The organism is Bacillus sp. ISL-77 (genome assembly GCF_018613105.1).
Map to the genome: position 1 here is coordinate 1 of NZ_JAGGQY010000053.1, position 57,671 is coordinate 57,671.

General features: G+C 38.0%; 57 protein-coding genes and 1 riboswitch. Of the genes, 13 read left to right on the forward strand and 44 right to left on the reverse strand.

The annotated features are described in order from the left end of the window. Window positions 1-224 precede the first annotated feature (224 nt). The gene (locus J7E77_RS21960; RefSeq protein WP_214716996.1) at window positions 225-1,100 is read right to left on the reverse strand and encodes a nucleotidyltransferase-like protein; all 876 of its coding nucleotides are present in this window, start codon (window positions 1,098-1,100) and stop codon (window positions 225-227) included. Between the two features lie 152 nt (window positions 1,101-1,252). On the opposite strand from J7E77_RS21960, the gene J7E77_RS21965 reads away from it, so the two are divergent. After that, a complete protein-coding gene (locus J7E77_RS21965; protein ID WP_088085881.1) occupies window positions 1,253-1,597 on the forward strand; it encodes a YgzB family protein in 345 nt (114 codons plus the stop codon). A 112-nt stretch (window positions 1,598-1,709) separates the two neighbouring features. On the opposite strand, the gene perR is transcribed toward J7E77_RS21965, so the two are convergent. The 6 genes from perR to J7E77_RS21995 all read right to left on the reverse strand — a co-directional run bounded on the left by perR (window position 1,710) and on the right by J7E77_RS21995 (window position 6,164). Next, on the reverse strand, window positions 1,710-2,147 hold the full coding sequence (gene perR, locus J7E77_RS21970; protein WP_026564336.1) for a peroxide-responsive transcriptional repressor PerR: 438 nt from the start codon (window positions 2,145-2,147) through the stop codon (window positions 1,710-1,712). Window positions 2,148-2,555: 408 nt separating this feature from the next. After that, entirely contained in the window at window positions 2,556-3,026 is a 471-nt protein-coding gene (gene bcp, locus J7E77_RS21975) for a thioredoxin-dependent thiol peroxidase (RefSeq protein WP_214716997.1), read from the reverse strand. A 79-nt stretch (window positions 3,027-3,105) separates the two neighbouring features. Then, window positions 3,106-3,504, reverse strand: a complete 399-nt coding sequence (locus J7E77_RS21980; RefSeq protein WP_214716998.1) for an ion channel — start codon at window positions 3,502-3,504, stop codon at window positions 3,106-3,108. A 71-nt stretch (window positions 3,505-3,575) separates the two neighbouring features. Further along, the gene (locus J7E77_RS21985) at window positions 3,576-4,361 is read right to left on the reverse strand and encodes an ABC transporter permease (protein WP_214716999.1); all 786 of its coding nucleotides are present in this window, start codon (window positions 4,359-4,361) and stop codon (window positions 3,576-3,578) included. 3 nt (window positions 4,362-4,364) lie between these two features. Then, the gene (locus J7E77_RS21990) at window positions 4,365-5,156 is read right to left on the reverse strand and encodes an ABC transporter permease (protein ID WP_214717000.1); all 792 of its coding nucleotides are present in this window, start codon (window positions 5,154-5,156) and stop codon (window positions 4,365-4,367) included. Continuing rightward, a complete protein-coding gene (locus J7E77_RS21995) occupies window positions 5,157-6,164 on the reverse strand; it encodes an ABC transporter ATP-binding protein (protein WP_214717001.1) in 1,008 nt (335 codons plus the stop codon). It lies immediately after the preceding gene. 160 nt (window positions 6,165-6,324) lie between these two features. Here J7E77_RS21995 and J7E77_RS22000 point away from each other — a divergent pair, with 160 nt between their 5' ends. The 3 genes from J7E77_RS22000 to J7E77_RS22010 all read left to right on the forward strand — a co-directional run bounded on the left by J7E77_RS22000 (window position 6,325) and on the right by J7E77_RS22010 (window position 13,714). Further along, a complete protein-coding gene (locus J7E77_RS22000; protein WP_214717002.1) occupies window positions 6,325-7,620 on the forward strand; it encodes a glutamate-1-semialdehyde 2,1-aminomutase in 1,296 nt (431 codons plus the stop codon). 321 nt (window positions 7,621-7,941) lie between these two features. Then, window positions 7,942-12,411 carry a glutamate synthase-related protein gene (locus J7E77_RS22005; RefSeq protein WP_214717050.1) on the forward strand — a complete coding sequence of 1,490 codons (4,470 nt, stop codon included), beginning with the start codon at window positions 7,942-7,944 and terminating at the stop codon, window positions 12,409-12,411. Window positions 12,412-12,640: 229 nt separating this feature from the next. Beyond that, entirely contained in the window at window positions 12,641-13,714 is a 1,074-nt protein-coding gene (locus tag J7E77_RS22010; protein WP_214717003.1) for an FUSC family protein, read from the forward strand. A 14-nt stretch (window positions 13,715-13,728) separates the two neighbouring features. Here the strand turns inward: J7E77_RS22010 and J7E77_RS22015 are convergent, their stop codons facing one another. The 5 genes from J7E77_RS22015 to fabL all read right to left on the reverse strand — a co-directional run bounded on the left by J7E77_RS22015 (window position 13,729) and on the right by fabL (window position 17,879). Then, window positions 13,729-15,495, reverse strand: a complete 1,767-nt coding sequence (locus tag J7E77_RS22015; RefSeq protein WP_251026735.1) for an ABC transporter ATP-binding protein — start codon at window positions 15,493-15,495, stop codon at window positions 13,729-13,731. Between the two features lie 86 nt (window positions 15,496-15,581). Beyond that, window positions 15,582-16,112, reverse strand: a complete 531-nt coding sequence (gene ntdP / locus J7E77_RS22020) for a nucleoside tri-diphosphate phosphatase (protein ID WP_088085870.1) — start codon at window positions 16,110-16,112, stop codon at window positions 15,582-15,584. 203 nt (window positions 16,113-16,315) lie between these two features. Next, window positions 16,316-16,573 (reverse strand): YgaB family protein, encoded by a 258-nt coding sequence (locus tag J7E77_RS22025; protein WP_214717005.1) that lies wholly within the window; start codon window positions 16,571-16,573, stop codon window positions 16,316-16,318. Between the two features lie 149 nt (window positions 16,574-16,722). Then, window positions 16,723-17,055, reverse strand: a complete 333-nt coding sequence (locus tag J7E77_RS22030) for a gamma-type small acid-soluble spore protein (RefSeq protein ID WP_214717006.1) — start codon at window positions 17,053-17,055, stop codon at window positions 16,723-16,725. A gap of 74 nt (window positions 17,056-17,129) precedes the next feature. Continuing rightward, complete coding sequence (fabL, locus tag J7E77_RS22035) at window positions 17,130-17,879, reverse strand: enoyl-[acyl-carrier-protein] reductase FabL (RefSeq protein ID WP_214717007.1); 750 nt, start codon at window positions 17,877-17,879, stop codon at window positions 17,130-17,132. Between the two features lie 114 nt (window positions 17,880-17,993). Here fabL and J7E77_RS22040 point away from each other — a divergent pair, with 114 nt between their 5' ends. Then, complete coding sequence (locus J7E77_RS22040) at window positions 17,994-18,218, forward strand: hypothetical protein (RefSeq protein ID WP_168242299.1); 225 nt, start codon at window positions 17,994-17,996, stop codon at window positions 18,216-18,218. Between the two features lie 26 nt (window positions 18,219-18,244). Here J7E77_RS22040 and mutY read toward each other — a convergent pair whose 3' ends face one another. Next, entirely contained in the window at window positions 18,245-19,345 is a 1,101-nt protein-coding gene (gene mutY, locus J7E77_RS22045; protein WP_214717008.1) for an A/G-specific adenine glycosylase, read from the reverse strand. Window positions 19,346-19,470: 125 nt separating this feature from the next. On the opposite strand from mutY, the gene J7E77_RS22050 reads away from it, so the two are divergent. After that, window positions 19,471-20,451 (forward strand): metal-dependent hydrolase, encoded by a 981-nt coding sequence (locus J7E77_RS22050; RefSeq protein ID WP_214717009.1) that lies wholly within the window; start codon window positions 19,471-19,473, stop codon window positions 20,449-20,451. 28 nt (window positions 20,452-20,479) lie between these two features. Here the strand turns inward: J7E77_RS22050 and J7E77_RS22055 are convergent, their stop codons facing one another. After that, window positions 20,480-20,749, reverse strand: a complete 270-nt coding sequence (locus tag J7E77_RS22055) for a YfhJ family protein (protein ID WP_214717010.1) — start codon at window positions 20,747-20,749, stop codon at window positions 20,480-20,482. A 127-nt stretch (window positions 20,750-20,876) separates the two neighbouring features. Between J7E77_RS22055 and J7E77_RS22060 the strand changes: the two genes are divergently transcribed. Then, a complete protein-coding gene (locus J7E77_RS22060; protein ID WP_066070009.1) occupies window positions 20,877-21,053 on the forward strand; it encodes a small, acid-soluble spore protein K in 177 nt (58 codons plus the stop codon). Between the two features lie 57 nt (window positions 21,054-21,110). On the opposite strand, the gene J7E77_RS22065 is transcribed toward J7E77_RS22060, so the two are convergent. After that, window positions 21,111-21,437: a YfhH family protein gene (locus tag J7E77_RS22065; protein ID WP_214717011.1), complete on the reverse strand. Its 327-nt coding sequence runs from the start codon at window positions 21,435-21,437 to the stop codon at window positions 21,111-21,113. An 86-nt stretch (window positions 21,438-21,523) separates the two neighbouring features. On the opposite strand from J7E77_RS22065, the gene J7E77_RS22070 reads away from it, so the two are divergent. Continuing rightward, a complete protein-coding gene (locus J7E77_RS22070) occupies window positions 21,524-22,201 on the forward strand; it encodes an SDR family NAD(P)-dependent oxidoreductase (protein WP_214717012.1) in 678 nt (225 codons plus the stop codon). Window positions 22,202-22,209: 8 nt separating this feature from the next. On the opposite strand, the gene recX is transcribed toward J7E77_RS22070, so the two are convergent. After that, entirely contained in the window at window positions 22,210-23,019 is an 810-nt protein-coding gene (recX, locus tag J7E77_RS22075) for a recombination regulator RecX (RefSeq protein WP_214717013.1), read from the reverse strand. Between the two features lie 76 nt (window positions 23,020-23,095). Between recX and J7E77_RS22080 the strand changes: the two genes are divergently transcribed. The 3 genes from J7E77_RS22080 to J7E77_RS22090 all read left to right on the forward strand — a co-directional run bounded on the left by J7E77_RS22080 (window position 23,096) and on the right by J7E77_RS22090 (window position 24,579). Continuing rightward, entirely contained in the window at window positions 23,096-24,004 is a 909-nt protein-coding gene (locus J7E77_RS22080) for a TIGR01777 family oxidoreductase (protein ID WP_214717014.1), read from the forward strand. A gap of 119 nt (window positions 24,005-24,123) precedes the next feature. Further along, on the forward strand, window positions 24,124-24,258 hold the full coding sequence (locus J7E77_RS22085) for a YfhE family protein (protein WP_082797355.1): 135 nt from the start codon (window positions 24,124-24,126) through the stop codon (window positions 24,256-24,258). Window positions 24,259-24,387: 129 nt separating this feature from the next. Then, window positions 24,388-24,579: a YfhD family protein gene (locus tag J7E77_RS22090; RefSeq protein WP_168242292.1), complete on the forward strand. Its 192-nt coding sequence runs from the start codon at window positions 24,388-24,390 to the stop codon at window positions 24,577-24,579. 89 nt (window positions 24,580-24,668) lie between these two features. On the opposite strand, the gene J7E77_RS22095 is transcribed toward J7E77_RS22090, so the two are convergent. From J7E77_RS22095 to J7E77_RS22215, 25 genes are all read right to left on the reverse strand, one after another. After that, window positions 24,669-25,358, reverse strand: coding sequence for a glycosyltransferase family 2 protein (locus J7E77_RS22095; RefSeq protein WP_214717015.1), 690 nt, complete (start codon window positions 25,356-25,358; stop codon window positions 24,669-24,671). Window positions 25,359-25,394: 36 nt separating this feature from the next. Next, on the reverse strand, window positions 25,395-26,060 hold the full coding sequence (locus tag J7E77_RS22100; protein ID WP_308160749.1) for a glycosyltransferase family 2 protein: 666 nt from the start codon (window positions 26,058-26,060) through the stop codon (window positions 25,395-25,397). Then, window positions 26,033-27,241, reverse strand: coding sequence for a glycosyltransferase (locus tag J7E77_RS22105; protein WP_214717017.1), 1,209 nt, complete (start codon window positions 27,239-27,241; stop codon window positions 26,033-26,035). Before J7E77_RS22105 ends, J7E77_RS22100 begins: the two co-directional genes overlap by 28 nt. Before the next feature lie 268 nt (window positions 27,242-27,509). Further along, the gene (locus J7E77_RS22110; protein WP_214717018.1) at window positions 27,510-28,748 is read right to left on the reverse strand and encodes a homoserine dehydrogenase; all 1,239 of its coding nucleotides are present in this window, start codon (window positions 28,746-28,748) and stop codon (window positions 27,510-27,512) included. Between the two features lie 104 nt (window positions 28,749-28,852). Continuing rightward, a riboswitch (SAM riboswitch) is annotated at window positions 28,853-28,964 on the reverse strand. 91 nt (window positions 28,965-29,055) lie between these two features. After that, window positions 29,056-29,727 (reverse strand): GNAT family N-acetyltransferase, encoded by a 672-nt coding sequence (locus J7E77_RS22115; protein WP_214717019.1) that lies wholly within the window; start codon window positions 29,725-29,727, stop codon window positions 29,056-29,058. A 19-nt stretch (window positions 29,728-29,746) separates the two neighbouring features. Next, complete coding sequence (locus J7E77_RS22120; RefSeq protein WP_214717020.1) at window positions 29,747-30,409, reverse strand: GNAT family N-acetyltransferase; 663 nt, start codon at window positions 30,407-30,409, stop codon at window positions 29,747-29,749. A 20-nt stretch (window positions 30,410-30,429) separates the two neighbouring features. After that, window positions 30,430-31,290 (reverse strand): carbon-nitrogen hydrolase family protein, encoded by an 861-nt coding sequence (locus J7E77_RS22125; RefSeq protein ID WP_214717021.1) that lies wholly within the window; start codon window positions 31,288-31,290, stop codon window positions 30,430-30,432. A 118-nt stretch (window positions 31,291-31,408) separates the two neighbouring features. Continuing rightward, complete coding sequence (gene argH, locus J7E77_RS22130) at window positions 31,409-32,785, reverse strand: argininosuccinate lyase (RefSeq protein WP_214717022.1); 1,377 nt, start codon at window positions 32,783-32,785, stop codon at window positions 31,409-31,411. Between the two features lie 61 nt (window positions 32,786-32,846). Further along, on the reverse strand, window positions 32,847-34,058 hold the full coding sequence (locus tag J7E77_RS22135) for an argininosuccinate synthase (RefSeq protein WP_214717023.1): 1,212 nt from the start codon (window positions 34,056-34,058) through the stop codon (window positions 32,847-32,849). A gap of 94 nt (window positions 34,059-34,152) precedes the next feature. Further along, window positions 34,153-35,130: an ornithine carbamoyltransferase gene (gene argF / locus J7E77_RS22140; RefSeq protein ID WP_214717024.1), complete on the reverse strand. Its 978-nt coding sequence runs from the start codon at window positions 35,128-35,130 to the stop codon at window positions 34,153-34,155. Then, window positions 35,123-38,350, reverse strand: a complete 3,228-nt coding sequence (carB, locus tag J7E77_RS22145; RefSeq protein ID WP_214717025.1) for a carbamoyl-phosphate synthase (glutamine-hydrolyzing) large subunit — start codon at window positions 38,348-38,350, stop codon at window positions 35,123-35,125. Before carB ends, argF begins: the two co-directional genes overlap by 8 nt. Then, complete coding sequence (locus J7E77_RS22150) at window positions 38,337-39,413, reverse strand: carbamoyl phosphate synthase small subunit (protein WP_214717051.1); 1,077 nt, start codon at window positions 39,411-39,413, stop codon at window positions 38,337-38,339. The genes carB and J7E77_RS22150 overlap by 14 nt, the downstream gene beginning before the upstream one ends. 5 nt (window positions 39,414-39,418) lie before the next feature. Next, complete coding sequence (locus J7E77_RS22155) at window positions 39,419-40,618, reverse strand: acetylornithine transaminase (RefSeq protein ID WP_214717026.1); 1,200 nt, start codon at window positions 40,616-40,618, stop codon at window positions 39,419-39,421. After that, complete coding sequence (gene argB / locus J7E77_RS22160; RefSeq protein ID WP_214717027.1) at window positions 40,618-41,415, reverse strand: acetylglutamate kinase; 798 nt, start codon at window positions 41,413-41,415, stop codon at window positions 40,618-40,620. The genes J7E77_RS22155 and argB overlap by 1 nt, the downstream gene beginning before the upstream one ends. A 14-nt stretch (window positions 41,416-41,429) precedes the next feature. Further along, the gene (gene argJ / locus J7E77_RS22165) at window positions 41,430-42,659 is read right to left on the reverse strand and encodes a bifunctional glutamate N-acetyltransferase/amino-acid acetyltransferase ArgJ (protein WP_214717028.1); all 1,230 of its coding nucleotides are present in this window, start codon (window positions 42,657-42,659) and stop codon (window positions 41,430-41,432) included. A gap of 57 nt (window positions 42,660-42,716) precedes the next feature. Next, entirely contained in the window at window positions 42,717-43,754 is a 1,038-nt protein-coding gene (argC, locus tag J7E77_RS22170) for an N-acetyl-gamma-glutamyl-phosphate reductase (protein WP_214717029.1), read from the reverse strand. 417 nt (window positions 43,755-44,171) lie between these two features. Next, complete coding sequence (locus J7E77_RS22175; protein ID WP_214717030.1) at window positions 44,172-44,597, reverse strand: DUF4395 domain-containing protein; 426 nt, start codon at window positions 44,595-44,597, stop codon at window positions 44,172-44,174. Between the two features lie 283 nt (window positions 44,598-44,880). After that, on the reverse strand, window positions 44,881-45,645 hold the full coding sequence (gene aroD / locus J7E77_RS22180; protein WP_214717031.1) for a type I 3-dehydroquinate dehydratase: 765 nt from the start codon (window positions 45,643-45,645) through the stop codon (window positions 44,881-44,883). A 51-nt stretch (window positions 45,646-45,696) separates the two neighbouring features. Continuing rightward, window positions 45,697-46,215: a shikimate kinase gene (locus tag J7E77_RS22185; protein ID WP_214717032.1), complete on the reverse strand. Its 519-nt coding sequence runs from the start codon at window positions 46,213-46,215 to the stop codon at window positions 45,697-45,699. A gap of 139 nt (window positions 46,216-46,354) precedes the next feature. Further along, window positions 46,355-47,254 carry a nickel transporter permease gene (nikC, locus tag J7E77_RS22190; RefSeq protein WP_308160747.1) on the reverse strand — a complete coding sequence of 300 codons (900 nt, stop codon included), beginning with the start codon at window positions 47,252-47,254 and terminating at the stop codon, window positions 46,355-46,357. A gap of 17 nt (window positions 47,255-47,271) precedes the next feature. Continuing rightward, window positions 47,272-48,279 (reverse strand): ABC transporter permease, encoded by a 1,008-nt coding sequence (locus tag J7E77_RS22195; RefSeq protein ID WP_214717033.1) that lies wholly within the window; start codon window positions 48,277-48,279, stop codon window positions 47,272-47,274. 129 nt (window positions 48,280-48,408) lie between these two features. After that, the gene (locus tag J7E77_RS22200) at window positions 48,409-50,025 is read right to left on the reverse strand and encodes an ABC transporter substrate-binding protein (RefSeq protein ID WP_214717034.1); all 1,617 of its coding nucleotides are present in this window, start codon (window positions 50,023-50,025) and stop codon (window positions 48,409-48,411) included. Window positions 50,026-50,076: 51 nt separating this feature from the next. Next, window positions 50,077-51,045 (reverse strand): ABC transporter ATP-binding protein, encoded by a 969-nt coding sequence (locus tag J7E77_RS22205; RefSeq protein ID WP_214717035.1) that lies wholly within the window; start codon window positions 51,043-51,045, stop codon window positions 50,077-50,079. After that, window positions 51,026-52,039, reverse strand: coding sequence for an ABC transporter ATP-binding protein (locus J7E77_RS22210; protein ID WP_214717036.1), 1,014 nt, complete (start codon window positions 52,037-52,039; stop codon window positions 51,026-51,028). Before J7E77_RS22210 ends, J7E77_RS22205 begins: the two co-directional genes overlap by 20 nt. A gap of 306 nt (window positions 52,040-52,345) precedes the next feature. Then, the gene (locus tag J7E77_RS22215; RefSeq protein WP_214717037.1) at window positions 52,346-53,110 is read right to left on the reverse strand and encodes a MerR family transcriptional regulator; all 765 of its coding nucleotides are present in this window, start codon (window positions 53,108-53,110) and stop codon (window positions 52,346-52,348) included. Between the two features lie 332 nt (window positions 53,111-53,442). Between J7E77_RS22215 and J7E77_RS22220 the strand changes: the two genes are divergently transcribed. After that, entirely contained in the window at window positions 53,443-54,927 is a 1,485-nt protein-coding gene (locus tag J7E77_RS22220) for a peptide MFS transporter (protein ID WP_214717038.1), read from the forward strand. A gap of 97 nt (window positions 54,928-55,024) precedes the next feature. Further along, complete coding sequence (locus J7E77_RS22225; RefSeq protein WP_214717039.1) at window positions 55,025-56,101, forward strand: GIY-YIG nuclease family protein; 1,077 nt, start codon at window positions 55,025-55,027, stop codon at window positions 56,099-56,101. Here J7E77_RS22225 and J7E77_RS22230 read toward each other — a convergent pair. The 3 genes from J7E77_RS22230 to J7E77_RS22240 all read right to left on the reverse strand — a co-directional run bounded on the left by J7E77_RS22230 (window position 56,090) and on the right by J7E77_RS22240 (window position 57,561). Beyond that, window positions 56,090-56,698, reverse strand: coding sequence for a methyltransferase (locus tag J7E77_RS22230; protein ID WP_168242271.1), 609 nt, complete (start codon window positions 56,696-56,698; stop codon window positions 56,090-56,092). The genes J7E77_RS22225 and J7E77_RS22230 overlap by 12 nt on opposite strands. Window positions 56,699-56,758: 60 nt before the next feature. Beyond that, window positions 56,759-57,142, reverse strand: a complete 384-nt coding sequence (locus J7E77_RS22235; RefSeq protein WP_374102998.1) for a vWA domain-containing protein — start codon at window positions 57,140-57,142, stop codon at window positions 56,759-56,761. A 191-nt stretch (window positions 57,143-57,333) separates the two neighbouring features. Beyond that, complete coding sequence (locus J7E77_RS22240) at window positions 57,334-57,561, reverse strand: hypothetical protein (protein WP_214717040.1); 228 nt, start codon at window positions 57,559-57,561, stop codon at window positions 57,334-57,336. Window positions 57,562-57,671: the final 110 nt, after the last annotated feature.

The following is a 57,671-nucleotide window of genomic DNA, read 5'->3' on the forward strand; positions in this document are numbered from 1 at the left end:
AAACTAAAAATTTTGTTTGTTTGCACGATTTTGTTTGTTTAGTTTTCAAAGATCAATTTCTCATTCGCTCGTAAGCGACTTCATTAATATAACACAAAGCATTTGAAAGTGTCAATAACTTTTTTTAAACCGCCACTTACGAAAACATCATTTAGTTTGTTTCGCAGCGACGGTTATTAATATACCAAGTAACAACGAAAAGGTCAATAGGTTTTATTGTTTTTTTACGATAATTTTTTATTGAGTCGATAACCTCTATGAAAAACCCCTTGGCCCTTCGTTTCAATATTAACTACTTCTATCAAATGTTTATCAATTAAATATTCAAGAAGCACTCCCAAATCGACTGAGTATGGGAGCAACTCTTCTTCACTCATAATTTCATTAAACATCCAAATTTCCTTACGACTAAGAATATCTAACAAATGGACTGTCCCAATATTTGTTCTCGAATGGATCATGAACTCGCTCGCAAGGAACAGCAGCTCAAGTCTTTTCTCAAGCGTTTCTTCGCTATAGACAAGTTCTTCGTATAGTTTATAAATTTCTGGTTCAATCTGTTTTACTTGATTCCATACAGTCAGTTCTGGATGGAGTCCATTTTCTAATATTGCTAACCTGGCAAGATGGTGCAGCGAATGGACAACATAGTTGTATGCATCTAAAAACTGATGACCTTCAAACAAAGCTTTTCCATCCACATATCGCCGAATCAATTTGGCAAATTCTAAACCCATTTTTATTTTGCGTCCGTTAAAAGGAAATTCTCGCAATTCCGTTTTTAAATTGGCAACGTATTCGTTTCGATCAAAAATGATTTTTGCCTCATGAAGCCATTCAAATATTTTCCGATTCGATCCTAATAATAACCACTCTTGCAACTGCGCTTCTGTGATGATATGCATTGCTGCCTTTTTATCGTAGTAAGTATAGTGCTTAATGAATAGCGGCTGATCCGCTTCTTTGACAAGAACTAAGAGAATTTCATCAAATGAATCTGTTATATGGCTTAACTTTTGTTTTTTTTGTACCATTAATACTCCAAGGGTATTTAATTGGCTCGCCCTTTCTTGATAAATAGGCCGAAGGATGTCTTCCATCTTCATTCCTCCATTTTTTTCAGGTAGCAATATAAGTTCGACAAGGAAAACAAATCTCCTTCTTTATTCAAAGACAAATTTCGACATTCTTCTACGTAGACTTTTCTTTTCTATTTATAAATATGGTATAGTTTTCTCTAGGAGGGAGTTACATGGCAAAATATTCGAGTAAAATAAATAAAATTCGTACCTTTGCATTATCGTTAATTTTCATTGGTTTCATTGTTATGTATGGTGGTATCTTTTTTCGATCTTCACCACTTATTATGACCATTTTTATGATTTTGGGCCTACTTTTTATTATTGCCAGTACTATTGTTTATTTTTGGATTGGAATGCTTTCTACAAAAACCATCCAAGTAAAATGTCCAAGCTGCGGTAAGCATACTAAAATGCTTGGTAGAGTGGATATGTGTATGTATTGTCGTGAGCCATTAACCCTTGACCCTAATTTAATAGGCAAGGAATTCGATGAGTCCTATAATAAAAAATCCTAAAAATAAAAAGAGGAAGAAGTAAACCAATCTGCAGAATAGCTGCCATGGATTACTTCTTCCTCTTTTATTTGCAGCAAAAGACTTATTTTTTAAAAATCAGCCGCCATCCAATTTAATGCACTTCTTTACTTGCGCACTCTGGGCAAGAACCGTAAATTTCCATACGATGATTCTCGACTTTAAAGCCGGTTACATGCGATGCTAAGTGCTCCACTTCATCTAAGCCCGGATAAAGGAAGTCAACAATTTTCCCACACTTCTCACATATCACATGATAATGATGGGATGTTACAAAATCAAAACGGCTGGAGGCATCTCCAAAAGTTAATTCCTTCACTAGACCCACTTCACGAAATACTCGTAAATTATTGTAAACTGTCGCCACACTCATATTAGGGAATTTTCCCTCTAGAGCTTTATATATATCATCTGCGGTAGGATGTGACATCGAGTTTATTAAATATTCAAGTATCGCATGACGCTGCGGAGTAATCCGTACCCCTGTTTCTTTTAAGGTATCCAACGCTTCTTTTAACTGATTCATCGCCATGCACCTTCTTTCTAAAAAGTATTCTTAGATTATAATTGTTATAATTAATTTTACTAAGTAATTTGTACTTTTGTCAATATTGTTATCTCATTAACGGGAAATGTTTATTTCCTTTTTCCATGTTTGTTTGTATTTTATGATAAATATTATCAATTATTTCTTTCCCTTGAAAATTTTCATTATTAAATGACTCACCGCAAGTCCAAACCTAGAACTTATTTCATGATAAATCCCATATACACTTATATAAATTGAAATTTAGAAATCCTTTTTATTTCCATAAAAAAAGGGCCACTATGGACCCAAAGTTTATCTGAGGAGGTATGCCCTAATAAAATGATATTCAATCTAACGTTTCTTGCATTGGACAAATGCCTTTTCTGCACAAAATAGGCTTCAGTAAGCAGATCAGCTTAACTGTTCTCGTATGTAAGATAAAGCCTCTTCTACATGACCTTTAACTTTGACCTTTCTCCATTCTTTGACGAGTTTGCCTTCCTTATCAATAATAAAAGTAGATCTTTCTATACCCATGTATTCTTTCCCAAAGTTTTTCTTTAACTTCCAAACTCCAAATGCTTCCGCTAAAAGATGTTCCGTATCTGCAAGTAGCAAAAATGGCAAACCATATTTCTCTACAAATTTCTGATGGCGGTCAACCGGATCCGGACTGACTCCCAAAATCACGGCATTTACCTCAGTAAATTGTTGAATTTGATCCCGAAAATCACATGCTTCGGTTGTACAGCCCGGAGTCATGTCTTTTGGATAAAAATAAATAACAACATTTGTGCCCCGAAATTTTGAAAGATTTACTGTTTCTCCATTATTGGCTTCTAACTCAAAATTCGGTACTTGCATTCCGATTTCAACAGTCATCCCTACCACTCCCATTGTAAATTATTCCTTATCGTTAGCGTAGCAAAATCCTAGCTGGCAAAACAACTCTCCCGCATCACTAGCTGACTTTTTCCCGATCAAAAACAACGCGGGCAACAAATGCAGCAGGTAGTGTATAACCGATCAACGCCTCTGTAACGGTAAGGATTCTTCCTATCCCTTGTGGAATGACATCGCCATTCCCAACTGAAAATAAGGTCATTGCACTAAAGTAAAAGCTTGTTTCAAAAATATTTTTGTTTTGATTATTTACCTCTATCAACAATGACATTCCGATTAATTCAAAAAGCAAATAAATAAGACCAAAACCAATAATGACAGTCAAATACACAGAACCTAAATACAAAAAATTATCAATTGATACCAATTTACCTTTTACGGTATTTGGAATAAAAAGCGTCCTTAAACTCATAAAGATGCAAAAGATGACGATTGGAAGCAAGAAAAAAAACACCACAGACCACCTCTATTTTAACATCTGGTATTTAATTTCTATGCACGCTTGACCAATAAAATATCAAATTCTAGTTAATTGCCCGCACCTCGGTATTTTTTTACTCCTTGATTCCAAAGCATTACGGAAAGTACGAAAAAAACAATTCCCATCACAGGTGTTAAGAACGAATACCAAAACCATTCTTTTTTTCCAAGGAAAAAGGCAGCAGGATAAACACCAACAAAGGCAAATGGCATCACCCATGTTAGTACAAAACGAATTAGTTTATTATAGATATTAACTGGGTACCTGCCATAGTTGCTAATATTGTACATCATCGGCATAAGAGATGTACGCGCATCTGCCCAAAAGCTAATGCAGGCAATCATGATGAAAACTCCACCATAAACCAATGCCCCACCGAGGACAAAAACAATAAAAAAGATTGGATCGAACCAATGGACTTCCAGTCCCAATCGACTCCCCGCATAAAACATAACAGCAAGTCCTGTTAATGCCCCTAACAATGATTCCAATTCAATTCGTTCAAGGATAATTTGAAAGAGACTGTGTATCGGCCTTGTTAAGATACGATCCAGCTCCCCCTTAACTATATAGCGCTCATTAAAATCCCAAATGTTAAAGAAGGCAGAAAAGACTGCGGAAGGTACTAGAAAAAATCCATAGATAAATATGATTTCATCCCTGTTCCAGCCATTTAACAAATTGGTATGTCCAAAGACGACCAATATGAAAATAAGGTTTATTGCTTGTGATAGTAAATCAGAGAAAAACTCTACAAATATATCTGCTCGATATTGAAGTCTCGTTTTTAAATATTGAGATATATATTGAAAAAACATAGATATATAAAACAACTCTTACCCCCCTTGAATAATCAGTTGTTTCTTCGCCAAAATCCAAAGAATTTGGATTGGAAAAAATAATATGATTACCCAAACAAATTGTTGAGAAATTGCTTCGAGTGCCTGGGTATGGGAAAAACCTTTAGTAACAATCATACTGGGAAAATAACTGATTCCTTGAAAGGGAAGATATTTCATCACATCCTGTGCCCAGCCTGGAAAAAAACTAATCGGCAGTAGCAGCCCTGAAAATAAATCAATAACGACACGTTTTGCCCGAATTAGCCCAGAGTTATTATATAAGAAGAAAGTAGTAATCCCAGTTAATAAATTCAGTTCCGTATTAATAAAAAAACTTAACAGGATCGAGAGCGCAAACAATCCCCAGACACTTGGATCCCATGTAAATTTAATAGGAAAGACGAAGTAAACAATGATCATTCCCGGTCCAGAAAAAAAGAATAACCTGAAAATCCCTTCCCCCAGTCCTTGCATCGTTTTCATTCCAAGATAATTATAGGGCCTGATTAATTCAATAGCCACTTTACCTTCCATAATTTCTAATGCCATTTCACGATCTAGATTGTTGAAGTAAAATGCTCGCGCCATCCAGGAGACAGCTACATATGTGGTCATCTGAGTGACAGATAAACCAACAATATGTTCCTTAGAACCATAGATCGCCGACCATAAAAAATAATAGGCCCCAATGTTTATGCTATAGATTAGAATTCCTGTGTAATAATTGGTTCGGTATGCAAGCATCATTAAAAAGCGGATTCTAATCATTTCAAGGTATTTATCCACTTAAACTGCACCCTTTTCATAGATATTTCGAATGATTTCTTCTGTAGATGTTTCGTTTATTTTAATATCTTTAATTTTAAATGCAGCTACTACTTTGGCAATTACTTGTGAAATAAGTTCATCATTATCTTCAAGTGTGGCTGTAAAGATTTGCTCTTTTTCGTCAAGGTCCCACTTAACAAGCATTCCGCTGGTGAGATTTTGCACGGCAGAAATTCCAACCTTCTCAAGAAACTGAAACTGAAGTTCTTTCCCTTCGCCCCATTTCTCCTGAAGATTCTTAAGCGCACCATCATAAATAACCTTACCTTCATCGAGCATAATTACCCGCTCGCATAATGCCTCAATATCGGTTAAATCGTGTGTGGTTAAGAGGATTGTCGTTTGATATTTCTCATTGATTTCTTTTAAAAAATCACGAATCTTCAACTTAACGAGTACATCTAAGCCAATCGTCGGTTCATCCAAAAACAATAGTGGCGGATTATGAATCAACGCAGCCGCAAGCTCACACCGCATTCTTTGGCCAAGAGATAATTTGCGCACAGGCTTATCTAAGAGCGGCTCGATATCTAATGTTTGTATCACATGATTCATGTGGCTGTTATAATCTGCATCTGATACCTTATACACCTTTTTCAAAAGGCGAAAGGATTCTTGAACAGCAATATCCCACCATAATTGCGAACGCTGTCCGAAAACAACTCCAATGGTTTGAACAAATTGTTCCCGTTCTTTATGAGGATTCATTCCATTAACGATGATTTGCCCTGAAGAAGGCGTTAAAATTCCTGTAAGCATTTTAATCGTGGTTGATTTCCCTGCACCGTTTTCACCGATATAACCAACCATTTCACCCTTTTTCACTGTAAAATTAATATCATTTACAGCCGGAACAACTTTATAATTTCTTGTTAGTAAGTCCCGAAACGCCCCTTTTAAACCTGTCCTGCTGGAATATGACTTAAACTCTTTTCGTAAATTTTTGACTTCAATCACATTTTTCATTTTTTCCTCCCGAAACAATGCCCTAAAGAATTAGTTTAGCCAATTGAGGTTGATAAAACAACAATCAAGCACCCCATTAATTTTCGCAAAAGTGAAAACAGATTAAGAGGGTGAAGAAAAGTGATAAAATAGGTAGGAAGCAATTTAAGGAGGAAAAAAAATGAAATTTATTAATTCAGAAAGATTACATAATGAAGCACTTGAACACATTGTTGGTGGAGTTAACAGCCCCTCTCGTTCTTATAAAGCTGTTGGCGGAGGTGCTCCGGTTGTAATGGAGCGCGCACAAGGTGCTTACTTTTGGGATGTCGACGGCAATCAGTATATCGATTATCTCGCAGCATATGGGCCCATTATTACCGGTCATGCCCACCCACATATCACAGAGGCAATCAAACGTGCAGCAGAAAGCGGCGTCCTTTATGGTACTCCAACACCTCATGAAGTGAAATTTGCGAAAATGTTAAAAGAAGCAATTCCTTCTATGGAAAAAATTCGTTTCGTAAACTCAGGAACGGAAGGCGTGATGACAACGATCCGAGTGGCTCGTGCCTACACTGGCAGAGATAAAATTATTAAATTTGCCGGCTGTTATCACGGTCACTCTGACCTCGTCCTTGTTGCAGCAGGCTCGGGGCCATCTACATTAGGCACTCCAGATTCTGCGGGTGTTCCGAAAAGTATTGCGCAAGAAGTGATAACGGTACCTTTCAATGATATCGAACCATTTAAAGAGGCAATTGCTAAATGGGGCGACCAAATCGCAGCAGTATTAGTGGAACCCATTGTTGGTAACTTCGGGATTGTAGAACCAAAGCCAGGTTTCTTGCAGGAAGTTAATGAGATTACTCATGCAGCAGGCGCACTTGTAATTTATGATGAGGTCATCACGGCCTTCCGCTTTATGTACGGCGGTGCTCAAGATTTATTAGGCATCCAGCCGGATCTAACCGTGTTAGGTAAAATCATTGGCGGTGGTCTTCCCATTGGTGCCTACGGTGGCCGAAAAGAAATTATGGAAACCGTTGCACCGCTCGGACCAGCTTATCAGGCAGGGACAATGGCAGGGAATCCCGCTTCCATCCTTTCAGGTATCGCCTGTCTAGAGGTTTTAAAACAAGAAGGAATATATGACTATTTAGACCGTTTAGGTGCGATGCTTGAAGAAGGAATTTTAGAGGCAGCTATGGAAAATAATATTCAAATTACCATTAATCGTTTGAAGGGTGCGTTAACTGTTTATTTTACAAATGAAAAAATCGAAAACTATGTACAAGCTGAAAACACAAACGGTGAAACATTTGCAAAGTTCTTTAAACATATGCTCCATCAAGGAATAAACCTTGCTCCATCCAAATATGAAGCATGGTTCTTGACAATCGCTCATACTGAAGCAGATGTTGAAGCAACACTACATGCGGTAAGAAATGCATTTTTCTCACTTAACAACGAATAAATATGCACATTTTATGCACAAAAAGGAGTGGAAATCACTCCCTTTTTTTTAAAAAATCATCTTGAAAACGTTTACAATAAGATGTTCCCTCATTTATCCTACACCTTTTAACCACTATTTTCTTATCCAAATTACTGCATATTTATTTGATTTCTGAAAATTCTTATGATACTATTATATTATTATTTTTAGATATACTTTTTAACTTTATACCTCGTTAAAGTAACAACCGAAAACTATCTACAAACACTATATTCTCAAACTTTAAGTTTCATAGGAGGTGAAAGAGGCCTTAGCAGATATATGCTAAAGCCTAATAAGATGACACAAAAATGGACCCCTTCCCTTTTCAAAGATTTCCATAAACAAGAACACGATGCCTGCGGGATTGTCGCATGCCTTGAAAAAACTAAGAGCCCAACTAGAAAAAATATATTTGATTGTATAGACGCTCTTGTGACAATGAATCATCGCGCAGGTTTTATTAACGGTGAAGGCGATGGCGTTGGCATTCATACCGATATCCCTGTCGAGCTTTGGAAAGAAAAATTGCTTCAGGCTGGCCAGGAACCCTCACTAGCTGAAAAAGAAGAATTTGCTGTTGGTCATGTTTTCATTAGTCAAAAGGTAAACTGGGAAACTACCAAACAAGAATTAATTAAGAAGTTGGAAAAATACGACTTTGATTTAATTTATGAAACTGATAAGGTTACGGACACTTCTGCACTTGGTCCCATTGCCATTCAGGAAAACCCTGTTTTTTGGCAATTTGCCTGTCTTTCCACAAAAAAAGGGCAGGAATTATCAAAATCCCTTTTCGATGCATTAGTTGATTTAGAAACAAACGAGCATGTCCATGTGGCTTCACTAAGTCAGAACCATGTGGTTTATAAGGTTATGGGGGCTGGGGATATTCTTCCACGTTACTATTATGACCTTGCGAATCCACTTGTTGCTTCAACCATGACACTCGGACATAATCGCTATTCTACGAATACACTTTCAAGCTTTTTCCGGGTACAGCCGTTTAGTGTTCTCGGGCATAATGGGGAGATTAATACCATTGCAAAGCTTCGTGATGAAGCAAAAATGATTGGTGTACCGCTTGTCAAAGATGGCAGTGACTCCCAAGATTTAAGCCGTACAATGGAAACATTGATTTGCCGCGAAGGATTTTCATTATTTGAAGCAATGGATGTTTTATTCCCGCCAATTATCAATGAAATTAAGGCATATCCTGAAAATCTCCAAGATCTATATACCTATTTAAGGGAAGCATGGGGACACTTTGCCCAAGGACCTGCAGGTATTATTTCTCGATTTGGTGATGAAGCAGTATTTAGTGTGGATGCTCTTGGTCTTCGTCCGCTTTGGATGCTTGAAATTGATAGTTCTTATCTGTTTTCTTCAGAACCAGGAATCATTTCTTCAAGCGAATATACGAACGATCCGAAGCCTTTAGCACCAGGTGAAAAGGTTGGCTTTAAATGGAACGGTGAAACGTTAGAAGTATTTGAACAAGCTCGTTTTCAGAATGAGGTCTACACCCGTTTTTCTGAAAAGTTAAATTTCAGTGAGGTTAGGGTGCGTTTGCTACCACCAGCTTTAGGTAAAACAGTTACGATGAATTATCCTGATAAAATCCATAATGGACAATATAAAGCTTTTGGCTGGGAACGAGATCATATCCAATTAATCGAACAAATGGCAGAAAAAGGTGTGGAACCGATTCGTTCACTTGGCCACGATGCCCCACTTGCTGCGCTTAACCCAGAGCGTAAAAATATTGCCGATTATTTTAAAGAAAGTGTTGCCGTTGTAACGAATCCTGCTATTGATAGAGACCGTGAAACAGAACACTTTTCCACACGTGTAATTATTGGTAAGCGTCCAACATTATTCAATAAAGAAAATAGTGAAACTGTAATCGAACTAACAACTCCTCTATTATTGGAAGGAAAAGCTGGCTACAGCCTATCTGAAAGTTTAGATCAGCCAAGTTTTGATCAAGTTGTCCACCATTTTCAGGAACAAAAGTTAGTAACCTTTATATCTACGACCTTCAAAAAAGAAGAAAAGTTAGAGCTTGCATTAGAAAGACTTGCAAATGAAGCAGTTCAAGCAGTTCAGGCTGGAAAAACATTACTTGTTCTTGATGATGCAAAAGCACACCAAGAAGATTCCTATTGGATTGATCCGCACTTAGTAACATCTGCGATTGATCAAGCACTAGTTAAGGCAGAAATAAGAAGGGATTGTTCTTTAGTTCTACGTTCTGGAGCTATACGATCACTTCATGACATTATCACTGCTTTTGGATTAGGTGCAGATTTAATTAGCCCATATTACATGTTCTTAACGGTTCTAGACGAGACAACTAAGCCTTTAACCAATCTATATAGTGCTTTGACAAAAGGATTAGAAAAAGTAATTTCAACAATAGGCATTCACGAACTGAGAGGTTACGGTCGCCTTTTCTCAAGTATCGGATTACATGAGGAAATCGCTAGCCTATTAAACATCGTTAACTTTTTTGGCTCGAAGGAACTTGAGACTGATTTTGAAGCGATGAAGATGGATGCTTTGTCTAGAGCAGAAGATTACCATAGTGAAAAGGAAAGAGTCGGAAAGACTTTCCATCTCTTCCCACGTATTTGGAAGGCAATTGGTGAAGTGGCTGCTACTGGTGACTACAGTAGTTATCGTGATAAAATCTCCGAACAAGAAACGGAGAATCCAACAACGATTCGCCATTTAGTTCAACTTAAAAAGAGTCATAAATCTCTCTCACCTGATGAGGTTAATCTTCGTGTTGGGGACCATGATTTACCGTTTCTTATTTCTTCGATGTCATTTGGTTCTCAGAATGAAACAGCCTTCAGAGCTTATGCTGAAGGAGCAGACCGGTTAAACATGATTAGTCTAAATGGTGAAGGCGGAGAAATCAAAGATATGCTTGGCAAATATCCAAAAACAAGAGGTCAGCAGATTGCCTCTGGAAGATTTGGCGTAAATGCTGAACTACTTAACTCTTCGAATTTATTAGAAATCAAAATTGGGCAAGGCGCTAAGCCTGGTGAAGGCGGTCACTTACCAGGGTCAAAGGTAACTGCGAAGGTTGCAGAAGCACGTAATGCAACACTTGGTTCTGATTTGATCTCACCATCAAACAACCATGATATCTACTCAATTGAAGATTTAGCACAAATGATTCTTGAATTAAAAACGGCAAACGATCAAGCAAAAATTGCTGTTAAGGTTCCAGTTGTACCGAATATCGGAACGATTGCTGTCGGTATTGCCAAAGCTGGTGCAGACATTATCACCTTGAGCGGCTTCGATGGCGGTACTGGTGCAGCCAGAATACATGCCCTTCAGCATGTTGGTTTACCTGTAGAAATTGGTGTAAAAGCAGCACATAATGCCCTACTTGAAAGCGGCCTTCGCCATAAAGTAGAAATCTGGGCTGATGGTGGTATGAAGAGTGCCATGGACGTTATGAAGATCATGCTCCTTGGTGCAAACCGAGTTGGTTTCGGTACGCTTTCAATGCTGGCAATTGGTTGTACGACTTGCCGTGGTTGCCATTTAGATACCTGTCATGTTGGTATCGCGACACAAATTGAATCAGAAGCACAAGCAAAGGAGCATGGCTTACGACGTTTTGTTCCACGCCAATTAGAATTAGCAGTGCAGGGAATTATGAATCTCTTCACAGCCTTTGGGACAGAGTTGAAGTCAATTGCAGCATCGGTTGGTATTCGCAATTTACAGGATGCTGTTGGACGTTCTGATTTATTAGAGCAAATGAAAGGCCAAGGCCAGCTTAGCCTCTCCTATTTGTTAAAGCCGCTAGAAATTAGCCAATTTGCAAAAACAGAAGCATCTAAATCAATTGAAGAAGTTCAAATGCAGGTTGCAGTGGGTGCAGAGTATCTTGATGGCAGTGTCGATCAGTTACACTCATCTCGCGAATTTGCAAGTGTCACTTCTGAACAACGTGTGCTAGGTAGCCGTGTTTCATGTCATCGTGTTCGTGGAAGACTTGATGGTTCATACAAGCAACTTCCATCCGTACAACTTAAATATAAGGGTGGTTCCATTCCTGGAAATGGTTTAGGTGCTTATAATAGTGAAGGAATTGACATTACTGTGAATGGCGGAGGTCAGGACGGTGTCGGAAAGACTTCTTTTGGTGGAAATATCTATATCCTAAAATCCAAGGGTAAAGATGGAAATTATTACAACGGTTCCGTCGGAAAAGGGTTTGGATATGGTGCTCAAAAAGGTCTTCTTGTAGCACAAGGAAATGCCGATGCACGTGCAGGGATTAGACTTTCAGGTGCTGACTTAATTATTGGCGGTGCTGTTAAGAAGCCACTTCCAGAAAAAGAAGCAGGTAACATTGGTTCAAATGCTAATATTAAAGGTTTTGCCTTTGAATACATGACTAATGGCCGCGGCCTTGTACTGGGAGACCCAGGACCATGGATTTGTGCAGGAATGACGGGCGGGGTTATCTATATTCGCCAGCAGCCTGAGATGGGATTAACGAAAGAAGCCATTCAAAGAAGGATTGCAAAAGGAGCTAAGGTTTCAGTTGTTGATCTAAACGAAAAAGGCAAACAGGATATTAACGAGCTATTAACCAAGTATACTGACTTGCTTGAACAGAATGGTCAGGCTGACGAAGCTAATCAACTTCGTGTACTTTTAACTGATCTTGAAAATCAATTTGTGCAGGTTCTTCCTGTCAAAGAACAAGCAGATCCAGCTGTATCAACAGAATGATCAAGAATACTAATAGTAACGTCCGCTGCTCTAGCGGGCGTTTTTTTATATGACATTCTCCTGTAAAAAATGAAAAATAAATTCATATTATTTCTCTTGATAATATATGATAATCAATGTATAGTAACTTATTGCTGATTGAAAAAGCGCCAGTTCTGTTTTCGATGTAAAACTGTTACCTGGGGCTGCCATAAACTATATTTTTATTTTTGAAAGGAAACTATTTGGAATGAAGTTAGGTGCCCGCATCTTAAAAACGGGAATTGCTATTGTGTTATCCCTTTACTTAGGTCAGTTATTACATTCACCCTCACCGGTATTCGCCGGCATTGCTGCCATATTTGCGATACAACCGACCATTTATCGCTCCTATTTAACAATCATTGAACAAATTCAAGGAAATATCATTGGTGCTTTACTTGCAGTGGTTTTTGTACTTCTGTTAGGAAATCATATTATTGTCATTGGCTTGGCTGCTATTATTGTGATTGGCATTAATTTAAAGCTTAAACTCGAAAATACGATTGGTTTATCACTTGTTACGTTAATATCCATAATGGAAACACCAGGTGGCGATTTCATACCATTTGCCGGGATCCGTTTTTCTACCATCATGATTGGGGTCTTTTCTGCATTTTTAGTCAATCTAGTATTTATGCCGCCAAAGTATGAAAATAAACTTTATTTTAGAATGACGAGCACAACGGAAGAAATTATTAGATGGATCCGTTTAAGCACCCGGCATGACTTCGATCATAATCTTCTCAAAACAGATATTGATAAATTAAAAGAGAATATCATTCAAATGGGCCAGTTCTACAGTATGTACAAAGAAGAACGCAGTTATTTTAAGAAAAATAGTCTGGAAAAGTCACGTAAGCTTGTTATTTATCGGCAAATGCATTCTGCTGCAAAAAAGGCACTTGATACTTTAAAAAGACTTCATCGTTTTGAGAATGAATTATTACACCTTCCAGAAAAATTCCAACAATCGATACAGGAACAATTAGACTGCCTAATTTACCATCATGAACAGCTCATGCTTAGATTTATTGGTAAAATACCAAACCCTCCTGCCGATAATGAAAATACGATCTGCTTAAATAAAAAGGAATTATTTGATTTATTTTTACTCCACCAGCAAGAAATTGCCGACCATGATAATCCACTTCATTATCATACAATGCAAATTGTTGCTTCGATTATTGATTATGGTGAACAGGTAGAACATCTTGATACACTGATTACAAGCTTCCATTCGTATCATCATAATGAAGTCTCGATCGACGAAGAAAGTATATAAAAAACCGAAGCAAATTACTCTGCTTCGGTTTCTTTTTGTTCTAACTGCTGCACTTGAAAAAGTTTGTAATAATTTCCTTGCTTCGCCATCAACTCGTCATGTGTTCCGACTTCTACAATTTGACCATGTTCAATCAGGACAATTCGATTTGCGTGAGTAATCGTTGACAATCGGTGTGCAACAATAAAGGTAGTCCTATCCTTGGCTAACTCCTTGAGTGATTCTTGTATAGCATGCTCACTCTCTAAATCTAGTGCAGAGGTTGCTTCATCAAGAATTAAGATAGGTGGATTTTTCAAAAAGACACGGGCAATCGCAACTCGTTGTTTCTGACCTCCAGAAAGCTTAACCCCGCGTTCGCCTACCTTGGTGTTATACCCTTCTGACAGGTTTAAGATAAACTCATCGGCATTAGCCGCTTTTGCAGCCATGTATACCTCTTCAGCAGAAGCACTTGGTTTTCCTAATAAAATATTATCCATAACCGATTCACTAAATAAAATATTATCCTGAAAAACCACACCAATTTTGTCTCTCAGAGTTTGAACCTTAAATTGACGGATGTCTACCCCGTCTAAAGTGATGCTTCCTTCGGTCACGTCGTAAAAACGGGGAATCAGACTAACAAGTGTGGATTTCCCGCCGCCGCTCATTCCTACGAGCGCTATCGTTTCTCCCCTTTTTACATCTAAAGTAATATTTGCCAAAACCATTTCCTCTTTTTTTTCATAAGAAAAATAAACATTCTCAAACGAAATGTCCCCGTGTACCTCGCTGCATTCTCTCGCATTAGGTATATCCACGATATCATACTTCTCATCCAAAAATTCAAATACCCGATCCATAGATGCAAACGATTGAGTAATAGTGGTGGAAGAATTAACCAATCTCCTTAATGGATTGTAAAGTTTATCAATATAGGCAAAAAACGCAACCATTGTCCCTAGTGATAGTTGACCTTGAATAACGAGGTAAGCAGAATAGCCAATGACTATTAATGGGGCAACATCCGTAATGGTATTAACAGTCGAAAAGGCTTTCGCATTCCAGCTTGTATGCTGTAATGCCTTTTCTAAGAAGTTTTTATTCTGCTTATCAAATTGGCCTTGTTCATAGTCTTCAATCGCAAAGCTCTTGATTACGGGCATCCCTTGCACCCGCTCATGTAAATAGGCCTGGACTTCGGCTAGGGCCTGTGAGCGCGAACGTGTCAATATCCGTAAATTCCCAAAGAAAAATCTAATCGAGAAGGCGTAGAGTGGAAACAGCAAAATCGAAACAAACGTCAGCTTAACATTCATAGAAAACATAAGAATAATTGCAATAATAATTGTGGCTATATCCAGCCAAAGGTTCATTAATCCTGAAATGACAAATGTCTTCGTTTGCTCAACATCATTGATGACTCGTGATATAATTTCTCCAGCACGGGTATTTGAAAAATACCTAAAGCTTAACTTTTGGATATGTGTGTACATCGTATCCCGAATATCATATAATATTTTACTGGACGTCCACTGGGCAAAATATTGCCGATAATATTCGATTGGCGGCCTCACGATGACAAAGATTACTATCATTACACCCATAATGAACATCAGTTTATCCATTTTTTCACCGTGGGATAGGGTAGGACTTCCAACAATGTCATCGACAACATATTTAATCAGCATCGGAATCATTAGTGGAATGGAAAATTTGATTACTCCAATGATAATTGTCCCAATTACTTGCAAACGGTATGGTTTTACAAATTGAAGATACCTGCGAATACTGTTCAAGTTGGTCCTCCTTTCGGAATCTTCATTAAAAAGCAAATAAAAACCTGTTGACCAAATCAACAGGCGCATATAATTCTAATTGCCATCTAACGTCTGTATGTTAAATAACGTTCGTACCAGATATCGATAAAATCTGGTGCAAAAGGGCCATTCCGCTGCCGAATCCATTGAATCAACTTGTCAACATTTCTTTTTAGGATTTGATCGATAGGAGCTGGATAATTCATTTCCCGGCGATGACGTTCATACTCATCCTCGTCTAATAAATTAAAGGTCATATCAGGAAACACCTTTATATCAAGGTCATAATCAATATACTTTAGTGCTTCGCCATCAAATATAAATGGTGAACTGATATTACAGTAATAATAGATACCATCCTCACGGATCATTCCAATCACATTGAACCAATATTGTGAATGAAAATAACAAATAGCTGGTTCTCTTGTTATCCAGGTCCTGCCATCTGATTCTGTCACAAGTGTTCGGTCATTGCCTCCAATCACCAAATTTTGTGTCCCTTTTAAAACGGTTGTTTCTTCCCAGACGCGATGGATGTGCCCATTGTGCTTATAACTATGTATTTGCATTGGTTCACCTTCGATGGGTACGCCCATGTTTCTCCCCTACCTTCATTCCTGAACGCTTTGTAACCTATTCTTAACAATATATAAATAAATAATGACAAAAGGCAACAAAGTACAATTCCTATTTTCTATTATTATAACGGTTGGGAACAGATTTTAAAACAAAAGAGCCATATTTCGATGGCTCTTTGTAAAAATTTGCGAATTTTTTTAGATATTCTTGGTTTTTTCACCTAAAAAGATGCTGTTAGGTTCATTTCCCGATAGGAATTAATTACCTCTTCTGTCTGCTTTTCAAAAATGGTCTGGATCTCTTTCAACTCTTTTTTCTTCAGTCGGATATCAGCTTGAACACTTTCAAGGTCTGTAGCATCCTGCAATGTTTGTAGTTCTTCTTCGATTTGTTGACAACGTTCAAGTTCTCCTTGAAGGTATAGCAATTTTTCCATCGTCACCATTTGATCGGAAACTAATCGGTTAAAATGATCCATTTCCCTCACCGCCTTATTAGTTGTATCTAATATGTATTCGCGAACCGGACCAATTCTCCTTTGACAACATATGTAACCTTAAGAGAAGTTTTGTCGAAACAGAAAGAAGACACTCTATACGAATCTAGAGTGCCTTCTGCATACTATTATTAGCTTTGACCAAATTGGCCATTACCTTGGTTTTTACGAGCTTGAGATTGTTGGTTTTGTTGTCTTACTTCTTGAGCATCTGTTTGGCTTGCAAATTCAGTTCCGAATTGGCCTGAAGAGCCTTGGGAACCTTGTCCTGAAGCAGATTGAGACTTTTGAGCCGATTGTTGGTTTTGTTGTCTTACTTCAGCAGCATTTGTCTCACTAGCGAATTCAGTTCCGAATTGGCCTTGAGAACCTTGACCAGAAGTAGATTGAGCGTTTTGTTGTCTTACTTCCTGGATGTTAGTCCCAGCTGAAGTTTTGTTTGGCTGTTGATTGAAGTTTGCCATTGATATCACCTCCACGAATATAATGTAACCATGCTTCGTGGAGATTATCCGCAAAAAATATTATTTAAAAATAATTAAACGAGTAATGAAATTCCACCATCAATAATAATGGTCTGACCCCTAATCATGCTTGATTCTTCTGATAAAAGGAACATTAAACAATTGACCATGTCCTCAATTTCAACCATTCTTCCAGCAGGAGTTTTTTCTTTTGCTTCTTGAAGAAGCTCTTCACGGTTTGGAAAATGTTTTAATGCTTCGGTATCGACAGCACCGCCTGAGACTGCATTAACGACAATATTCTTCGGGGCTAGCTCAACTGCCAAATATCTTGTCAGAGCCTCAAGTGCTGCTTTAGAGACCCCTACAACCGTGTAATTTTCTAAATAGCGGATGGAACCGAGTGAACTGACGCTGACAATTTTCCCCCCGCCATTTCTCTCCATTAATTTTGCTGCTTCCTGTGCACAGAATAGCAAAGCTTTGCTATTTATGTTTAAGGTCCAATCCCAGTGTGATTCTTCTAACTCCATGACTGGACGCTGAACTCCTGATGCCGCATTATTGACAAACACATCCAGGCGGCCAAATTCCGCATCGATTTGTGTGAACATATCTTTAATTTTTGCAACATCGCCAACATTGGCTTTTACAACTAGCACCTTTCTTCCTAATGCTTCTATTTGTTCAGCAGTTCCAAGGGCAGACTTTTTACTTCTTGCATAATTAATAACAATATCATATCCTGCTTCTGCCAAACGTAATGCTGTTGCCTTACCGATTCCCCTGCTGCTTCCTGTAATGAGTGCTACTTTCTGAGTCATCTAACTATTCCCTTCTATATTCAAGTATTGTTATCATTTTAACTTTTCCAGGAATAGAAGACAATTATTATAAAACACTAAGGAGTAAATAACCTTTGAAAGGAAGTAGAAAATATGTATGTTGGACGAGATATGACAGAGCTTTCCATGATGGCTAAATCTGATTGGGAAAACAGTGAGCTTGCTTTTTTTCATCACTCATTTCAGCAAATTACTCCATATTTAAATAGCGAAGGACAAACGATTCACCGCGAGATTATTGAAGAAATTGAGAATCGCGGCGGAATCAATCGTCAAGAAGCAGATTATACACATGGAACAAAAACGGTATATGAATGAAAATGAACGCCGCTTAAATATGGCGTTCATTCCATCTGGTGTTCATGAAAAATCTTGAGCATTTTTTGGGAGGATACAGGGAAAGCAAACTCTTTCATTTCTTCGAACGAAACAAGTTTCCATTCTTCACTTTCTTGAAAGACTGAATTTAAGGTCCCTGAATAGACCTTAATATTCCACACTAAGTGGGAAAAGGTATGTTCCAGCTGACCGATAATTTTTTCAAATTTTACTTTTAAATCAAGAGAATGGTGAAATAGGTCCGCTACCTGCTCCCGTTCATTTTGTATGGGGTGATGGATCTCAACATTAGGGAATTCCCATAAATTTGCGAGCAGTCCAGTTGCCGGCCTCTTGTGGATTAATACCTTACCATTTCCATCCAAAAGGATAGCAGCAGCAAGTTGAACGTTTCGTGTCTTGGTTTTTTTAGTTTTTATCGGAAGTTCATTTTGAACTCCCTCATCAAAAGCTTGGCAATGTTCTCGAACCGGACATAATAAACATGAAGGAGAAGTGGGTGTACAAATTAACGCTCCCAATTCCATTAAAGCTTGGTTGAAAGAGGAAGGGTCTTCATGTGAAATTAACTGTCGCACTGCTTTTTCAAAAATTTTCCGCGAAGAGGATTTTGCAATGTCTTCCCAGATGGAAAGGACTCTTGATATAACCCTCATCACATTTCCATCCACAGCCGGCTCTGGAATCCCATAAGCAATACTTAATATCGCACCAGCTGTATAAGGTCCAACCCCTTTTAGTTCAGCTATCTGTTCTGGGGTGTTTGGCACTTCACCGTTATATTTCTCGCTTACTTCCTTTACAGCTGATTGCAAATTTCGAACCCTTGAATAATATCCCAGCCCTTCCCAGGCCTTAAGTACTTTATCCTCCTCTGCCTCGGCAAGGTCATCAATGGTGGGAAACCATTCAATAAAGCGATTAAAATAGGGGATAACTGTATCAACTCTTGTTTGTTGGAGCATAATTTCTGAGACCCATATTTTGTATGGATCTTGGTCTTTTCGCCACGGCAAGTCCCGTTGTTCCCGTTTAAACCAGGATATTAAATCATTTTGAAAAGCAGATATGTTGATTTTTTCTATATTCTTTAGTTCAATTATCATAACTTTTGTTCCTCCAGATGTTGTTAACATGTATGAAAAAAGGCAATATAATTAGTAATGTATTGGTTTTACGATAATTCAATTTGTTTAGTTTTACAAGAACTATATTGAAGGAGGATTTCCTTTTGGATACAGGAACTCATATTGTCATGGGTATTGCTCTTGGTGGTCTTGCTACGCTTGATCCCGCAGTAATTAGCAGCCACGCGACCACGACGAGTGTTTTAATTGCAACCATTGCTGGGTCACAAATACCTGATATAGATACCGTTTTGAAGCTAAGAAATAATGCCATATACATTCGAAATCATCGCGGGATTACCCACTCCATCCCTGCTGTAATTTTGTGGCCACTCGTCCTAATAGCCGTTATCTATCCATTTTTTCCTGATGCCAATCTTTTTCATTTATGGGCTTGGACATTTGCAGCTGTTTTTATCCATGTATTTGTTGATATATTTAACGCTTACGGTACGCAGGCTCTAAGACCTTTTTCTACAAAATGGGTCGCTCTAGGCGTTATAAATACGTTTGACCCGATTATCTTTGGGATCCATATCCTTGGGATCGTTATTTGGCTTATAGGAGCAAATCCAGGTTATACTTTTTTGCTAATGTATGTAGTTATTGCAGCTTACTATCTCGCTCGTTTTAGGGCGAAAAAAAGGGTATTGGTTGAGGTAAAAAGAATGATTCCCGATGCAACAGAAATAATTATTGCACCAACCATGAGATTTCATCAATGGAGAATTGCTGCCATGAACAAGAAACAATTTTTTGTTGGAAAAGCAGTAAATAAACAAGTTGAAATCTTAGACCATTTTAACCGAATACCCGTACCGAAGACACCCGTAATCGAAGCAGCAAAAAAGGATAAAAACCTTTCAGCATTTTTATCCTTTTCACCAGTTTATCGATGGGAAGTCGATGAATTTATTGATTTTTACGAAGTTCGCTTTATTGATTTACGCTATCGGAGCAATGGGCACTATCCGTTTGTGGCCGTCGTTCAATTAGATTGTAACTTAAATCCAATTAGCTCCTATACGGGGTGGGTGTTCAGTGAGAAGAAATTACGAAAGAAATTAAGTATAATTCCAAGTTAAAAAGCGGTGACTTTGTCACTCGCTTTTTTTAATTTAAACTATTCTTTTCCTGATTTAAATAATCCTTGTATTTTGGGTTTGTTGCTGCAAATTCATGCAGTTTATCACCGTAGTTTTCTATCCATTGTTTGACAATTCTTTCTGCTATTTCACTGCCCATATATTCCCTGCCTGCTTTTGCATAAGTGGTTTCAAAATCATCCCAAAGAAGTTCAACCCAGGTTCGTGCCTGGTTAGACGAGAGTTTGTCGTTTTTAGCTAATAGCAGTTTTGTTAATCTTTCATGATAATCGTTCATTCATCCACCTCATTGCCAATTTCTTTTAACATAACCTATTTAATAAAAGCAGATACTATCTTTACGTGGTAAGCATTGAGAATGCTTTGCTTTTCACGTGTTCTCATTCCCTTGATGGAGGTACAGCATGAGAAATAAAGCAACGAATTTCCCAAATCAAAATAATAACAAGCTCGAGGGAGAGCCAAGAGCAAAAGCAGAATATGCTTCAACAAGAGCAGATGGCACGATTAATACCCATCCACAAGAGCGGATGCGTGCTTCAGGCGAGCGCGATGATGAGTCGCCACAGGTTTATAAATAAACTTTTCTATCTGTAAAAACAAGACAAGCCAGAGGTCTTATTCTCTGGTTTGTCCAATTATTTTTTTGGCTGATTCAATAATGAGATTGGCAACGCTTCTTCTTTTCCCTCTCCTGCAAGTCGATAACCCCAAGCAAACACACCATTCATATAGTCAATTTTAAAATATTGTCCTGGGTCCCCGTCTATTTCATAAATTTCTCCAGGTTTAAACGAATGAGGGTCAATCAGGTATGCTCTCGCCATTTGAACCTTTCGTTCGAGCACGGCAAACTCATTGACCATTCCCATTTGTTCTGCTTTTCTGGCTTGTTCTTGGAGTATGCCAATTTCTTGTCTTAATTCATGTTCTGACATGGTACTGTAGCGTTTCTCCTGTTGCATTTGAATTCACTCCCCTTATAACTTCATTTTAGTATATTATAATATAATAAATAAAGGATGAACTAATATACAAAGGAGATTTTAGAATGAAAACGATCATTATTACTGGGGCAGGCTCTGGTTTAGGTAAAGAATTAGCGCATCTCTTTTCGCAAAAAGGCTATCACCTTTTGTTAACAGGGCGGAACTTTGATAAATTAACAACTACAAAAGCAGAAATTGAAGCAAATGGAGGAAGTGCTGATATCCTTCCTATAGATATTGGAAATGCGAAAGATGTTTCGAAAAAAGCTGAAGAAATTAGTCATACATATAATATATACGGATTAGTTAATAATGCTGGAGTTGGGCATTTCGGTCCATTTGTGGAAATGAATGAACATCACATTACTGAAATGATCAACACAAACGTTTTAGGAACTCTTTTGATGACCAAAGCAATATTACCTCTGCTGTTAAAGACTTCGGAAGGACGCATTTTGAATATTATTTCAACAGCAGGCTTGCGTGGAAAAGTGAATGAAGCGGTTTATGTGGCTAGTAAATTTGCAATTAGAGGCTTTACAGAGAGCCTGCAGAAAGAATACGAAGGGAGTGGGATTAAATTTAATGCGGTGTATATGGGCGGAATGGACACACCGTTTTGGGATAATAGTGACCATGTCAAAGATACCTCCCGTTTCCGCTCACCAAGGGAAGTTGCCGAAATGATTATCGAACAAATGGATCAAGATTCCATTATTATCGAAAGTAAAAAATCATGATGCTTTTGTCATGATTTTTTACTTTCTGATAAGTATCTTTCGATGAGCTCGATCGGGAACCCTTTTCGATATAATGCTTGTTTCATCTTTTGTTCATATTCAAATCCACTGTATTTACTAAATTTTCGATGGGCCTTCTCACCTTGGAATCTGATTGCCTCCATTTCCTCATCCATCTCGTTGTTCATCCCGACATCATTAACAGCAATATTAATGACTTCATATGGATAACCTTTTCTAAGGAGCAGATTCTCAAGTTTCTGTTTTTGAATTTTTAATGATTCCTTTGTATTCTTTTCGTAAAACTTTGAACTTATTTTGGTTGCTTTTTCAATCTGTTGCTCGAGAGGATATTCCTTTAGTGCATGGTTGAGAATCCCTTCTACTATTCCCTTTTCCTTTAATTCCATTTTTATTACATTGGGACCTTTATCAGTGGTATTGGCTTGGGTTCGTACATAGGCCAACGCGAATTCCTCGTCATTTATGTATTTCTGTGCAGTTAATCTATGAAGAATTTCATTGATGACAGGTTCATCTATTTCCTTTAATACAAGATAATCTTTTATTTCTTTTTCCGATCTCATTCTTCTAGCTAAGTAATGAATGGCTTTGTTGTATGCTTTGCGAATGTCGTCTTGATACTGAATTTCTACGAAGGAAAAATCATCAAGCTCCATTCCTTTTTTTAATTGAAATTTGATTAGAACATCACTGTCGACACTAAAGGCAAATTCCTCACCCTTACCGTAATCCATAAAAATATTGAATCGATCCTGAGTTTTCTGTTGTGTGGTGATCTTTGTTATAATGGCCACGTTATTCACCTCATCAATACTTTACCATATTCCTCATTATCTATTGTAAGATTAAACGTAAAAGGGGGCGGGAAAAATGAAAATAACGATTGCAGGCGGAACAGGCTTTGTAGGGAAAGCACTTACGGAACACCTGTTGAAAAACAATCATGAGATAATTATTTTATCAAGAAAATCGATTGAGACAAATCGTACTGTTGGAATTCGATATGTCGAGTGGCTAAGTGATATTTCAAGCCCCATTCATGAACTCCAAGATACTGATATTTTTATCAACCTTGCAGGCGAATCGATTAATAGTGGACGTTGGACCGTAAAAAGAAAAGAAAAGATTCTAAACAGTCGCTTAGAGTCTGTTCATGCACTGCTAGCCATTATAAATAAATTAGATACCAAACCAAAGGCACTGATCAATGCAAGTGCAATTGGGATTTATGGTACATCCTTTGATAAAATTTTAACTGAAAAAGATAACCATGGCTTTGGGAATGATTTCTTGGCAGAAACAGTTAAGCAATGGGAAATCGAAGCTGGAAAAGCCAGCCAATTAGGGATACGTACTGTCTTTTGCAGGTTCGGAATCATCCTTGATAAATACCAAGGGGCTCTTCAAAAAATGGCAATCCCTTATCAATCATTTATCGGTGGTCCCATTGGAAATGGACGTCAATGGATGTCATGGATTCACGTGGAGGATGTGGTCAAAGGAATATCCTTTATTATCGAAAATGAACAAATGGATGGTCCCATCAATTTCACTGCACCGAAACCGGTAACGATGACTGAGTTTGGAAAAACACTTGCAAGCGTATTAAACCGTCCTCACTGGCTCCCGGTCCCAAGTTTCGCACTGCATCTTCTGCTTGGTGAAATGAGTACATTGGTGGTTGATGGACAAAAGGTATTACCGAAAAAGCTTTTAGAAAATGGCTATCAATTTGCGTATTCAGATTTACATTTGGCATTAGAAAATATATTTTCTTAAAAAAAGTATCATTCCTTTCTTAAAAGGTAAAAATGGAAATAAGTACATAACGTGCTTTTATTTTTTACCACATAGCTTGATGACGATTAACTAAAAAAATGTTGAAAGGAATGAGCAAAATGGCGGAAAAGAAGAAAAAAGATAAGGATCGAGGCAAATACTCATTAACCAGTATGCAGGAAGTCTCATATCAAAGAGAATTTAAAATGGCAGACCGGGCAGGCGGATACCACGACAAAAAAACCAGACTCTAGTTTGACCACAGTTACGACCATATAGCTCTGCTGAAGTATTTTCCATTCATGGTTACCTTTCTAATTGTAAATGATATTAAAGGGAGCAATTCGGCTCCTGCAAGCCTACAATGAAAGGGGTTTTTAGTTATGGGTCGTATGCATAATAGTGGCACTGGTAATAGTAACAAAAGCTCACTTCCACAAACACCTAAGAACCTAAAAATAACTGATGGAAATGACGTTGAATATTCTGCAGAATTTGCAGACCATTCCGACCTTGAAGCACAAGCACGTGCTAACGCAGCGAACCAGCGTGTAAAATCGAGAAGAAATAAATAAGTTTAAGAAAAGCTGTAACAAAAAAGAAGCAGGGCAGCCTGCTTCTTTTTTATATGATAAAGGAGGAAAGGCGAGCCACTGCTCGATCCTCAAATCGCGGCTTTTTTTGAGACTAGTGATTGGAAATCTTCTGTATAGGTGATTAATTCTCCCCATTCCATAAGATCCTTATCAGCAATCTTCCATGTATGTTTTTCGGTATCATGTCTGATGACTGCAAAATGAAAACGTTCAGTTGAATAGACATTAAAGCCCTTCTCTTTACATTGATCAATGAAAAAGTAATCCTCCGCTCGATTTACTTTTTCAAATTGAACTTGTTGGAACACGTCTTTTCTAAATATTAATGTCGCTCCAGCAACAGTTTCTGTGATTGAATTCTCACTACCTGCTACATGGATCAGCGCTTTTTCACTTTTAAAATAAATATATAAAGAACTTTTTCCGATAATAGAAATATCTTTATTTTTAAAAGCATCCATCGAACTTTTAATGTAGTCAGGCCCGTAATAATCATCGTCATCAAATTTTGCAATAATATCATGACTTGCTTTCATAATCCCAAAATTTAAGCAGTCACCTAATGTTGCTTTTTCGTGTAGTTGATAAACCTGAACATTACGATATTTCTTTGCCTTTTTGATCCATCTATCAATATTCATAGAATCCTTGTTAAGGATAATTATCAACTCTTTATCCTTCCAGGATTGCTGTTTATAATTTTTGAAAACATTTTTAATATTCTCTTCTCTTATTGTACAAGTAATAATGGATACCACACTTTCACTCCTTCAAACTAGTTTGGGGAATCTTTCCTATGAGTTCAATACCTTTTCCAAAAGGTAAGTTAAATTTGGAAACTTTTTTAAGCCTTTGATAGAATTAATATCCTCTTGAAGCTCTTTTCTAACATCAGAGCCAAATCCTGCAGCTCCTAAGATATTTAAGTGACGGATGTCAATTTGGAGTAAAAGGACAATTGTTTCAAGTATGCGGATGAATTTTTCTTCGAATTTTTGAAACCGTTCCGGATAGGATTGAACAAGTAACTTATATTCGCTCAATACCTTATTCATCGTTAATAAATCTGCAAGACCTGAAATCTCTAAGCCAAGAATAATCACGTCGATGTCAGGATGCTTTAAAATAAATCGTCCTAGGTTGCTAATTGCCTCTTTCCATTTACTTTCGCCAATAGGATGTTCTTGATGATACGTTGTCAAATCGTTTCTAACAATATATTTGGCACCCATTTTATATAAGCGATACCCTAATTCCCAATCCTCGTATCCGTAACCGACAAAATCTTCATCGAATAACCCTGCTTGAATAATAAACTCTTTACGCATGGAAACATTCCCTGTAAGAAATGCCATCCATGGAAACGCAAACCCTTCTAAGTCAACAGCAAAATTGCTGGTAATCGATTGGAACCACGGGTATACTGCAACACCTAAATCCTTGAAAGCTTTTCTTGCAATATCGCTTTTTCCAGCAACGGGTACGGCTCTTTACATGGATACTTAAAGTTTTGAATCCTCGAATAGACCTTCTGATTATTTTTTGTTAAAGTTGAGATTTTGTTTATTTCCTTTCGAGTAAATTCAGGAAAGATACATGAGTATATGACTTTTGAATGCATGGCCCCTGACAAAATAAGGTTATTTTTTGATTGGTGGTACTTATAATGTTTTTCAACAAAATCAGATTCAGTTATCATTTCTGCATCTAGAAAAATAAGAATATTCCCTCTTGCTGAACGAATGCCCAGATTTCGGACCTGTGATCTTCCAAGATTCTTTTTATTACGTATATATTTAAAATGATATGGAGGAGAATAGTCCTTTAGTTTTTCTTCCGTTTGGTCAGTTGAAGCATCATCAATAAAGATTACTTCCATTTTTGAAGGATTGAACGTTTGGTGTTCAAGTGAGAGGAGTGTAAATAGATTTAGTGGATATTTATTTAGGGAAGGAATAATTATACTGACTTCAATATCTTGGTTCTTATTTACTTGTGTCTTTTCAATTTGTTTCTCATTAGAGCCTAGGTCCTTTTTATCTTGGGAGTTTTGTTTTTTTGTATTTACCTTTTGTGTTTCTCGTTCATTTACAGGCGGTGTTGGCCAAACACCATACAGCCCTGCTTCGCTTCCAGTTAGCTTTTTATTCAAATTATCATTAAGATTTTGTTCTGTTCTGCAGTGGCCCCATAGCCTAATCTCGTTGATATCCCCATTAAAGAATAGACCTGGTTGCCCACCAATCATCCCCGATGGGTAGATATAGGTTTTAAGGCTTCGTTCACCCTTTTTTACAAACTTACCATTAATGTATAGCTGCGGCTCTCTATCATCATAGACAACAGCAATATGAATAAGATCATTAATTATTGCTTCATAGACTAACACCGCATATATATTTTTCTTGGCATGTTCATAGATCGTAATTCCATTTAGTCCAACTGAAACACTAACCCCTGCATCATTATCGGACACCCCATATCCAGGTCCAATGATATAATTTTTTCCATTTACATTTGCCGGCTTATCGCGTGATTGTTTATCGATAAGATGAACGCTTTCAGGCAATACCCAAAACTCATAGGTGAATGTATTTTTCAGATTCGTTAATAAACGTCCATTTAAGCTATTCCCTAACATGACGCACCTCTTCAATTTACTTTTATGAATAACTAGTCCATTTGATCGAGCTTTTACACAATATGAATACTATTTGATTTTGACTAGACTTATCCCCAGTTTTAGGGTGTTTGGTTTGCTTTTTTTTAAGATATTAATATATCCCCTACACATAAGAGAGTAGAAATTGTTAAAACAAAAAAAGAGCTCCAAGGGGCTGTTGACAATTTGTCAACAGCCCCTTGAAAGCTCTTTTTTACGGGAACAAATGCTAGTTACATCTTTTAACCTAGAGGTAAGCTAAAGTTACTTCTTTATTCTTACTTTCTGTTTCATACTCCCCTATTATTTGAAAGTAACAAGACGCCTTCTGCTGATTAATTAACTGTTCTAATTCTTCCCTAGTCGCCTGGATAATTGCTATCTCATCAGAAGCTTGAGCTACCCATGTAATCAAAGGGTTATTATAATTCTTTGAGAGACCTTGAATTAACCATAATTCTTTTTCGTTCCCTTTTTTCTCTCCATCACATGCTGCTGTTGTTTTTGTGATATTCTTATTTGACGACCGATTTTGACAGACATAGACCAAATCTTCAATAACAGCACTTGCAGTAGGATACATCCCAGCTCCTGGTCCTTGCAAAGTAATACTACCAACAATATCAGAGTGAATATTTACAGCATTTTCTACGCCTTCAATAGAATAAAAAGGATGAGATTTCCCAACAAGGACTGGTTTAACCTCTGCGTTAATTTGACTACCTGTCTTACTAATACTTGCAATATGCTTAAACCTTAATCCCATCTTTTCTGCTGTTTCAATTAACTCTCTTGTAATCGAGGTAATGCCCGCACGCTCGACATTCTTCCAATTGGGTTGTTCTCCAAAAGCAATTCTGCTGAGAATCATTGTTTTATAAAAAGCATCAAATCCCTCCACATCGTTGGTTGGATCCACTTCAGCATACCCCTTCTCTTGCGCTAAAATGAGGGCATCAGCAAATGACTGCTTCTTCTCGCGCATTTCCGTTAGTATAAAATTCGATGTCCCATTAAGAATTCCTTGGATGTGACGAACTCGGTTAACATTTAATAACTGCCTTAAGGTTTGAATAACCGGAATACCACCCGCAACTGTTGCTTCATAACCCACCGAAACATTATAATTCTCAGCTAACTCGAGCAGTTCATTCCCGTGGTGTGCAAACATTTCTTTATTCGCTGTGATTATGTGGCAACCACTTTGTATAGCTTGTTTTAAAAAAGTAAAAGGTTGTTCTTTGTCGACGATTGCTTCGACAACAACATCAAGTTGAGGTAGATTAAGAATTTCGGCAAAATCTGTAGTTATTAAAACATCTTCCCTTATGTCTCTGGTTTTTTGTTTATTTTTTATTAGTACTGCAGCCACTTCTACTTTTCTCCCTAAAACACTAGTAAGTTCCTCAGCGTGGGATTGTATTGTTCTATAAACACCTTCCCCAACTGTACCAAAACCTAGAATTGCCACTTTAATGACAGACATGTATTCCACCCCTTAAATAATATTAGACATGACCAATTGGTTGTTTATTTTAATATCATATAAATAAGAAAAACCCTCTTCATAAGAAGAGGGTAGATTTCCTCCTCTTATCTGTCAGGTTAAAAATAACCTGCAGGAATTAGCACCTTTTCAAGAATTACCTTGATGGTTGCCGGGCTTCATCGGGCCTAGTCCCTCCGCCGCTCTGGATAAGAGTTTTATTTAATTATTTCATTAAATATCCAAGATATAAAAGAATTCTAGTTGATTCCTTTGTAATTGTCAATATTATTTGAAATTTCTTTTTTTACAATGGTAATAGGGATACCTCTTCCTTGTCCCCCAAACGGTCTATCATTTCTAACCACTCCTCCGGTTTATTTGAAAGAATGGAATAATAGGTGGTTAGAAAATCCTTTACAAGGTTTGCTGGCAGTGAGTCAAGTTCATCAGCTAATGGCATGAAACATAAATCAAGCCCTGTTACAACTTCCCCATTGTTTTCCCAGGAAGGATGAACATATGAAAAATCTATACGTTTATAGCCCAAATGGGAAAGAACTTCGCGGCGGATATATGGATCCATAACCCTTACTCCACCAAATTCGTGATCTTCCACCCGGTACGGATCATATATTTCTGCGAACATGCCGAATAGCACTTGTCCATTTTCTTTAGCTAATTGTTGTAAATCCTTTAACCGGTTTTGAGCTAAAAAACGTCCAAGGCTTAGCCCAGGTTGACTGATGATCGTAAAATCTGTCATGGCAATATTCCAATCCGGATAATAACGATATTCGGTTGCACCTAAGACTTTATCGCCATCGACTGCTACAAACACGCGAATACTCGGATCTTCTAATGGCTCTTTCCATAACTCATATGCTAGTACTTCTTCTGGGGGAAAAATTTCTCCCATTAAGTTATGAAGCCTTCTAAAATTCTGATCATCTATATTGGTAATTCTAATATATTCCATTGAGATACATGCCTCCCATTCATTTAAAAGGATTTTTCCATTCCATTAATGTTGCATAATTGTAGGATTCTTCATCCTCGAGATAGTTTTCAACAATTCCTAATGGCACACGGCTGCAGCGCAACAAGAAAGTGATGACAGGATCCTGTATATCCCCTTTAATTATCGCAGCTAAATATTGCTCAGGTGTCAAGCTATCAGCTGCTTTATAATATCCTGGCATTCTACCGCCGCCTAGTAATCGATCCAAACTTTTTTCAATCACAACATGGTACATAGCCTGCATCAACAATTTTCCTAACCCTAGTTTACGGTACTTCGGACGAACACTGATATCGACGATATACAAGGTATTACCCTTTGGATTATGGTTGCGTATGTATCCATGGTCTGTGATTTCTTCCCATGTATGACTTTTATCGTCTGGATCAAAGTCGATAGTTAAGCCGGTAAGTGACCCAGCCAATTCACCGTCCACTTCAACACACAATGCACCTTCTGGAAACAAGGTCACATGGTTTGTTAATTGCTCTTTATTCCACCATAATTCTGATGGAAAAGGAGGTGGGAAGCACTCAGATTGAATTTTGATAAGATTGTCAAAATCCAGTTTTGAATAATTGCGAATGATAACCGGCACAGGCCGATCTTGGTCATAAACAAAAAATTCACTTCGGTACAAGGAAACACCCACCCCTTAGTTTACTTTTCCCAATCTGTATATAAATCGGTCCTTCGATCACGCCAGGTTGTAACAGAACCACGTTCCCTTACTTCAGATAATAAATTTAAATCTAGGTCAGCTGTCACGATCATTTCATCGTTAATTTCCCCTTCAGCCAAAATGCCTTTTGGAGGAAATGGTATATCATTTGGAGTAATAATTGCGGCCTGGCCAAAATTAGCCCGCATAAAATCCACAGTTGGCAGTGTACCCACTGTTCCCGTTAAGACCACATATACTTGGTTTTCAACTGCACGAGCATGGCTGGTATACCGAACTCGATGAAATCCATGACGGTCATCTGTGCAGGATGGACAGAAGATGACATCCGCACCTTTGGCCCTTGCCATGCGTACGATTTCTGGAAATTCAATATCATAACAAGTGAGGAGGGCAATTTTCCCTTTTTCTGTTTCAAATATTTGAAAGGAATCCCCAGGTGCCATATTCCATTCATGGACTTCAGTTGGTGTAATGTGAAGTTTGGCCTGCTCCCCAATTCTTCCATCTGGATAAAATAAATGGGCGGTATTATACAACTTACCATCCTTTTCAATTACCTGCGTTCCCGCAATAATATGAATGTTCGTTTTTTGGGCAAAATTAGAAAACAACTCTCGATACTGTTCGGTAAAACTTGGCAGATCATTGATTGTTAGGCTTTGACCTTGGCCATTACCAATCGATAATAACTGGGTCGTAAAGAACTCTGGAAAGAGGACAAACTCTGCACCAAATTCTTCAGCAGTTTTTATGTAGTGCTCACATTGTGAAGCAAATTCCTCAAAGGATTGAATCGTATGTAAATGGTACTGCACGGCAGACACACGAATTTTCATCATTTTCCTCCTGTCATTTGTAAAAATTCTCATGGGAAAATTATCTAATATTTTAGTTTTTAATACAAATTTTAAAGACTAAAAGCCTGCCAGTTGGCAGGCTTTCAAAATTTCATATTTATCGCTGCAGTTTTCCCTCAGCTAACTGGATTTGCTTTTCCACTTGCTCTGGAGCCGTTCCCCCAAAGCTATTTCGGACACCAACAACATGCTCAGGAGCTAATACAACATAAATATCTTCCTCAAATAATGGACTAAAGCCTTGATATTCTTCGAAGCTCAAATCAAGCAAAAATTTGTTAGACTGAATCGCATATAAAACAATTTTTCCAATAACTTCATGTGCATCACGGAAAGGCAGACCTTTTCTTACCAAGTAATCAGCAATATCTGTGGCATTAGAAAAGTCATTGTTAATGGCCTTACGCATCACGTCTTTATTTACTGTCATCGTTTCAATCATTGGTGCTAATAACATTAAGGAACCTTCAAGCGTTTCAACCGTATCAAACATGCCTTCCTTATCTTCCTGTAAATCTTTGTTATAGGCGAGTGGCAGACCTTTAAGAACGGTGAGCAGTCCGATTAAATTACCATATGTCCGTCCGGTTTTTCCACGTAGCAGCTCAGGTACGTCTGGATTTTTCTTTTGCGGCATAATACTTGAACCTGTGCAAAACGAATCATCCAACTCGACGAACTGAAACTCCTGACTCGACCAAATGACAAGCTCTTCGGATAATCTGGAAATATGGGTCATGATTATGGAACCAATCGATAAAAACTCAAGGATAAAGTCGCGATCACTGACAGCATCCATACTATTAGGATAAACCGTTTCAAACCCCAACAGTTCCGCGACACGTTCACGATTGATCGGAAACGTCGTTCCTGCCAATGCCCCTGAACCAAGAGGTAACCAATTGATACGCTTCAAACTATCAATCAATCTCTCTTTATCACGTTCAAACATCCAAAAATAAGCCATTAAATGATGGGCAAAGGATACAGGCTGGGCACGCTGCAGGTGAGTATATCCAGGAATTAGCGTTTGGACATTCTCTTTCGCCTGCTCAATTAATGCCTGCTGGACATCTTCTATTAATTTAATCAGCTCAGTTGTTTTCGTTCTTAAGTATAGATGCATGTCGGTGGCCACCTGATCATTACGGCTTCTCCCTGTATGGAGCTTTCCTCCCACCGGACCAATTTTTTCTATTAATAACTTCTCAATATTCATATGGATATCTTCATCTTCAACTAAAAACTCTACCGCGTTATCGTCGACCATTTTCTTGATGGAGAGTAGTCCGTCCTTAATCTTTATAGCATCCTCCATTGGAATAATACCGCACTCACCCAGCATTTGCACATGGGCAAGACTTCCTGCGATATCCTCCTTGGCTAGCTTTTGATCAAAAGTAATTGAGGCTGTAAATTCCTCAACTAGCTTATTCGTTTCTTTCGTAAAACGGCCGCCCCATAACTTAGACATTGATTGCTCCCCCTTAACCTAACAAGACAGCCCTCGAAAAAGGATTCGAGGGCAATCCGAATTATTTTAAAATTGATTCCTTTTTATTCACTTCTGAATAGACCTTTGTTGGCAGACCCCAAATCTTAATAAATCCTACTGCGGCATTATGATCAAACGCATCACCTTTTGAATACGTTGCTAGTTCCTCGTTGTATAAGCTGTAAGGAGACTTTCTGCCCACAACCGTATGATTACCTTTATGAAGCTTGACACGAATTGTTCCAGAAACGTTCTTTTGAGTTTCATTAATAAATGCATCAAGTGCTGGTTTTATCGGAGAATACCAAAGTCCTTCGTAAATGATCTTAGCCATTTGCTGTTCAACTTGTGTCTTAAATTGGGTAACCTCACGAGTTAGAGTTAAAAACTCTAATTCTTTATGGGCATTGATTAAAATTAGCGCAGCAGGATTTTCGTACACTTCACGAGATTTAATTCCTACTAATCTATTTTCAATATGATCAATACGGCCAACACCGTGCTTGCCGCCAAGCTCATTTAAGGTTTCAATTAATTGAACAAGTGGGAGTTTCTCACCGTTAACAGCAACAGGTACCCCCTGTTCAAATTCAATTTCAACATACTCCGCTGCATCTGGTGTAAGTTCTATTGGATTCGTCCAATCAAAGGCTGCTTCTGGCGCCTCAGCCCATGGATCCTCTAGAACTCCGGCCTCACAAGCACGTCCCCAGATATTGGCATCAATTGAAAATGGATTATCTAAATCGACTGGGATTGGAATTCCGTTCTCCTCAGCATATTTGATTTCTTCGTCACGTGTCATTCCCCATTCACGAACAGGGGCAACAACTTTTAAACTTGGGTTCAATGCTTGGATGGAAACTTCAAAACGTACTTGGTCATTTCCTTTACCTGTGCAGCCATGAGCAACAGCAGTGGCGCCCTCTTTTTCAGCTACTTCTACTAATAATTTTGATATAAGCGGTCTGGATAAAGCTGAAGATAATGGATATTTTCCTTCATATAAGCAATTTGCTTTTAATGCTGGTAAAATATATTCCTTTGCTAATAATTCTTTAGCATCGATCATATAGGCTTTAATGGCTCCGACATTCAGTGCCTTATTTTTGATGGCTTCTAAGTCTTTTCCTTCACCGACATCTAGACCTAATGCAATTACATCGTAGCCATATTTTTCTTGAATCCATTTTACTGAAACTGATGTATCTAAACCGCCTGAGTAGGCTAAAATGATTTTTTCTTTTGTCATTGTTATTATTCTCCTCTTACTGTATGTGTATTATGTGTATTTTTATTCAACCGATAGAATTATTATACAACAAATCTCATGAAAAAGGAAACAATTATGCTAGTAAAAGTTTTAAAATTGATTTCTGGGCATGAAGACGGTTCTCCGCTTCATCAAAAACCACTGAATGAGGACCATCGATGACCTCTGCTGTTACCTCTTCGCCTCGATGGGCGGGCAAGCAATGCAAAAAGATATAGTCCTCCTTTGCATTTTTACAAAGTTCATTATTTACTTGAAATCCATGGAACGCCTCGAGTCTTTTTGAAGTTTCTTCTTCCTGCCCCATACTGGTCCAGACATCTGTTACGATGACATCTGCATCTTTAACAGCTTCTAGTGGATCATTTGTAATCACGAGCTTACATCCAGTTTGTTTTCCAACTTTAATTGCCTTCTCTGTTATTTCTCCATCAGGCAAATATCCTGGTGGACTGGCAATGCTAATATCCATTCCAACCTTCATCGCGCCTTCCATTAAAGAATGAGCCATATTGTTATTGCCGTCCCCAATATAGCACATCTTTAAGCCGGACAGTTTCCCTTTATGCTCAAGAATCGTTAAAAGGTCTGCTAACACTTGGGTAGGGTGCTGCAGGTCAGTTAAACCATTAATAACTGGTACTGTTGCATGCTCAGCTAATTCTTCGACTGAATCGTGTGAAAACGTTCGAATCATTAATCCGTCCACATAGCGCGACAAAACTTTAGCGGTATCAGAAATACTTTCTCCTCTTCCAAGCTGGATATCCTTTGAACTTAAGAATATTGCATTACCGCCTAACTGCAACATCCCTACCTCAAATGATACCCTTGTACGGGTGGATGATTTTTCAAAAATCATCCCTAAAACCTTCCCGCTTAAATACGGATGCGGTTTTCCTTGTTTTTGGAGCTTTTTCATCTCTATCGCCTCGTTTAGAAGATAGAGGATTTCATCTGTACTAAAATCGGAAAGCTGTAAACAGCCCTTTCCTTTAAGTTTCGGCTTATTTATATTACTAATTTCATTTAATTTAATGGCCTCACCCATGAATGGCACCTCTCTCTTCCAACTTGTAATATTCATTCATAGATCGAACCTCAGAATCGGATCTAGATCCTTTTTCCAGGCCGATTACCGCTTCAATTGTATCTAAGTGTGTAAATACTGGTACCTTGTAGCGAACCGCATGTTCGCGAATCTGGAAACCAAATTTAATTTTATTTCGTCCTTGATTCGGTATATTTATGACAGCCTTCATGGACTGTTTTCGGAAAAGTTCAATGACTTCTTCATCGTCCTTAATCACTTTTTCAACATCAATTCCATGGTTTTGGAAATATGAAGCGGTCCCCTCTGTAGCAACAATCTTGTATTGTTTTATTACAAGTTCTTGAATGATAGGAAGAGATGCTTGCTTATCTCGATCAGAAATGGAACAGAAAATATAATTTTCATCTTGTTGCCCGCCAAGAGTAGGAATCGACTTTTCAAGTGCCTCTTGATAGGTTACTCCCATGCCAAGCGCTTCACCTGTTGATTTCATTTCTGGTCCTAGCACATGGTCAACACCTTTTAGCTTACTCGATGAAAATACAGGTGTTTTTACTGAAAAATAGGATGGCTCATCCATTAGTCCCTTTGTTGAACATAGAACTGAGAGGGTCTCTCCTAATTGAACGCGTGTCGCCCATTCAATCATCGGAATTCCTGTGACCTTACTCATGATTGGCACTGTTCTAGAAGAACGCGGATTGACTTCAAGCACATTAACCTGGCCTTCATAGATAACAAATTGAATGTTCATGATTCCAATAACTGGTGCTGAATTTGCAATTTTTTCAGCATAATCAATTAACGTTTCTTTAATTTTCTCTGACAGTGAAATCGGTGGGAACACCGAGATGCTATCCCCTGAATGGACCCCAGCTTTTTCTATATGTTCAAAGATACCTGGGACGACGATATTTTCCCCATCACATATGACATCAATCTCGCACTCTAATCCAGGTAAGTATTTATCTACTAATAATGGCCACATCGTTGCTTGCGAATTTTTCTCCAGTTGCAGTATATACTGGCTCAATTCCGCTTCTGAAAAAATAGTAAACATTGATTGGCCGCCAATGACATAGGATGGGCGCACCAGGACTGGATAACCCAGTTTAGTGGCTGCTTCTATTAATTCGTCAGAATGCGAAACGGTTTGACCCTCTATATGCGGAATGTTTAAGTCTTCAAGCAACTGGTAAAATTCTTTACGATCTTCTAGTCGATCAACATTTTTCACCGTAGTACCTAAAATTTTGATCCCTTCTTCTTCTAAATCATGGGCTAGATTTATGGCAGTTTGGCCACCGAACTGAATCAATACACCTTCCACCTGTTCTTTTTCGATGACATGAAGTACATCCTCTGCTGCGAGTGGTTCAAAATAAAGGCGGTCTGCAATCGAATAATCGGTACTAACAGTCTCAGGGTTGTTATTGATAACAACCGCTTCAAAGCCCTTTTTCTTGATCGCATTTGCCGCATGTACTGAACAGTAATCAAATTCAATCCCTTGGCCGATTCGAATTGGGCCAGAACCAATGACAAGAATCTTTTTCTTGCTCGTCACTTCAACTTCATCAAACCCGTGCCAGGTTGAATAATAGTAAGGTGTAACAGCATCAAACTCAGCTGAACAGGTATCAACCATTTTATAACCAGGTTTCCAGTTGAGTTCTTTCCACTTGCTTCTTACCTGCTTTTCAGGAATAGCATATATTTGAGATAAGAGCTTGTCGGAAATATTATTTCGCTTTGCTACCTTAAGCAAGGAAACTGGAACATCGCTCCAATTATAGGAAGCTAATTCCGTTTCTAACGTAACGATTGAGCTAATTTTGTGTAAAAACCATAGATCAATCTCGGTCAACTGTCGAACTTTTTCAAGTGAGATCCCTCTTCTAAGCGATTCTGCAATGATGAATAATCGCTGATCATTTGCCTGTTTAAGAAGTTCAAGTAAGTTCTTTTCATCAATTAATTTATTTCCTTCGAGGCAAAGTCCATAAACATTCATTTCCATCGAGCGAATGGCTTTGTTTAAGGCACCTTCAAATGTCCGATCAATCGCCATGACTTCCCCAGTTGCCTTCATTTGCGTTCCTAAGGTCCTGTCCGCTTCAGGGAATTTGTCAAAAGGAAAGCGAGGTAGTTTTACCACAATATAATCAATCGCTGGCTCAAATGATGCAAAGGTATTACCTGTTATCGGATTCACAATCTCATCCAAATGATACCCAATCGCACACTTCGCAGCCATCCTGGCAATTGGATAACCAGTCGCTTTAGATGCGAGTGCAGAAGAACGGCTCACCCTTGGATTTACTTCGATAATGTAATACTGATTCGATTCCGGATGAAGAGCAAACTGGATGTTACAACCACCGATAATCTTTAATTCTTTAATAACTTTTATAGAAGAATCACGAAGCATTTGATATTGGACATCTGTTAATGTTTGCGACGGAGCAACGACAATGGAATCCCCGGTATGAACACCGACTGGATCCATATTTTCCATATTGCAAACGATGATGCAGGTGTCATTGTCGTCTCTCATGACTTCATACTCAATTTCTTTCCAGCCTTTGATACTTCTTTCTACCAACACCTGCTGAATCGGACTTGCCGCTAAGCCTTTTTTCAGAACAGCTTCCAGTTCTTCATCATTATAAGCAAAGCCGCCTCCATCCCCTCCAAGTGTATACGCAGGGCGAATGATGACTGGAAATCCAATTTCCTTTACAAAGGACACGCCTTCCTCAAAGCTGTGAATAATCGCGGACTCTGGAATTGGTTCACCAATTTTAAGCATCAAGTTACGGAACCTTTCTCTGTCCTCACCATTTTTGATAGACTCAACAGATGTTCCTAATAATTCAACATTGTATTTTTCTAAAATATTTTGTTCGTAAAGCTGCACAGTTAAATTCAGACCCGTTTGGCCGCCTAGTGTACCAATAATTCCATCTGGTTTTTCTTTCTTGATGATTTTTTCTATGGTTTCAACGTTAAGCGGTTCAATATATACCTTATCGGCAACGGCTTCATCTGTCATGATGGTGGCCGGGTTATTATTAATTAAAACAACTTCAATTCCTTCTTCTTTCAAGGCTATACATGCCTGTGTACCTGCATAATCAAATTCTGCAGCCTGCCCAATAACAATTGGACCTGATCCAATCACTAATACCTTTTTTAAACTTTTATTTAATGGCATAAACAGTCTCTCCCATAGAAGCTATCTGAGTTACGAAATTTTTTAAAATATATTCTGTATCGCTTGGTCCTGGATGGGCTTCAGGATGAAATTGCACGGTTTGTATTTGATGGTTCTTATGCATTAACCCCTCAATCGAACGGTCATTTACGTTTCGGTAGGTGACATCGAATTCCTTGTTGTCAATACTTTCGTCAACTACAACATAGCCATGATTTTGTGCTGTGATTTTCACTTTTCCAGTCGTAAGTTCCTTAACTGGATGATTACCACCGCGATGCCCATAGGCTAGTTTTTTTGTTTTAGCCCCATATGCAAGGGCGATTAATTGATGCCCAAGACAAATGCCAAGTGTAGGATAGTTCTGACTTATTTTTTTTATTTCTGGAAACCATTTTTTTAATTCCATTGGATCCCCAGGCCCATTACTGAACAGGACACCATCTGGATTCAAGGCCTTTATTTTTTCATAAGGTGTATTGTATGGGACGATTGTTACCGCACAGTTTTCATCTAGCAGGGCATTGAGAATCGACTTTTTAAATCCATAATCCATGAGCACCACATGTGGCCCTTGGTTTTTGAAATATTGGATCTTTTTAGTTGATACTTTCTCCACCCAAAATGAAGATTTTTCTGGTGCTGATATTTCGCCATTCTTGGACTGGCTTAAATACCCTTTTACCGTCCCACGGCTGCGAATGGTTTTTACTAAAAGACGCGTATCAATTCCTGCAATCCCAGGAACTCCTGCCTGCTTTAGTTTTTCAGAGAATTTATTTACGGATTGATAATGGCTCGGTGTTTCACATAAATCACCGATAATCACCCCTGATAATGCTGGTGTGATGCTCTCATCATCGATTGCATTAACCCCATAATTACCGATAATGGGATAACAGAAGGTAATGATTTGTCCTGCGTATGATGGATCAGTGATAATCTCTTGATACCCAGTCATGCTTGTATTAAAAACCACTTCTCCGAAAGACTCTTTTTCGGCACCAATTAGTACCCCCTCAAATACTTCTCCCGTTTCCAAAGTAAGGTATCCATTCTGCAACATACTCACTCGCCTTTCTCAATACCTTGGAAAGTTATTTCCAATGCTTTAATAAATTCATTTATTTCTGCTTTTGTTACAGTTAACGGCGGTAAAATTCTCACTACATTTGGTCCGGCTGTTAAGATAAGAAGATGGTTTTCGATTGCCTTTTGAACAATTTCTAAGGCATTTGTTTCGACGACCATTCCCTTTAACAGGCCGAGTCCGCGGATATCTTTTATAAAAGAGTACTTTTCCTTCAGTTCTTGTAACTTTTTATCTAAGTACCCTGAAATTTCGTTGGCGTTATTTAATAAATTACTTTCAGTAATATGTGTAACAGTCGCGAGTCCTGCGGCTGTTGCTAATGGATTTCCTCCAAAAGTACTGCCGTGGCTTCCTGGGTCAAATCCTTTAGCGGCTTCTTCTTTTGCGATAATTGCTCCAATTGGAAAACCTGAACCAAGTCCCTTTGCAATGCTAATGACATCGGGCTCTATGCCGTATTGTTCATATGCAAACAGTGTGCCTGTTCTACCGATCCCTGTTTGGATTTCGTCCACCATCAGGAGGATTTCTCTTTCTTGGCAAATTTTTGCAAGTTTACTAACCCATTCTTGGTTCGCTGGGATGACTCCACCTTCTCCTTGAACAAGCTCAAGGAGAACGGCTGCAGGCTCGAGTGTATAGAGCAGTTCAAGCGCTTCTTCATCATTAAAAGGAAGATAATTAAACCCGGATACTAACGGAAAAAATCCTTGCTGAATTTTTTCTTGTCCTGTTGCCGATAAGGTGGCTAGCGTTCTACCATGAAAGGATTGCTGAAACGTTACTATTTCAGGTGATTCCTTTCCCTTCACTTTGTTGGCATACCTTCTAGCTAACTTGATCGCTGCCTCATTTGCTTCCGCCCCACTGTTACAAAAGAATACTTGGTCCCCGCAACTATTGGCGGTAAGAAGAGCGGCCAATTGCTGCTGATTCGGTATGTTATAGAGGTTTGAACAGTGCCAAAGATTCTGTAATTGCTCCTCAAGTGCTTCTTTTACGACATCAGGCACATGCCCTAGGTTACAGGTCGCTATACCGGAAGTGAAATCTAAATACTGAGTACCCTTTTCATCCCAAACATAGCTTCCCTTCCCTTTAACGACAGTAACAGGGAATCGACTGTATGTTGCCATCACTGGCGAGGCTAGGGAGATTGAATTATTGATTGACATTACGCGATCCCCTCTTCTAAGACAATTTTTGTGCCGACTTTTTTTCCATCCATATAATCTATCAAGCTATTTTTCTCAAATCCATTAATAATACCAACCTCAGGTATGTTATGAACAAGGCCGTCAATAGCGGCTTTTACCTTCGGAAGCATCCCGCCATAAATTGTTTTATTATCGATTAACGTTTCAATTATAGATTTGGAAGCTTTATCAAGTTTCGTCTTCATTCCATTTTTTTCAATTAAAATCCCTGGAATATCACTGATAAAACAAAGATTTGCTTCCAAAGCTTTGGCAATCGCACTTGCTGCTATATCTCCATTAATGTTGTATCGCTGTCCGCTAGCATCTATTCCGATGGGTGAAATGACTGGTATATATCCTTGTTTTACGATTGTATCTATTACATTGTGATTTACTTCGATTACATCCCCTACAAAACCTAAATTCTTTGAATCAGAAGTTGGCTCTGCTTTTAACAAACTGCCATCAACACCACTCACACCTAGAGCTTCTCCGCCAACTTCTACAATATTTCTTACAACTTGTTTGTTGACTGAACCGCTTAATACCATTTCGACGACATCTAACACCTCATGATTAGTCACTCTTAAACCATTCACAAATGTAGTTTCAACATTTAAGTTTTTTAATAATGAAGTGATAAGTGGCCCGCCCCCGTGGACAATGATTGGTGTCCACTTACCAGCTTGATGCATTTTTACGACATCTTCATAAAAGGACCTTGGGAGATTATCTAACACACTTCCGCCGCACTTAATGACTATATATTTCATTTTCAGGTCCTCCCTTACGTGCGGTAAGATGCGTTGATTTTCACATAATCATAAGTTAAATCGCATCCCCAGGCTGTAGCGCTATATTTACCTTGATTTAATTCAACACTTAATTTAACATTTTCCGACTCTAAGTATTCCTTCACTTCTTCCTCAACAAAGTTGCTCGGAAGACCATTTTCGAATACTGTAAATGGTCCAATTGCCACCTTAATTGCGTTAGGTTCAACTGGTACACCACTGTAGCCAATTGCAGTAACAATTCTTCCCCAGTTTGGATCCGTTCCATAAATTGCAGTTTTAACTAGGTTGGATGAAATAATCGCTTTACCAACTGCACTTGCTGCATTTTGACTATAGGCACCATTTACTTGAACTTCTACTAGTTTTGTAGCACCTTCACCATCTCTTGCAATTTTTTTAGCAAGTGACTCACAAACGATTTTTAACCCTTGTTTAAAAATATTCCATTCAGGGTGATCTTTAGTTAGTGGTTCATTATCAGCCAAGCCATTTGCCATAACTAAAACCATATCATTCGTACTTGTATCACCATCAACCGTAATCATATTGAAAGTTTGATTAGTTATATCTCTCAATGCTCCAAGCAGGTCTTCTTGGGCAATGTTTGCATCTGTTGTTACAAATCCAAGCATGGTAGCCATGTTAGGGTGAATCATTCCAGAACCCTTTGAGGTACCGCCAATGGAAACTGTTTTTCCATCGATTTTCATTTGCACTGCTAAATGTTTGATACAAGTGTCAGTTGTTAGGATAGCATTCATAAAATTATTTTCATTTTCATTATCTTTATTTAGGATTTGTTTTATCCCTGCATTTACTTTATCCATCGGCAGTAGTTCCCCGATCACTCCCGTTGAAGTAACCGCTACGAGATGGTCTTGTATTCCCAGTTCGCTTGCAAAGCCCTTTTGCATAGCAAATGCATCAAGTAAACCTTGCTCTCCTGTACAGGCATTGGCATTCCCTGAGTTTACAATAATTGCTTGAATCTTATTTTCTTTTGCGATACTTTCTTGGGTAACTAACAATGGAGCTGCTTGAAAGATGTTGGTTGTGTACACCCCTGCAGTTGTTGCAGGAACTTCTGAAACGATATATCCCAGATCAAGTCTCTTTCTTTTTATTCCACAGTGCATGCCGCCTGCTTTGTATCCTTTAGGTAAGGTCACACTACCTTCTTCAATAATTACGATTTCATTTGTTGATGTAGCTTGTGTCAATTTAATTTCCCCCTTCAGATTTCACTTCGTTCTATACATAAAAGGTAGTAGTTTTACTTATGGATACATTGGAATGTCTGTGAGCCCTGTTCGCTCATCCCAGCCATTCATCAAATTCACATTTTGGATGGCCTGCCCGGCAGCCCCTTTAACTAAATTATCGATAACTGAAATGATGGTCAGGCGGTTTGTTCTTTCGTCAACATGTAGGCCGATATCGCAATAATTTGAACCGAGTACCTCTTTTGTTGATGGTACATTTCCTACTGGCCGCACTCTTATAAAATGAGAATCTTGATAAAATTGTTTATATAAATCTATAATTTTTTTTGATGAAATTTCCTCTGTTAGATTCACGTACATCGTGCACATGATTCCCCTTGTCATTGGAACAAGATGGGTAGTAAATGAAATGGTAATTGGATTACCGCTCTCATCTGAAAGTACTTGCTCAATTTCCGGAATATGTTGATGTGCTCCTAGTTTATAAGCTTTTAAGTTTTCATTGATTTCCGAATAATGGGCTGTTAAGGAAAGTCCTCTTCCAGCGCCAGAAACACCAGATTTTGCATCAATGATAATCGACTTTTCATCAGCCAAATTTGTTTTTAATATCGGAATAAGACCGAGTGTTGTCGCAGTCGGATAACAGCCCGGATTAGCTATTAATTTGGCCGGCTTAATTTGGTCTGGATAAATTTCGCTCAAACCATAGGTTGCTTGGTTTAAATATTTCTCCTCAGCAGGTGAGTGTTTATACCAAGTTTCGAATTCTTCAGCAGACCTTAGCCGGAAATCACCGGATAAATCTATACTTTTAATCCCTCTATCAACTAGTTGTGGCAAAAGTTTGCTGCTCACACCTGATGGGGTTGCAAAAAATACAATATCATTCTTTTCAGACAATCTATCAACATCAAAGGTTTCAAGAGGTTGATCAGCAATCTCAGAAAGATGTGGATAAATTCCGCTAAAGTTTGACCCTGATTGTGAGTTTGAAATAACTGAACCAATCTCCAAATAAGGGTGTTTATTGATTAACCTCACTAACTCAATTGATCCATAACCGGTACCACCAATAATTGCAGCCTTCAATTTACCCAACTCCTAAGTGTCTTTCATAATGAATTATTATACATACATATATATAATTATTCAATAAAAAAATAGCTTAATTTTCTGTTTTCATTGAAAATAATTGCCTATTTTTTTGAAAACGCTTTCAAAAAAAGATGTTAGATTATACAATTTTTATGCAAATCTTAAGTATTAGAAAGAAACAGAAACTACGTATTAGGTTCATTACCTTTCCGCTTTCATTTTTGATCATCCTGATAAATACAATTAATCCATTATAAGTATTTTTCAAAATAAGCATAACTTCCCTTACCAAGATCTAATTAAATAGTAGTGGCTGACATACCATTAAACAACGACACCAAAAAAGCTCCTGCCATTGGCAAGAACTTAGATCTCTTCATATTTTATTGAGATATAAAACCTCTTCGATATTTATCGGACCGTTCGTCTATATTTATATTGTTTCCATTGAAAATGGATGAAACAACCAATACAAAAACCCAAAATGGCTACAAAAGCGGCGACTGCAACAAGTGCAGTGAAAATATACCCAACCGTGTTCCAACCAAGAATAAAGCTAAGGAAGCCTATTCCAAGACATGCCACTGAAATCTTCTGATTAAATTGCTGCTGTTCCCAATCTTCAGGAATGTAGGACTTTGGGTCCTTCCTTAAGAATTGTTTTCGAATCTGCATAATTGGATTATAACCAAAGATAATCCCCGTAAGCCCAGCAATCAACGGAACTAATAAATACCACTCTAGCCCTGACACCCATGTTAACATCACACTTAGTACTATAATGGATTGATTTGTTCTAACTAGAGGCCGCGGAATCGAAAAAATCTTATCTGCCAACAAAATCCCCACCTTTCTTATTGGAATTGTATGCTTAAAGTCATTTTAACTTGAATGATTTAGATTGTATAGTTATTTGTTTTTTGAGGTAAATCTGTTCGATAAATTTGTTGTTTTATAAATATTTCCTTACAATTTCAAAAATTGATAACGATAGAGATTAAACGTGCACATGTTATTAGAAAATAGAAGTCACTGGTAACGATTGGTGCTTATTGGTGCTTATTCGTGCCTGTCTCCTTACAAAATAGAAAAAGCACTCCTCTGAGTGCTTTTCGGATTTTTATAGACTTTCATGTAACAAATTTAATACACTTCGCAACTCCTTCACATTTACCTGTCCGGGTGCTGAGGCTTTTTTTGCTGCCCCAAAAGTAACAGCAGATCCAAATACTTCTCCAGCCAATCGACTTATGACCCCTTTACCTGCCATAGACATGGTAATGAACGGCCTATCCGCAAACTGTTCGTTCATTGTATTTGTTGCATCTAAGAGGGTTAGCACATCGGCTGTACTATTTGGCATTACAGCAATTTTTGGTATATCGCCCCCAAACTCTTGTGCTTTCCGTAACCGCGAGATAATTTCCTCTTTTGTTGGCGTCTTATGAAAATCATGGTTAGAAACAATAACAAAAACATTTTTTGCATGTGCCTTTTCAATTATTGTTTTGACTTCATTTTCATCATTAAATAACTCAACATCAATGATATCCACCAGACCTGTTTCTGCGACCGTCTTGTTTAATTCAAAATAAAAAGCAGTGGTTATTTCCTTATTGCCGCCTTCTTTATGACTTCGAAAGGTAAAGATAAGTGGTGTAGTAGGCAGAAACGTGCGAATTTCAGCAAGAGCCTTTTTCACCTGCTCAAAATCTTCTACTTTGTCAAAAAAGTCAACCCGCCACTCCACTACATCTAAGTCAATTGTTTTTAAAAATTCGGCTTCTTCCTTTAATTGTACAAGTGTTTCTCCCACCAACGGGACACAAATTTTTGGCATTCCTTCCCCAATGACGAGACCTCTAACCGTTACTGTTTTAGTCATTTGTTCCCACTCCTTGTCTCATTCTACATAAGTTTTGATACCTATTTTTCCCTAGATTGAATTTAATTCGTCAATAATTTGGTCAGCAATTTCTTTTGCATCCTTGCTATCAGTTGAAATCTTCAAATGATGGTTAACATAAATATCTTGTCTTTTGTAAAAAAGATCTTCCATTTCCTCAATTGACTTTCCTTTTAAAACAGGTCGGCTGTCTATAATCAGACCTAATCTATCTTTCCAGCCCTCCAATGATAAATCTAGCAGAATAACAATACAAGATTCTAAACAGGTCTTTCTAATTTCTTCTTGTAGGAAGGCACCGCCGCCGACAGAAATAACCTTTTGTTGCTGGGACGCTAGACTTGCAATTAAACTTTTTTCTCTTTCTCTAAAAACTTTCTCACCAAATTCAGAAAAAATTTGGGACACTGGCATGTTGTATTCTTTTTCAATTTGTTCATCAATATCAATAAAATCACGATTTAGTTTATTAGCAACCATCTTGCCGATAGTAGTTTTTCCAACACCCATAAACCCAATAAAAACAATACTCTTATTTCTATTCAACATTTACGTCAAACCCCCAATTGGTAAAACAAATTAATAAGCATAATTATAATGCTATTTTGAGATTTTAGACAATTATTAATTAATCAAGTTAATGGTGCCTGACACCAAAAGAAAGAGACCCACACAGGAGTCTCTACGTCTATTGTTTCATTTTCGGATCTAGGATGTCCCTCAGCCCATCTCCCATTAAGTTAAATCCGAGCACGGTCAGCATTATAGCGACCCCTGGAAAGAATAACGTCCATGGTGCCTGAGTGATATAATTTTTTGAATCGGCAAGCATTTTCCCCCACTCTGGTGTCGGTGCTTGTGCACCCATTCCAAGGAAACCAAGGGCTGCTGCCTCAATAATTGCTGTGGCAATCGCTAATGTAGCTTGAACGATTACTGGTGATATACTATTAGGTAAAATATGACGGAGAAGAATACGTGAATCTTTCATTCCGACGGCACGGGCAGCCATAATATATTCTTCCTGTTTAACACTTAATACTTTGGAGCGAACAAGTCGTCCAAAGTTCGGTATATTAATAACCGCGATCGCAATCAAAGCATTTTGCAGGGATGGCCCCAAAATAGAAACAACCGCAATCGCCAATAAAATACTTGGAAAAGCTAGCATAATATCAAAAATACGTGAGATAATCGCATCTACCCAGCGGCCGTAATATCCAGCTACAATTCCTAGTAATGTCCCTGCCACAACTGAGCCTAAAACTGAGAAAAAGCCAACCCACAATGATATTCTTGCACCATAAACAATACGAGAAAAAATATCTCGGCCAAAGTCGTCTGTCCCAAACCAATGCTCACTTGAAGGTGGGAGCATTCGATCTGCCAACACTTGATCTTTAAAGCTATATGGAGCAATAATAGGAGCGATTATAGCAATGATAATAAAAAAGACCACAATTCCTAAACCAACTACTGCTAATCGGTTTTTATAAAATGAAATCCATGCTTCCTTCCAGGGAGGTGTCAGCTTTTCTTCAACAATTACCGTTGCCATATTTACCGGTTTTTTTGCAAGTTCCGCCACTTTAAGATCCCCCTCCTCTACTTGGTATATTTAATTCGTGGATCAACAAAAACATATAATAGATCCACAATTAAATTAATGAGTACAAAAATTGCCGCAATAATTAATATCCCTGACTGGATAACCGGATAATCTCGATAGCCGATCGCATCATATAGATATCTCCCGATTCCTGGCCAGCCAAAGATTGTTTCCGTCAATATAGCTCCTCCAAGTAAAAGACCGGTTTGCAGCCCGATGATAGTTAGAACAGGGATAACGGCATTTTTTAAGGAATGTTTATAAACGACCCAAAACATGCTCAGTCCCTTTGCTCTTGCGGTACGGACATAATCTGACTTCATCACTTCCAGCATGGTTGCGCGGGTCATTCGAGCAATAATCGCCATTGGAATCGTTGCGAGTGCAATGCTAGGTAACACCAAATGCTTTATGACCGTTATAAATTGATCAAATCTTCCTTGTAAGAGGGTATCGATTAAATAAAAATTAGTAATTGCTGCAACGGGATCTCTAACATTCTCTCTTCCTGTCGTCGGAAGCCAGCCTAATTCAATTGAAAATACCCATTGCTCCATTAAACCAAGCCAAAAAATCGGCAATGATACCCCAATCAGTGCAAGAACCATCGCAACATAATCAAACCATGATTTGGAGAACCAAGCACTGACAATTCCTGCATTTACCCCCACAATGATGGCAATTAACATTGCCACTCCTGTTAGTTCGGCGGTTGCTGCTAAGTAGGACCATATTTCTTCGTTAATGGGACCCCTTGTCCTGAGTGAAACTCCTAAATCCCCATGAAGTAAAGCATTAATATAATCGGCGTATTGTATGTACCAAGGTCTATCCAACCCTAATTCCTTTGTTAACGTGGCAATTGATTCTGCAGTGGCTCTTTGCCCAAGAATTACTTGAGCGGGATTTCCTGGAATAGCATGGATGATGGCAAAAACCACGAGAGTCATCCCAATTAAAACAGGTATTAATGAAAACACACGGCGGACTGTATAAGTAAACAAATTTTTCACCTCACTGAAAAGCGTAAGCGCCTGGTTAGATGCTTTAGCTAAACAATTTTTCTACAAAAATACTGAATGTGTTTAGTTAACAAAAGGGGGAGGCTAAGCTCCCTCCCCTTTCAGCCATTATTATTTAAATTCAACTTTTGTTAGTGCTTCAGAACCAGTTGGATGCGGTAAGTAATTTGCCACATCTTTCCCTGCTGCTAACAACGGTGTAGAGTGAACAAGTGGAACCCAAGGGGCATCATCATGGATGATTACTTGTGCTTCATCATAAAGTGCATTACGCTTTGCTTGATCAATTTCTGTTTGTGCCTTAATTAAGACATCATGTAATTTGTCATTGCTGTACTGGGAATAGTTATTACTTCCAATACTGTCTTTATCAAGCAATGTGTATAAGAAGTTATCAGGGTCACCATTGTCGCCTGTCCAGCCAAGCATGAACATATCAAATTCACCTTTTGCTGCTTTATCTAAGTAAGTAGCCCAGTCCACAGATTGGATTTTGGCTTTGACATTGATTTTGCTTAAGCTCTCTTGAATAACTTCTGCAACCTTTTGCGCCTCTGGCATATATGGACGAGCCACAGGCATTGCCCATAAGTCAATTTCAAATCCTTTTTCGTATCCAGCTTCTTTTAACAATGCTTTAGCTTTCTCTAAATCATATGGATACGGCTCAACTGCCTTATTATAGCCTTCGATGGAAGGAGGCATTGGATTGACCGCTGCAAGGGCTTTCCCACCATAAAACGCATCGATGATTGATTTTTTATCGACAGCGTAGTTAATCGCTTGACGAACGAGTTTATTATCAAATGGTTTACGAGTGGTTGTTAAACCAATATAACCAACGTTCATTGATGGACGTTCAATCACTTGGAGATTGGCATTTGCTTTAACAGTCGCCTCATCTGAATTGTTTAGTCCATCCATCACATCAATCTCGCCATTTGCTAGAGCGTTCAAACGTGCAGTATTTTCAGGAATCACGCGAAAAATAACTTTGTTTAACTTAGGCAAGCCTTTTTGCCAGTAGTCAGGGTTCTTCTCAAGCGTAATTGTATCGTTTTCTTTCCACTCAACGAATTTAAATGGACCTGTTCCAACTGGATTTTGTCTAAACCTATCACCGTATTTTTTAACAGCCGCAGGGCTTGCAATTCCAAACGGAGACATGGCTAGGTTCTTAAGGAACGGTGCCTGTGGTCTGAATAATACAAATTGTACTGTATTTGCATCAACAGCTTTAACTTCTTTAATTACGTGTCCTTTTTCCCCTTTAAATCCACCAAACATGGTGTAATAGGGGAAGCTGTCGGCATTACCATTCATCCAGCGATCGAAGTTAAAAACAACCGCGTCTGCATTAAAATCAGTACCGTCATGGAATTTAACTCCTTGACGAAGCTTGAATGTGTAAGTTAAGCCATCTGGTGTAACTTTCCACGATTCAGCAAGTCCTGGATTAATAGTAGTATCTTGATCACCATATTGAATCAATGTTTCATAAATGTTTTCGGTTACTTTGAATGCTTCACCTTCAGTTGTTGTGATCGGATCTAGAGATGTAGAATCTCCACCACGACCATAAACTAGTGTATCTTTTTTCGATCCACTTCCAGTGGCAGGATCTTTTTTGCCTCCCGCTTCTTCATTGGTTTTGCTGTTACAGCCAACTAGAAACATACTGATGGCTAATAGAGAGATTAACAGCAGTTTAAAAGACCTCTTCTTCATAAGTTTTGTTGCCCCCTTATATTTTTGTTTTTTTATCATAAATGCTGCAAATCACTTGTTATATAAGTGACATGCGACAAAATGACCGTTTAGATTTTGTTCCGCAGGTCTAGTATTTTTACAAATATCCATCACCTGTGAGCATCGTGTATGGAAGGCACAACCTGAGGGAGGATTCGCAGGACTTGGAAGTTCTCCTTCTATTAAAATGGTCTCCCTCTTTATATCTGGATCCGGTATTGGCACAGCTGATAGGAGCGCTTTTGTATATGGATGCTTCGGATTTTCATATAGATCTTCACTTTCAGCTAACTCTATTAATCTTCCTAAATACATCACGCCAACACGATCACTAATATGGCGTACAACTCCTAAATCATGAGCAATAAATATGTAAGTAAGCTGAAATTCCCTTTGTATGTCCTTCATCAGGTTAAGAACCTGAGCCTGAATGGATACGTCCAGCGCTGAAACAGGCTCATCGGCGATAATTAGTTTTGGTTTGGTCATTAACGCTTTTGCAATTCCAATTCTTTGACGCTGACCGCCGCTAAATTGGTGCGGATACCTTTTGGCGTGGTAACTGCTTAAGCCAACTACCTCAAGCATATCTCTCACTTGCTTTTTACGTTCCTCTTTTGTCCCTATTCCATGAACAATGAGCGGCTCTTCAAGAATCTGTTCGATCGAATGTCTTGGATTAAGCGATGCATAAGGGTCTTGGAATACCATTTGGATATCTCGTCGAGTTTTTCTTAATTCAGATTTTGACATACTAGTAATCTCTTGATCTTCAAAAATAATCCTACCCTCACTTGCTTCAATCAAACGCGTGAGCAGACGGCCCGTGGTCGATTTACCGCAACCGCTTTCACCGACGATGCCCAATGTTTCTCCTTTTCTAACGTAAAAGGATACATCATCAACCGCTTTGACTTCTCCTTGTCTGCTCCCAAAAAGGCCGCCTGTAATCGGAAAGTACTTTTTTAATCCATTTACTTCAAGAAGTAACTCTGACACGGTTGTCACTCCCCTTCTTCAAAGTATGTAGGAAACAGCGCACTTCATGTCCGTCTTTTTCCGTTTTATACAAAACTGGTGTTTCTTCCTGGCATTGACTAAATGCCTCTGAACATCTAGCCGCGAACCGACAGCCCTTTTGGATTGATCCTGGTGTAGGGACAGTGCCGGGAATACTATAAAGCCGCTCCTTTTTCCCTCTTAAATCAGGGACGGATTTTAAAAGGCCCTTTGTATAAGGATGCTGAGGATTTTTGAGTATCGTTCTAACATCACCCTGCTCCACGATTTGCCCAGAATACATGACAATTACGCGTTCACAAATTTCTGCAACGACACCTAAATCATGGGTAATGAGAATGATCGTTGTATTTGTCTTTTTATTTAAGTCTTTCATTAAGGCAAGGATTTGTGCTTGAATTGTTACGTCAAGTGCGGTTGTTGGCTCATCCGCGATCAGCACTCTAGGATTACAGGCCATGGCCATCGCAATCATTACCCGTTGCCGCATACCGCCCGATAGTTGATGTGGATGCTCTTTAAGAATTCCTTCTGCTCTTGGAATACCAACAAGTTTTAATAATTCGATACTGCGTACATTTGCTTCTCGCTTTGAAAGGTCTGTATGCAGTCGGATGGCTTCCATTAACTGATTACCAATTGTAAACAACGGATTCAATGAGGTCATAGGCTCTTGGAATATCATTGAAATCTGATTGCCGCGGATTTTTCTCCACTCTTTTTCGGAGATATTTTTCAGGTCTTTTCCTTCAAAAATAATTTCACCATTCTCAATTTTTCCTGGTGGAGAAGGAATCAAGCCCATGGTCGCTAAAGAAGTGACACTTTTACCACTCCCCGATTCACCTACAATCCCTAGAATTTCTCCATCCTTTAATTCAAAACTGATACCATCTACTGCCGGCACGAATTTTTTCCCTGATTGAAACGATACTTTTAAGTCCTTAATACGAAGAATAGGATCCTTTTCCATATTTACACCTACCTGTACATTGATTGTTTTTATGTATTCTTTCTAATCAGAAATATAACAATATAATAAATTTTAAAATAATTATGACATATATTACTTTAGTGGTACTATCCATTTTTGTCAATTACGTGAAAAAAGTTCAAAATATTCCAGTAGCACATAGTCGCGTTAATGCAATAAGGCATTTTTTGTGTTATACACCAAATTTTTTATTTAAATATTAAAATAATAAAAAAATATAAAAAGAATAAAAAGACCCTGTAAGACTTTTGATGTCTTACAGGGTCTCTCATCTATTGTAAAAAATTATTTTTTCATACCTGTATAAATGTGAATGGCATCCCTTAAAAATTCTGCGGTCCCTGGCTGTTGTTTATCATAATAGGCGGTGAATCTTTCATCATCCACATACATTTGTGCCAGACCTGCATGGGCTTCCTTACTATATTCATTCCAATAGTAGCATAACCATTGCTTATGGAGGTCAGCGGCTGTTTGTGCCTTTTCTCCGGCTGGATCCCCTGTTTTAAAAGCTTCAGCTAACGTTTGTGTCAATTTTTCAGCTAGTGCTGTTACCTCATCATGTTGTTCTTGTGTCATATTCTGAAGTTTGGCATTTGACTTATTAACGGTTTCATCTCCATACTTTTCTCTAATTTCTTTCCCGTATTTTTTTTCATTTTCGTCAATTATTTTTTTCTTAAAACCCTCGAACTTTTCTTTATTTGACATTTTCATTCTCCCTTCTGTTACTGCGATCGTTTTATCTACATTCGCAATTAATAATTCTAACTGTTCCTTTTTCTCAAGGAGTTTTTCACGATGTTCTTTAAGTGCTGCAGCGCCATCAAAGTTTGGAGCCGTTACAATTTCTTTTATACTTTCTAAACTGATTCCTAATTCCCTGTAAAATAAGATTTGTTGAAGACGGTCCACCTCCGCTTGACCATAAATTCTGTATCCTGATGAATTAATTCTAGCTGGCTTAAGAATTCCAATTTCATCATAATACCTAAGTGTTCTGGTGCTAACACCTGCCAGACTTCCTAGTTTCTGCACGGTATACTCCATTCGACTACCTCCTCATAACCTAACGATACACCTTTACGCAACGTCAATGTCAATAACAATATAGCCTATTTTAATAGAAAAAGGTGCCTGACACCACAGATGGACAAATGTCCATCTGTGGTGTCAGGCACCCAATTAAGGCTATTAGAGCGAAAAGTCCCTCTTATCTGAAATCATTAACTATTTTAAAAAAACTTTCTTTTTCCCCTTTATTAAACTGAAATTCAGTATTATCAATGTTTATAACCTTTCATAACTTATTTTCTAAAAAAAGTTTTTGACAATTCAAAACGACAGAAAGTATTATAGTATAATAAAAGGGAGGTTGTAACATGTCAAACATGAATAGACAGAAAATTGTGGATAGTGTGCCTCAAACAGGATTTTTCGGACATCCTAAAGGACTATCTACTCTTTTCTTTACTGAATTTTGGGAGCGCTTTTCTTACTATGGAATGAGAGCCATCCTCGTTTTCTATATGTATTATGAAGTTTCTAAAGGCGGATTGGGCATTGATAAAAATCTCGCACTTTCTATCATGTCCATCTATGGATCACTTGTTTATATGTCTGGAATAATTGGCGGCTGGCTTGCTGACCGGGTCTTCGGTTCTTCAAAAGCCGTGTTTTACGGCGGAATCTTGATTATGTTTGGACATATAGCTCTAGCTATTCCTGGCAGTGTTTCTATGTTCTTTGTTTCCATGGTATTGATTGTCCTAGGTACTGGAATGCTTAAACCGAATGTTTCTTCCGCAGTAGGTGAATTGTACAGCGAAAAGGACGAACGTCGTGATGCAGGTTTCACTATTTACTATATGAGTATTAACTTGGGAGCATTCTTATCCCCGTTAATCGTTGGATCGGTTGGTAACTTCCACTTAGGTTTTGGAATTGCCGCTGTAGGTATGTTCTTAGGATTAATTGTGTTCAGTCTTACAAAGAAAAAAAATCTAGGTCTTGCAGGAACGATGATTGCCAATCCAATGTCACCTGCAGAAAAGAAAAAAGTCTTCACTTTTATTGGATTAGCTGTAATTATTCTTGCTGTTTTATGTGCAGTATTAATACCAAACGGACTTTTAACTTTTGCTAGCTTTATTAATATTGTTACTTTTCTTGGTATTTTAATTCCGACGATTTATTTCGTTGTGATGTACCGTAGTCCAAAAACAACAGCTGTAGAACGTTCAAGGATTATTGCTTATATCCCGTTATTTATTGCAGCGGTTATGTTCTGGGCAATTCAAGAGCAAGGTTCAACCATCCTTGCAAGTTATGCTGATACTCGTACACAATTACATTTTGCTGGAATTGAAATTAAGCCAGCGTGGTTTCAATCTTTAAACCCGTTATTTATTATTATATTTGCGCCTGTATTTGCTTGGTTGTGGGTTAAATTAGGAAAGCGTCAGCCATCAGTACCTCAAAAGTTCTCATTATCATTATTATTTGCTGGTTTGTCATTCCTAGTTATTCTTATACCTGCTTATTTTGGCGGTACGGATTCATTGGTGAGTCCAATGTGGCTTGTTCTTAGTTATTTAATTGTTGTATTTGGAGAATTATGCATGTCACCTGTTGGTTTGTCAGCGACTACTAAATTAGCGCCTGCAGCCTTCTCAGCACAAACGATGAGCTTATGGTTCTTAGCAAGTGCTGCTGCACAAGCACTAAATGCACAAGTTGTTAAATTCTACACACCTGAAACTGAAATGACCTATTTTGGTGTGATTGGTGGAGCATCTATCGTACTAGGTATTATCTTATTAATGTTAGCTCCGAAAATTCAGGGCTACATGAAAGGTATTCGGTAATAATAAAAAAAGGTGCCTAGTCTTCTCATCCATTGATGGTGAAGGCTGGGCACCTTTTTTATTTGTGATAAAATATAGTGTGAATGGAGGTATTCATATGGATCTTAAAGAAAAGGTAAAAAACCTTCCCTCTTCCCCTGGAGTGTATCTTATGAAGGACTCCAAAGCACAAATTATATATGTAGGAAAAGCAAAAAACCTTAAAAATCGTGTGCGGTCTTACTTCCAAAATTCAATGGCCCATCCTAAAAAGATAATAAAGCTAAAAGGAAGCCTAAAGGATTTTGACTATATCCTTACTGACACAGAATTTGAAGCGTTTATGTTGGAATGTAAATTAATCAGTGAAATTAAGCCCCTTTTTAATAGAATGATGAAAAATCCTCAATCCTATATCTATATTATGATTGAAATGGATGCCGGCTTTCACAGAATCAACACTTGTAGCAGTCCTGATAACCCTAACAGTCTTTATTTTGGTCCGTATACAAGCAAGCATACTGTCGAAAAAGCGCTCCAAGGTATCAAGGAATTCTATAAGATCTGCTGTAGCAGCCCTTCAAACAAGAACACTCCCTGCTTAAATTATTCCTTAGGTTTATGCCTTGGTATGTGTTTAGGAGGAGATGCACTTGATCGATATAATGAAAACATAACTAAGATTATCGGCTTACTGCATGGCACCGATATGAGCCTGCTTGAAGTTATGGAGCGAAGAATGACAGAGGCTTCTGAAGAATTTGATTTTGAAGTGGCTGCAAAGTATAGAGACACGTTGGATGCCATCCACTCCCTTCTAAATAAAGAAAAAGTGATTGAATTTACGGAAAGTAATAAAAATCTCGCAGTCGTTGAATCCTTAAATTACAGTACTTTTAAACTATTCCTAATTAAGAAGAACAAAATACTCTACAGTGAAAAATATTCATGGTCTGAGATTGAGGCTATGAGAGAAACAATCACGACCAATATATTAAGCATTTTTAAAACTACAGAAGTTAATTCAACAAAAAAAGTCAGCAGAGATGAAATTGATGCCGCGCAGATTATCTATAGTTATTTGAAAGGAAGCAACAGCAGTTATATCGTCATTTCTGAACAATTGCTTGATACTAAAAACACAGCTGAATTAGACGATGAGATAAACAGATTAATGCAAAAGCTATACGATTAATTGATAAATTAAAAATCTCTCATTAGAATTATGTTCATAGAAGTAAGGCAAAGTGATTTCTTTTTTCAATTCAAAAGAGGTATCGTTTTCTAAATAATAAATATAATCTTCTGATGGGTAATATAAAATCAATTCAATATTACGCTCGGATTTTTCCACCGATAGCAATATATTATTAATGGTTTTCATAAAAATTTGGATAGAAAACGGATTAAAAAAGTAAAATCGATTGTCATAAGGGTCTATTTGGTATTCTTCTGCCAAACCGCAATAAAAATCAATATTGCTATTTCTCGTGTCGGTTTTCTTTAAATAACTAGTTCGATTTTCAATTGCTTCCTGATAGAAATCCTCATTCATTTCAACGCCAACAACCATTGCATTAAATAGATAATGAATAAAAAAGTTTAATCGCCCTTTGCCACACCCAAAGTCAACTATTCGATCACGGCTAGTTAATTTATAGTTGTTAAATAATTCTTCGAGGGCGCTATATGGCGTTGGCTCATAACGATGGTAGTGAAAGGACTTATTAAATCCCTCTTGGTCCCCTCCCGTTTTTATCCCCATTAATTTATCATAATAATATTCTTTCATTGAAAACTCATAACTCCTATCCGAAAGAGTTCATCCCCCACTTTTTGTGAGGGATTCTTTTCAGGCTACTTTAATTGCTTTGCCAAAAGGAACCCTTGGCAAAATAGCTCCAGGTACAAGCCAAATCATTTCATAACTAACATTTTCTATGTCTTCTGAAATAAAGCCGGTTACATCGGTAATATAAAATAGTGTATCGATATTTTCTTCTTTTGCCCACTCAAGCACCAAGGTATACGAAGATTTCCCATGTGTATAGTATTTGATTGTATCACTTTTGACAGGTGATGTACTTCTAATTTTAAAATCTGCTTGCACCAAAATGGTGTCTGGCTTTAATTGTTCAAACAGTTTTACTATGTTATTGATCAATATGCTTGGGGCTTCATTCGTGGAAGTGTCTACAGCTAACGCAACCTTTTTATCTTGACGCTGTTGAATCATTGAAAGTATCGTTTTGTGCCATTTCAACACGACCAACTCCTTTGGAATGTATAAGTGAACCATATTATTTTGGTTTATAAAGAAAAGGTTTATGTTTGGATAATTGCGGTAATCAGAACAACAATAGAAACGTATGCAAGTAAAAAAGAAATGCTCATCTTGGTCTATTCACAGATGAGCACTAAATTTTACTATTCCTTGATTTCATTGAGTTCATCTATCAGTTGTTTGGTTCGTTTCGCATTTCCTTCGGCAAAGTTTTCAAGGCGTTCCTTTAGTTCATCATCATCATGAATTCGCTCTGCCGTTATTAGATATGTCCGCATTAAATTTTCTTCCGTTTCGATTGAATCCTCAAGAACGTCTTTAAGTAGTTCCTTTTCTTCTCCATTTTTACCATTAAACAAATTTATACCCATTGGAAAACCCTCCTTTTCATCCTTATCTTTCTCTTTTCCATTCCAGATATCCAGCCTAGTTAACAAATTCAGACTTGCCACACTTAATTAAATCGTGTAAGATTAAATCG

Coding starts and splice junctions, on each gene's coding strand:
- J7E77_RS21960 (WP_214716996.1), bottom strand. CDS start 1,100: ATGGAAGACATCCTTCGGCCTATTTATCAAGAAAGGGCGAGCCAATTA.
- J7E77_RS21965 (WP_088085881.1), top strand. CDS start 1,253: ATGGCAAAATATTCGAGTAAAATAAATAAAATTCGTACCTTTGCATTA.
- perR (WP_026564336.1), bottom strand. CDS start 2,147: ATGGCGATGAATCAGTTAAAAGAAGCGTTGGATACCTTAAAAGAAACA.
- bcp (WP_214716997.1), bottom strand. CDS start 3,026: ATGACTGTTGAAATCGGAATGCAAGTACCGAATTTTGAGTTAGAAGCC.
- J7E77_RS21995 (WP_214717001.1), bottom strand. CDS start 6,164: ATGAAAAATGTGATTGAAGTCAAAAATTTACGAAAAGAGTTTAAGTCA.
- J7E77_RS22000 (WP_214717002.1), top strand. CDS start 6,325: ATGAAATTTATTAATTCAGAAAGATTACATAATGAAGCACTTGAACAC.
- J7E77_RS22005 (WP_214717050.1), top strand. CDS start 7,942: ATGACACAAAAATGGACCCCTTCCCTTTTCAAAGATTTCCATAAACAA.
- J7E77_RS22010 (WP_214717003.1), top strand. CDS start 12,641: ATGAAGTTAGGTGCCCGCATCTTAAAAACGGGAATTGCTATTGTGTTA.
- ntdP (WP_088085870.1), bottom strand. CDS start 16,112: ATGGGCGTACCCATCGAAGGTGAACCAATGCAAATACATAGTTATAAG.
- J7E77_RS22025 (WP_214717005.1), bottom strand. CDS start 16,573: ATGGATCATTTTAACCGATTAGTTTCCGATCAAATGGTGACGATGGAA.
- J7E77_RS22030 (WP_214717006.1), bottom strand. CDS start 17,055: ATGGCAAACTTCAATCAACAGCCAAACAAAACTTCAGCTGGGACTAAC.
- fabL (WP_214717007.1), bottom strand. CDS start 17,879: ATGACTCAGAAAGTAGCACTCATTACAGGAAGCAGCAGGGGAATCGGT.
- J7E77_RS22040 (WP_168242299.1), top strand. CDS start 17,994: ATGTATGTTGGACGAGATATGACAGAGCTTTCCATGATGGCTAAATCT.
- mutY (WP_214717008.1), bottom strand. CDS start 19,345: ATGATAATTGAACTAAAGAATATAGAAAAAATCAACATATCTGCTTTT.
- J7E77_RS22055 (WP_214717010.1), bottom strand. CDS start 20,749: ATGAACGATTATCATGAAAGATTAACAAAACTGCTATTAGCTAAAAAC.
- J7E77_RS22060 (WP_066070009.1), top strand. CDS start 20,877: ATGAGAAATAAAGCAACGAATTTCCCAAATCAAAATAATAACAAGCTC.
- J7E77_RS22065 (WP_214717011.1), bottom strand. CDS start 21,437: ATGCAACAGGAGAAACGCTACAGTACCATGTCAGAACATGAATTAAGA.
- J7E77_RS22070 (WP_214717012.1), top strand. CDS start 21,524: ATGAAAACGATCATTATTACTGGGGCAGGCTCTGGTTTAGGTAAAGAA.
- J7E77_RS22080 (WP_214717014.1), top strand. CDS start 23,096: ATGAAAATAACGATTGCAGGCGGAACAGGCTTTGTAGGGAAAGCACTT.
- J7E77_RS22085 (WP_082797355.1), top strand. CDS start 24,124: ATGGCGGAAAAGAAGAAAAAAGATAAGGATCGAGGCAAATACTCATTA.
- J7E77_RS22090 (WP_168242292.1), top strand. CDS start 24,388: ATGGGTCGTATGCATAATAGTGGCACTGGTAATAGTAACAAAAGCTCA.
- J7E77_RS22105 (WP_214717017.1), bottom strand. CDS start 27,241: ATGTTAGGGAATAGCTTAAATGGACGTTTATTAACGAATCTGAAAAAT.
- J7E77_RS22110 (WP_214717018.1), bottom strand. CDS start 28,748: ATGTCTGTCATTAAAGTGGCAATTCTAGGTTTTGGTACAGTTGGGGAA.
- J7E77_RS22115 (WP_214717019.1), bottom strand. CDS start 29,727: ATGGAATATATTAGAATTACCAATATAGATGATCAGAATTTTAGAAGG.
- J7E77_RS22125 (WP_214717021.1), bottom strand. CDS start 31,290: ATGAAAATTCGTGTGTCTGCCGTGCAGTACCATTTACATACGATTCAA.
- argH (WP_214717022.1), bottom strand. CDS start 32,785: ATGTCTAAGTTATGGGGCGGCCGTTTTACGAAAGAAACGAATAAGCTA.
- J7E77_RS22135 (WP_214717023.1), bottom strand. CDS start 34,058: ATGACAAAAGAAAAAATCATTTTAGCCTACTCAGGCGGTTTAGATACA.
- argF (WP_214717024.1), bottom strand. CDS start 35,130: ATGGGTGAGGCCATTAAATTAAATGAAATTAGTAATATAAATAAGCCG.
- carB (WP_214717025.1), bottom strand. CDS start 38,350: ATGCCATTAAATAAAAGTTTAAAAAAGGTATTAGTGATTGGATCAGGT.
- J7E77_RS22155 (WP_214717026.1), bottom strand. CDS start 40,618: ATGTCAATCAATAATTCAATCTCCCTAGCCTCGCCAGTGATGGCAACA.
- argB (WP_214717027.1), bottom strand. CDS start 41,415: ATGAAATATATAGTCATTAAGTGCGGCGGAAGTGTGTTAGATAATCTC.
- aroD (WP_214717031.1), bottom strand. CDS start 45,645: ATGACTAAAACAGTAACGGTTAGAGGTCTCGTCATTGGGGAAGGAATG.
- J7E77_RS22185 (WP_214717032.1), bottom strand. CDS start 46,215: ATGTTGAATAGAAATAAGAGTATTGTTTTTATTGGGTTTATGGGTGTT.
- J7E77_RS22200 (WP_214717034.1), bottom strand. CDS start 50,025: ATGAAGAAGAGGTCTTTTAAACTGCTGTTAATCTCTCTATTAGCCATC.
- J7E77_RS22210 (WP_214717036.1), bottom strand. CDS start 52,039: ATGGAAAAGGATCCTATTCTTCGTATTAAGGACTTAAAAGTATCGTTT.
- J7E77_RS22215 (WP_214717037.1), bottom strand. CDS start 53,110: ATGGAGTATACCGTGCAGAAACTAGGAAGTCTGGCAGGTGTTAGCACC.
- J7E77_RS22220 (WP_214717038.1), top strand. CDS start 53,443: ATGTCAAACATGAATAGACAGAAAATTGTGGATAGTGTGCCTCAAACA.
- J7E77_RS22225 (WP_214717039.1), top strand. CDS start 55,025: ATGGATCTTAAAGAAAAGGTAAAAAACCTTCCCTCTTCCCCTGGAGTG.
- J7E77_RS22230 (WP_168242271.1), bottom strand. CDS start 56,698: ATGAAAGAATATTATTATGATAAATTAATGGGGATAAAAACGGGAGGG.
- J7E77_RS22235 (WP_374102998.1), bottom strand. CDS start 57,142: ATGATTCAACAGCGTCAAGATAAAAAGGTTGCGTTAGCTGTAGACACT.
- J7E77_RS22240 (WP_214717040.1), bottom strand. CDS start 57,561: ATGGGTATAAATTTGTTTAATGGTAAAAATGGAGAAGAAAAGGAACTA.